We start from the raw sequence: 54,681 nt of genomic DNA, 5'->3' as shown, positions 1-54,681 counted from the left end.
GCTGGTTTGCATGAGCATCTGGCGGGCCTTGTTCAGGCGCAGTTCCAGGTAATACTGGCTGGGAACGCGGTTGAGGTATTGCTTGAAGATCCGCTCGAGTTGTCGTCGTGACACGCACACATGCTGGGCGATTTCGTCGGTGGTCAGCGGCTCTTCAATATTGGCTTCCATCAGCAGCACGGCCTGGGTCAGCTTCGGATGGCTGGAACCCAGGCGGTTTTGCAGTGGGATGCGCTGGCGCTCGCCGCCTTCGCGAATGCGCTCCACCACCAGTTCTTCGGAGACCGCACCGGCCAGCTCGGCGCCGTGATCACGGGCCAACACCGCCAGCAGCAGATCGAGTACCGACATGCCGCCACAGGCGGTCAGGCGGTCGCGGTCCCAGTCAAACAGATGGCTGGTGGCGATCACCTTGGGGAAGCGCTCGGCGAAGTCGTCCTGCCAGCGCCAGTGCACGGCGGCGCGGTAGCCGTCGAGCAGACCCAACTGAGCCAAGGGATACACACCGGCCGACAACCCGCCGATCACGCACCCGGCGCGCACCAACTGCTTGAGTGCAGTACTGAGTTGGGACGCAATGACGGTAGGTGGTTCGTCCGCCAGCAGGAACAGCTTCTGAAAGCCTTCAAGCTTGCCGGCCCACGGTTCGCCCGGTAATTGCCAGGCACCTTCGGTGCGCGGCTCGGCCTGCAAGAACGACAGTTCGTACACAACGTCCGGATGCACCCGTTGAGCAACGCGCAAAGCCTCCTCAGCCAGCGCAAGCGTGAGTGCTTTTGTGCTGGGCCAAATCAGGAAACCAATTTTATGGGCGGTCATTTAGGGGCTATCCGAAGCGAGTAACAGTAATGAAGACAAGGGCCAATGCTAGCCGGTAAACGAACACAAATCTCAAAACATATGGAGAACCAATGTGGTAGCTGGCTTGCCTGCGATGGCGGAGGGTCAGTTGCCACACTGGTTACTGATATATCGCTATCGCAGGCAAGCCAGCTCCCACAGGGAACGAGGCGACCTCAAGGCTGCGAAATATGCACTATTTGAGTGCACAAAAGCAGTCTTGATTATTTCAAGCTACCGGAAAGAAACTGCTGCAACCGCTCGGACTGCGGGTTCACCAGCACTTCACGCGGGTTGCCACGTTCTTCGACGATGCCTTTGTGCAAAAACACCAACTGGTTCGAGACTTCACGGGCAAAGCCCATTTCGTGGGTCACCACCACCATGGTGCGGCCTTCCTGGGCCAGGTCCTGCATCACCTTGAGCACTTCGCCGACCAGCTCCGGGTCGAGGGCCGAGGTCGGTTCGTCGAACAGCATCACCTCCGGCTCCATTGCCAGGGCGCGGGCGATGGCCACGCGCTGCTGCTCGCCGCCGGACATGTGGCCGGGGAACGCATCCTTACGATGGCCCACACCAACTTTGGCCAGGTAGTGCTCGGCCTTTTCACGCGCGTCTTTTTTCGACATGCCCAGCACGTGCACCGGCGCTTCCATCACGTTTTCAAGCGCAGTCATGTGCGACCACAGGTTGAAATGCTGGAACACCATGGACAGGCGCGAACGCATGCGCTGCAGCTGTTTCGGGTCGGCGGCCTTCATGGCGCCGTCCTTGTTGGCCACCAGTTTCAGCTCTTCGTTATTGAGCAGAATCTTGCCGGCGTGGGGTTGCTCCAGCAGGTTGATGCAGCGCAAAAAGGTACTTTTGCCCGAACCACTGGAACCGATGATGCTGATCACATCACCGGCCGCGGCGGCCAGGGACACGCCTTTGAGCACTTCATGACTGCCATAGCGTTTATGCAGGTCTTGGACTTCAAGTTTGTACATGCGGTCGGTTCTCACAAAAACAGGTGGTCAGTCGTTGAGCAAGCGCCCGTGGCGCAGCGCTTCGCGCCCCGCCACCTTGGCCAGCCAGAAACCCGCTTGGGCATAACGTAGCCGTTCAACGGCAAACAACACCCCGGACGTCCCCGCGCAAACAATGCTGACGCGGTCGGTCAGAGGGTCAATCACTTCAAAAATCTCATCGCCCGCTTCTACCCGGTCACCGGCTTTACGCAGGTAACTGATCACCCCGGCATGGGGCGCAAACAGCAACTCGGTGCCTTCGAAGGGCAAGCCTTCGCACGCGTCGTATTGCGGCGCCGGCCATTGGCCGGTGATCAAGCCTTGCTCGGCGAGGAACGCGAGGATGCCTTCGGCGTGGAAAATCGCTTCATCACGGCCGGTGTCGGCCTGGCCACCCAATTCCAGGGTAGTCGCCAGGCACGCCAGCGGAACCTGTGCTTCGGGGAACGCCTGTGACAGACGCAACCACGGCAGCGAGCAGGCTTCATCAAACGAACTGCCGCCGGAGTCTTCCGCCAGCAGGCCGACTTTCACACCCAGGTGCGCCGACAACGAGCGCCACTGCGGCCAGTGCTGGGGCAACGCATACATGTGCAACGCGGCTTCGGCGTCGCAATGCAGGTCCAGGACGATATCGGCGGTGCAGGCGTGGCTCAGCAAGATGCGCTGCATGCCTTGCAGCTGGCTGCTCGGCGCGGGCAATGCAGTGAGTGCGTCGGTCATCGCCTGGCGGATCATGCGCACATTCGCGTGCGGGTCATCGCCTAGCTTGCCCTTGAGCAACTCGGCAACCGGCGCGCTCAGCTCGACGAAATCACGGTTGAAATTCTTGCCGCTGCCGACTTCGAAACGCCCTTGGTGGCTGCCTTGCAGCAGTTGGCCCAAGCCCATCGGGTTGGCCACCGGCACCAGCTCGATCACCCCGTTGAGGGCGCCTTGCTGTTCCAGTTCGGTGAGGCGCTTTTTCAGCTCCCACGCCGCGCGCATGCCCGGCAATTCGTCGGCGTGCAGGCTGGCCTGGATATAGGCCTTGCGCTCGCCACTGCCGAAGCGAAATACGCTCAGCTGACGCTCACAACCCAGGTGGCCCCAGGGCAACAGGTGATCGATACGTTCCATATCAATGCTTCCGTGGAGCCAGGTAGCTCAGCCAGCGGCGCTCGGCCAACTTGAACAGGCGCACCAGGATAAAGGTCAGGCACAGGTAGAACACGCCGGCGGTGATATAGGCTTCGAACGGCAAGTAATACTGGGCGTTCACGGTGCGTGCAGCACCGGTGATGTCGATCAAGGTGACGATGGACGCCAGACTGGTGGTCTGCAGCATCATGATCACTTCGTTGCTGTACTGCGGCAGCGCGCGGCGCAAGGCCGACGGCAGCAGGATGCGGCGGTACAGCTTGTAGCGCGACATGCCCATGGCCTTGGCCGCCTCGATCTCCCCATTCGGCGTGGCCTTGAGGCTACCGGCGATGATTTCGGCGGTGTAGGCGCTGGTGTTGATCGCAAACGCCAGGCATGCGCAGAACGTGGCGCTCGACAGCAGCGGCCACAGGAAGCTTTCGCGCACGGCTTCGAATTGCGCCAGGCCGTAGTAGATCAAAAACAGCTGCACCAGCATCGGCGTGCCGCGGATCACGTAGGTGTAGAGCCAGGCCGCACCGTTGATGACCGGCTGCTTGGACACGCGCATCAAGCCCAGCGGCAAGGCGGCGAGCAGGCCAAAGAACAGCGAGATGGCCAACAGTTTCAGGGTGGTTACCAGGCCGCCAAGGTACAGCGGCATGGCTTCCCAGATGACGTTGTAGTCGAAGATCATAGATCAGCCGCCCTTACGCCTACCGAGTAGCGCTTCTCAAGATAACGCAGGGCCAGCAACGACACGCTGGTGATCACCAGGTACATCGCCGCCACTGCGAGGAAGAAGGTAAAAGGCTCACGGGTGGCGTCTGCCGCCTGCTTGGCCTTGAACATCATGTCTTGCAGGCCCACCACCGAGATCAGCGCGGTGGCCTTGGTGAGTACCAGCCAGTTGTTGGTGAAACCAGGGATCGCCAGCCGAATCATCTGCGGCACCATCACCCGGAAAAACACCTGGAAACTGCTCATGCCATACGCAAGGCCGGCCTCGGCCTGGCCCTTGGGAATGGCCATGAAGGCGCCACGGAAGGTTTCCGAGAGGTAGGCGCCAAAGATGAAACCCAGGGTGCCGATACCGGCGGCCAAGGGGTTCAAGTCGATATAGTCGTCATAGCCGAGCATCGGCGCGACGCGGTTTAACAAGTCCTGGCCGCCGTAGAAAATCAGCAGAATCAGCACCAGGTCGGGGATCCCGCGGATCACCGTGGAGTACAAGTCACCCAGCCAAGCCAACCAGCGCACCGGCGACAGGCGTAACGCGACCCCGATCAGACCCAGAACAATGGCCAAGGCCATGGACGACAAGGCGAGCTGAAGCGTCAACCATGCGCCATCGAGGATGACAGCCCCGTAGCCGTTCAACATGATTCAGGTCCTCGAAAAGGGGGATGAAAAAATGGCGCAAACTTCAGAATCTTCTGTTGCTTGCGCCATTTAGGACAGACAGCTGCGACGAGTTACTTAGGGTCAGCGCCGTAAATATCGAAGTCGAAGTACTTGTCCTGGATTTTCTTGTATTCGCCGTTGGCACGGATCGCGGCAATCGCAGCGTTGATCTTGTCCAGCTCGGCCTTGTCGCCTTTACGCACAGCGATACCGATGCCGTCACCGAAGTACTTGGCGTCGGTGAACTGTGGGCCCACGAACGCGTAGCCTTTACCGGCCGGGGTTTTCAGGAAGCCGTCTTGCAGCAGGGTAGCGTCAGCCACGGTGCCATCGAGGCGACCGGCTTCCACGTCCAGGTAGATTTCGTTCTGCGAGCTGTAAGGCACAACCGTCACGCCTTTAGGGGCCAGGACTTCCTTGGCGAAACGATCATGGATCGAACCGCGTTGCACGCCGATTTTCTTGCCTTTGAGTTCATCCAGGCTGTCGCTGACGGTGGTGCCTTCCTTCATCACCAGCTGCGCTGGGCTCAGGTAGTAGCGGTTGGTGAAGTCCACGGACTTCTTGCGGTCTTCAGTGATGGACATGGACGACAGGATCGCATCGATCTTGCGCACTTTGAGCGCAGGGATCAGGCCGTCGAATTCCTGCTCGACCCATACGCACTTGACCTTCATCTCTGCGCACAGCGCGTTACCGATGTCGTAGTCAAAACCAACGATGCTGCCATCCGGCGCCTTCGAGGCAAACGGAGGGTAAGCCGCTTCGATACCAATTTTCAGAGGCTTTTCATCAGCGAAGGCCTGCATGGACAGCACGGACAGCGCCAGGGCGCCCAACAGCACAAGTTTCTTCATCTTGGGACTCCATCGGTATGGGGCAAAAAGCAGAATGAGCCGTGGCCCACGATGCGACTTAAGTGAAACCGAATAGCGGTGCTGCGTCCTACCCCAAATTGATACAGGAGACGACGAGCGAGTGATCGGCATTCTAACGACAGGCCGGAAGCCGATATTTCCTCAATGCGACAACAATTTACAGAAGCACCGAGAAAGCGGTTCCAGCTCATTGACAGCCTCTGAATTTTATGCAGAGACAAAAGATATTAAACCTGTTGATGCTGCAAATTGCGGGCCTATTATTCGCAAACCCTTCTAGCACGGCAAGTCTGGCGTTTAATCTTATTTCTGAGGGTGTCTAAAACGCGGGTTTTCGGGGCGCAGGCGTAGCGCATTGCCTCAGGAATGGGCGTGGGGTTACACATTTAGGCTGGACGGTAACATTCAGAAACCTCCTACGAAAGAAACCGATATTTATTGGCCTACACACTGATCGTTCCCACGCTCCGCGTGGGCATGCATCCTGTGACGCTCTGCGTCACGCCCCAAGAGCGGACGCGGAGCGTGGGAACGATCAGACTCCGGCCATGAAACACATTCCAAATGTGGGAGCTGGCTTGCCTGCGATAGCGGCCCGTCAGCTAACCCACCTGTGCCTGATACGCCCTCATCGCAGGCAAGCCAGCTCCCACGGTGATCCGGTTTCGCCAGTGCTATCGAAATCAAACCCCACAAAAAAAGCCCCACCCGGCTCACGCCGAATGGGGCTTTATCCTACCCAGCCCGCCTTACGCGACGTTCATGGTCTTGTGCGTCTCAATCAAATGCGCCACCACCCCTGGGTCGGCCAGGGTGGAGATATCCCCCAACCCGTCATACTCAGCCGTGGCAATCTTGCGCAGAATCCGGCGCATGATTTTACCCGAACGTGTTTTCGGCAAGCCCGGTGCCCACTGGATCACATCCGGCGAGGCAATCGGCCCGATCTCTTTGCGCACCCAGTTTTTCAGCTCCAGACGCAGCGCTTCGTTCGGCTCTTCGCCATTCTTGAGCGTGACATACACATAGATACCCTGCCCCTTGATGTCATGGGGCACACCCACCACCGCCGCTTCGGCGACTTTAGGATGCGCAACCATCGCGCTTTCAATCTCGGCGGTGCCCATGCGGTGGCCGGACACGTTCAACACGTCGTCCACACGCCCAGTGATCCACCAGTAGCCGTCTTCATCACGGCGCGCGCCGTCGCCGGTGAAGTACATGCCACGGAAGGTCTTGAAGTAAGTGTCGACAAAACGGTCATGGTCGCCATACAGCGTACGCGCCTGGCCTGGCCACGAATCGAGGATCACCAGGTTGCCTTCGGCAGCGCCCTCGATGATGTTACCGAGGTTGTCCACCAGCGCCGGCACCACGCCGAAGAATGGGCGTGCCGCCGAGCCAGGCTTGAGTGCGTGGGCACCCGGCAGCGGGCTCATCAAGGTGGCGCCGGTTTCGGTCTGCCACCAGGTGTCGACGATCGGGCAACGGGATTGGCCGACATTCTTGTAGTACCAGTCCCAGGCTTCCGGGTTGATTGGCTCACCCACCGAACCGAGCAGGCGCAGGCTGCTGCCATCCACACCTTCACAGGCGGCGGTGCCCGAAGCCATCATCGCGCGGATCGCGGTCGGTGCGGTGTAGAGGATATTGACCTTGTGCTTGTCGACGATCTTGCCCACCCGCGTGATATCCGGGTAGTTCGGCACGCCTTCAAACAGCAGCGTGGTCGCGCCGTTGGCCAGCGGGCCGTAGACGATATAGGTGTGGCCGGTGACCCAGCCGACGTCGGCGGTGCACCAGTAGATTTCACCTGGGCGGTAGTCGAACACGCGTTCGTGGGTCAGGGCTGCGTACAGCAAGTAGCCGCCGGTGGTGTGCTGCACGCCTTTAGGCTTGCCGGTGGAGCCCGAGGTGTAAAGGATGAACAGCGCTTCTTCGGCGCCCATCTCTTTTGGCGCACACACAGTGCCCGCCACTTTCATCAGGTCTTCGTACCAGATGTCGCGATGCTGGTTCCACTTGATGTTGCCATTGGTGCGCTTGCACACAATGACTTTCTGGATGCTGCTGGTTTCCGGGTTGGTCAGCGCGTCGTCGACGTTGGCCTTCAGCGGAATCTTCTTACCGGCGCGGATGCCTTCGTCGGCGGTGATCACCACCTTCGACTTACAGTCGATAATGCGACCGGCCAGGGCTTCCGGTGAAAAACCGCCAAACACCACGGAGTGAATCGCACCGATGCGGGTACAGGCCAACATGGCGACCACGGCTTCGGGAATCATCGGCATATAGATAGTCACCACGTCGCCGCGGTGTACATCCTGGCCGCGCAGGGCGTTGGCGAACTTGCAGACTTCTTCATGCAGCTCGCGGTAGGTGATGGTGCGGCTTTCGGAAGGGTCATCGCCCTCCCAGATGATCGCCGCCTGATCACCACGCTCGGCGAGGTGGCGGTCCAGGCAGTTGTAGGAAACGTTGAGGGTGCCGTCGGCAAACCATTTGATGTCGACATGGTGGTCGTCGAAAGAGGTCTGCTTGACCGCGGTGAAAGGCTTGACCCAGTCAAGGCGCTTGGCTTGCTCGCGCCAGAAGCCATCGGGGTTGACCACCGACTGCTGGTACATGGCCTTGTAGGTCGCCTCGTCGGTCAGCGTGTTGGCTGCTACTTCGGGGCGAACGGGGTACAGGGAAGCCGCACTCATCTTTCTTACCTCGGTGACATAGTTGTTGTTGTATGGCCCCTGTTGTAGCCGGGGCTGCCCCATAGAACCATTCGACGATGGTAGTAACAAGCCCCTACAAAATGCCCTGCTATGCCCTTTCAGGGCTCTGGCCCACGGCCTGCGCGGCTTTGGCGCCGGATGAAAAAACCTTTACCACGGGATTGTTACAAAAACCGCCAATAGTGTTTATCAAAAGCACGGGTATATGAATAAAACCCACAGGCCTAAAATCAACTCCGCCAACAAGGCAACGTGATTAACACCGTAACAGCCCCCACCAAGGCAACGTTAATCCGAACTTCCCAATTTTAAAGTTACACACGTGGCCTCATAAGGGCCCCGTGACCCCTTTCGCCCTGAAGAAGGTAAATACAGAAATGAAAGCGTTAGTAGTTTTGGCCCTCAGCAGCTTGTGCGCCACCGCCGCCCTGGCCGACGAAGCCCCGACTGAGCTGGCCGGACAGAACCCACCGATCGTTGAAGACTACACTTACAGCACACACTTGGATGTGGCCAAAGTATTGTCCATGAGCAACATCCCGGATGTCTGCAACGTTGTACCGGTACAAATGGAATATGAAGACTCACAAGGCCAGCGTCATATTCTTAATTATCAAGTGATGGGCAATGGTTGCTCTAACGGATAATAACTTTTTCAGAAAGATATAAACCCGGATCTTGGTCGCCGCAAGAAATCGTTCTTGCGGCCAAGAACCGCCCTCTGGCCCACCGCCCACCCAATGTGGGAGCTGGCTTGCCTGCGATGGCGATCCCAGCCAAACACACCCCACACAGCCCTCCTCAATTCCCCCGCCCACAGCCCTACAAAAACTATCCCACCGCCCGTCAAAAAATTCCTACCCCAGCAAAGCCTTGCAAACACACGCTCTGGCCGAAAACCACAGCATTTTGGCCCTCAATCGTGACCATCCGCCGCAACACAAAGCCGATTTTTTCCCTATAATGCGCGGGTAAATCGGGCCTGCAATATCCCTTTACACTGGGATGAAGAGCCAGACCTGAGGCCTCCGCGCGAGCCTGCATCTGTTGCTGCGCACCTCAAGCCTCAAGCAGAACCCGTAACCCTATTCCGTTTAATTGCCTGCGCGAGCTGTTGCAACAAACGATTCCTTAAGATCCACCGCGGCCTCTGGGCCGTGTGAACACCCAACCATCCGGTTTCACACGGGCACCATTGAGCCCTCACGCAGGAGACGACACGTCATGCTGAGCTGGGACGAATTCGACAAAGAAGAAGAAGGCGAAGTAGCCGCCAAAGGCGCCAACGCCGGCCACGCCACCGAAGCCAACATGGACCGCCTCGACGGTGCCGGCGCCGCCGCCGCCATCGAAGCCCGCGCCGTCACCGCCAGTGACTCCGCCGCCATCGTGCGCGCCAAGGCCGCCCTGGACAAACTCGACGTCGCCGAAGGCCTCGCCGAACTGGAAGGCTCCGCCGCCCGCGTCGCCGTTGACGAAAAGCGCATGATCAACTGCCGCGCAGACCTCAACCAACTCGTACCCTTCAAGTACGACTGGGCCTGGCAGAAGTACCTCGACGGCTGCGCCAACCACTGGATGCCGCAAGAGGTCAACATGACCGCCGACATCGCCCTGTGGAAAAACCCCGAAGGCCTGACCGACGACGAGCGCCGCATCGTCATGCGCAACCTCGGCTTCTTCTCCACCGCCGACTCCCTGGTTGCCAACAACCTGGTGCTGGCCGTGTACCGCTTGATCACCAACCCGGAGTGCCGCCAGTACATCCTGCGCCAAGCCTTCGAAGAAGCGATCCACACCCACGCCTACCAGTACTGCATCGAATCCCTGGCCATGGATGAAGGCGAGATCTTCAACATGTACCACGAGATTCCATCGGTCGCTAAAAAAGCCGCCTGGGGCCTCAAATACACCCGTTCGATCTCCGATCCGAAGTTCGAAACCGGCACCGTCGAGACTGATAAAGAGCTGCTGCGCAATCTGGTCGCCTACTACTGCGTCCTGGAAGGCATCTTCTTCTACTGCGGCTTCACCCAGATCCTGTCCATGGGCCGCCGCAACAAAATGACCGGCGTGGCGGAACAGTTCCAGTACATCCTGCGTGACGAGTCGATGCACCTGAACTTCGGTATCGATGTGATCAACCAGATCAAAATCGAAAACCCGCATTTGTGGGATGCCGAGATGAAGGAAGAAGCGACCCAGATGATTTTGCAGGGGACGCAGCTGGAGATTGAATATGCGCGGGACACTATGCCGCGTGGGGTGTTGGGCATGAATGCGGCGATGATGGAGGATTATCTGAAGTTTATTGCTAATCGTCGGTTGTCGCAGATTGGTCTTAAAGAAGAGTACCCAGGGACGACTAACCCGTTCCCTTGGATGAGCGAGATCATGGACTTGAAGAAAGAGAAAAACTTCTTTGAAACCCGTGTGATCGAGTACCAGACCGGCGGCGCGCTGAGCTGGGATTGATAAAAATCAAAATAAAAAATCCGCATTTGCGGATTTTTTATTACCTTTAAAAACTCAGTACATATAGGTTAAAGACCGTATATTCATGACTTTTTCAATACCCGCTTCTGTCATAGCCTGCGTTAAGGCACGATGAAGTAGTGACAAACTAGGAACGTCGTAAGTTGCTTTTCCTGCCACCCGCTGGTCTCTATACCTGCGCACCATAGTACTTCTAGACACATTGAAGGGAAAAGAGTGACTCCGATTGAAGCCATGACGAAGCAAGAGTTTATTTCTTGCCCTGACGGCACGATGAACTGCCGATACCAGCCAACCGTCAAGCATTTTCAATTGTTCAATATCAGAAACCAAAGGATAGTAACTCATCAATCCTTTAAAGTAGATACGTCTGGTCCTACCATTCAAGTAGTTCAATATCTGTTGCGCTGTCAACCCTCCATAAAGGTAACGACGAATCTCAGCCATAGCACTCAACAAGGCCTTATCTCTACCATTTGCCGGTATAATTAAAGCCATTAATGGAGTTGAGTTTAGAGGTTGTAATAAATGCTTCGACAAAATATAAGCGATTTGATCCTTGATTTTTGCCACAGCACTATCTTTTATCGATACATCTCCAAGCGAGAGCGAGTAACCGAGAAAATCTATCTTATCTTTAGAAGACATCTCCGCGGGCAAGCCTTTTCTTTTTAAAAGATTTATTCCTGCCGATTTAGCTGTATTAATTTTTATATCTGCAACCCTAGAAAATTCATCAAAACACTCAAACGCCTCACAAATTTTCGCGTAGTCCTGAGACCAAACAATTGTATCGTCCGCATACCTAGCAAATTTAACACCACAGCGCTCTAATTTTTTGTCAAGAGCCCAACAAACCAGATTAGCCAGAAACAATGAAATGGAAGTACCCTGCGGAATTCCAACTTGCCCATGCGACTCCAAAAATGCTTTTATTACTTGAAGATCATCACCACTGACCATAAAGCCATTACATTCAAGTTGCGCCAATAAGTATGAATGACTGATAGATCCAAAAAAATCAGAGAAGTCAAACTCTGCAACAAAAACCCGCGACAAGGACTGCAAGTCAACGGCAATATCCTGAATAGCAAAATGCACATTTCGATCATTTCTATAAGCATATGAATAGGAACTAAATCGATGCTTATTTTTCTCAAGCAGCCCCGAATAAAACAATCGAGAAATTGCGGCATCTGGCACTTGGTAGACCGAAATACTTCGCTTTCCTCCACCAGACTTATCTACTTCATGCATGAACGGAGGATTAGGACGATAACTATTTTCACGTATTTTTTTAGCTATAGACCTTGCAATACTTGAAGCCTTTCGATGCACATAGAATGGATTGTGCAACCTACCATGAGCCCAAGCCTCAGGGGTTTTTACGACTTTCGGTGAGATATTTTTAAGGCGACTTTGCTTTCGAGAATGCTCTAAATGCAAAGTATTATGATATTGCTGATAACGGCCGATTAGTTTTTTCGCTTCTGCCTCAATGGCTTCTTTTATTCTGAACTCTAAATCCATTTTCTCCCTTCCCATAACAAAAAACCCAAGCATGTGCTTGGGTTTTCCACGGAGCCGACCTAGTAAAAATAATTATCCAACCTCTTCCACAGAGCTGTGGATGAACTCTGCGGCCATAAGGGCTAGGCCCTATCTGGCAGTTCCGTTCCCTCCCGAGGAGAGTGGCCGAACGATATCACCGAAAAATATTGGCGTCGACCCTTCGAAAGGTTAATTGAAAGAAAAAGGGGTATCCATTCCTTGCAGGTGTGTATTGACGCCTTTCGTAATAACCCCCTAACCTGTACACCGGTGCCTAAGAAACACCTCACACAGCGGACTGACCGCACCCGACAGTAGCGGCTTTTTTGTGCCTACGGTTTCCCCGCGGGCATCGAAAATCTCTGTTATGCCGGGAGTGGGCTAATACAAGACCCGAATGGGGAATATGTCCGGCCCTCTGTGTGGGGTTTCTTAACTCCCGGCACCCAGCCCTAAGAAAGCTGACATCACACAGAGGTTATGGAAATGCCTAGAGTTTTCGCCTTCCTTACGAAGGCTATCCACTGCGTAAAAACGCTCCCTCAAGCACCTCCCGTAAAGGAGGCGCGCCATGCATGATCCCTTCTGGCCTACCGTCTTCACCCGTCAAAACCTCCCTTTGCACGCCCTCCTCCTTGAAAATCAAGCGTGGTTTTGCGCCCGCGATCTTGGGCGTTTGATGGGGTGGTTCCTAGATGAGCGCACGACTCGCAAGCTCGATCAAGACCAACGAAGAACTTTAAAACTGCTGTTCCACGGTCAGCCCGAAGAAATGCTGATGATCAGTGAATCCGGTGCTTACGCGTTACTGGTCTATCACTACACACCAGGGAATCGTCTGCTACGTAGTTGGCTGACTCATGAGGTGATTCCGACATTGCGGGACGAACGTCAGCCAAGGACGGTGGAACGCCCTTTGTTGAGCATGCTGGACTGGCCGGAGATGTCGTTGAACCTGCTGCATTGGCAGAATGAAGGCTGGATACGCCTTCGAGACATGCCGCTTTTATTGGTTAACCGGACCTATAGGAGAGCACCAGCCAGAGTTCCATTGTGGAAAAAACTCACTCAACATTTCGGAATGAGCAAGAGGATTTTCTAACCCAGAGAAGGGCTAGATGCTACGGACGCAAAATTTCGTAGACGCAATAATGGCTAATCAGTATCGTCCGAGGGTACCTCACCCTCGGCGACTGTATGGATACTCAAAAAAGCAATTCCGGCTGGAGCGACCAGGAGCTTGAAGCTTCTGTCAATGCTTATCTGAAAATGCTGGCCCTCGAGAAGAGTGGAGAAACATTCAGCAAATCGGCAATCAATCGCCTATTGAGAGAGGGACCGTTAAAACTACGTAGTGCTGCGTCGATTGAGTACCGTATGCAAAACATTTCATCGGTGCTTGAACAATTAGGATTGGACAGTATCATCGGCTATAGAGCCGCTGAAAATATTGGCACAGGGGTTAGAGATCGCATAAGCGATACAATTTCGCGAATAATACGCCTGAACTCCAGTACATTTGACCTCGTACAATCTGAAAATCCAAGTAACTCCCTCCTATATCGGTATCTCACACATCACAAGCCGCAAGCGATAAAAATAACGGAAGAAGTTTTAAATTCCGTCATCATGAATAGCTCAGCATCAACCATTGAGGACGATCTTCAAGCAAAACTATCGACCACAGAGTTAGAGGAGGAAATAGTTGAGCTGCTTGAAAGAAAGGGAGACATAACAGAGCTTTCCATGGATGCCTATAAGCATCTATTATTTTTCTGTGCACCCTCTTGGGACAAGTTACAAAAGTTCCTAAATCTCGTTGCTGCAATCACCTTAATAGTCAACCTCTACAATCTCATAGAAAACCCAAGCTCTTCTAAGGACCTTCGCTTTTCAGCAAACTCATATCAACCGGAGATGAAGGAGCTTTTTTCTGGAAGTAGTGTTGTGATTGGTAGCGACGTTATAATAAGAAATAAACCAAACAAACTTTCTGAAGAGCTTGGGCGATTATCAAGAGGAACCTTAGTAGAAAATCTAGAAGGAGATACCTCTGGATGGATCCGTATTGAAACAGACATTGGAGGCAGAAAAGTGGAAGGCTGGATTTACAAAAACTTTCTAATAAAACTTTAATCCAGCATGCAAAATCCCAAACCTTATATAAATTAGTATTTTTCACCCCTTTATGAAAAAACTAGATAAAAGTATATTTAAACAATAACAAAAGAAACGTGATACGAACGAACAATCTATGATGCGGCAGACTTCGCACCGGTTGTAACAACTCCTCCATATCTACCCCGAGGAATCACACGGAAGCGACAGCATCGATTATTAGCACCGTTCTTACTCTCGACCAACGTGTGCTCCTTAAAGCTAAATGAAGCCAAAACATTTGCGAAGTCTGTGGCTCTAACGCACCTTTCGAGGTCGATGGTTTGCCATTTCTTGAAGTACATCACGTCAAGCACCTCGTCCAGAAGGGTTCGGATCGCACGACCAATGCTGTAGCCTTGTGCCCCAATTGCCATCAGCGTTGTCACCGGTCGAGTGACCGAGAGGCTTTCACTGAAGGGCTTTACTCCAAAGTCGGAAGATTGGCACGGGAGTAAACTCCAGTGGTCACACCTGATGAACGCTCAAAAAATACTAGATAGGACCGAGGCCAACCCGTGAACCCAGACATGCTCGAAGCCGGCCCCATCGACGCCAAAGTACTCTCCGTCTTTGACTTCGACGGCACCCTGACTCACCACGACAGTTTCGTGCCCTTCCTCAAATTCGCCTTTGGCCCCGGCGAGTTTTACGGCCGGATGGTGAAACTCGCCGTTCCGGGGCTGCGCTTTTTGCTGCAGCAGATCAGCCGGGATGAGTTGAAGGCGCAGTTGATCCGCACCTTTATGACGGGCGTGGAGAAGGCGTGGGTGCAGCAGCAGGCTGAGGCGTATTGCCAGCGTTATTGGACCAAGTTGATGCGTCCCAAGGGCTTGCAGTCGGTGGAAGATGAGGTGAAGTCCGGGGCGGTGGTGACGCTGTGTTCGGCGTCGCCGGCGTTGGTGTTGCAGCCGTTTGCGAATCGGCTGGGGATCAAATTGATTGGCACTGAGCTTGAGGTGGTCGACGGCGTGTTGACGGGCAAGCTCACGGGGAATAATTGCCGTTGTGAGAACAAGGTGCTGCGGCTTGAGGCGGTGTATGGGGATTTGGGCGAGTATCGGCTACGGGCCTGGGGCGATACGCGTGGGGATCGGGAGTTGTTGGCGGCGGCGCAGGATGCGCATTTTCGGCATTTTCATTCGAAGAAGAAGCGCGCCAAGTTGCAGCGGTGATGCGGGTGGGTGGGGTCGGCGGGTGGACCGAGGCGATCCTATCGCTGCCTCGCTGGGGCTCGAGAGCTCCCACAGGTTGATCGGCGTCAGGCTGGACGCACTTAGCATGGGTGCCAAGAGGTCAGCTCACACCCAATCTTCTACCCGCAATCCTGGCACGCGGTCGAACTCGCGTCGATTATTCGTGACCAAAATCAGACCCTGCGAACGGGCATGCCCGGCGATCATCTGGTCATAGGGACCTATCGGAGTACCCGCTCTAGCCAGCTCTGCGCGAAGCTGCCCAGTATGTATCGCGGCGTCTTGGTCGTATTTTAAAACCTCCAGGCGCGCAGCAAACCCTTCTACGTCGGCGAGGTTTCGCTCCGGGTTAGCTGATTTTTCAGCACCGTAAATCAACTCCATCAGGGTCACTGTACTAATACCCAGTTGGCCATGGTGCCTTTTGAAGGTTTCACGCACCTGTTGGGGTTTGTTTTTGATGGTGAAGATGCAAATGTTGGTATCTAGCATGAACTTGAGCATTAAAAAGATTCCCGCTCTTGTTCCGCTGGTTGCTCGCGATCGGTCATGAAGTCAGGCGTGACCCCCTCGCCATCAAACCAGCTGTCCCATGACTCACCGGCTGGGGTGATGATTCTGGCTCTTCCGATAGAGATAACATCTACGCGCTTTACATCGTCCGGCATGGCAGCAGCTTTTGGCAAACGTACCGCTTGGCTGCGGTTGCTTTGGAATACAGAACCTTGGTCCATGATGGCCTACCTCTAGTGATCGTTTAATATCGCAACGCTACACCACAGCCTGGATATGTCAACGGGATATACATTTCGTTACGGGTCGAACCGCTGGTCATACCCTGCATTCACGAAAACACCAAAGAGCATTTGAATTTGATAAAAAATTCACTCTTCGCGCCAAAAACGTTAATGGCTTACTGAGAGGTGATGCAGGTAGGTGGGGTCGGCAGGTTGACCGAGGCGATCCCATCGCTGCCTCGCTGGGGCTCGAGAGCTCCCACATTTGAGCTTTGTTGACGCTTAGGCCGGCGTCTTCAGGTCCACGCCCAGCGCCGTTGCAAACGCTTTCACCATCGGGCTTCTCGGCGCGTTGTGGCGCAGGATCAGGTTGAATGTCGTGCTCAGGTAAACCTGTTCCGGGCACAGTGCGCGCAGGCGCCCTTCCCTTACCAGTGGCGCTGCGTAATGTTCCGGCAGGAAGCCCAGGAAGCGGCCGGTGAGGATCAGGATGGCGACGGCTTCCACCTGTGAGGCCGAGGCAGACTGACTGTCGTAGGTGACGAAGTTGGCTTTGTCGCGGTGGATCGCGTACCGGTGGTTGACCACTTCGTATTGGCGCAGCACGTCTGGGGTGATGTCGCTCGCGTGGAACAGCGGGTGTCCTACGGCGCAGTAGGCGTGGGCTTTTTCTTCGTAGAGGGGGAAGTAGTCGAATTCTTCGCGGCGCTGGTACACCGGCACGATGCCGACGATCAGCCGCCCTTCCACCACGCCGCGTTCAACTTCGTCGAGTTGCGAGGCATGCAGGCGCAATCTAATTTTTGGCGATTCGTTGTGTAGTTTCCCCAGCGCGGTAATTAGCGGGGAATTAACGTCGGACACGGTGTTATCAATTACGCCGACACTAAGGTCACCAATCAGCTCGTTTTGCGCCGAACTAAGCTTGTCGCGAAAACTGTCCACCGAGGTAAATAGCTCGATGGATGCTTGATACACCAACTTGCCTTCTTCGGTCAGACCGAACCCTTCGCGGCCCCGCGTACACAAGCGCATGCCGATGCGAATTTCAAGGTCGGAGATCTGTTTGCTGATGGCCGCCAGGCCCACATTCAGCTCGTTTTGCGCGGCACTGAAGCCGCCGGCTTCGACCACGGCCATGAACACGCGCAGCAGTTTGAAGTCCAGCCCGCTCAGTTGCAGCGGCGGTCGTGTGCCGGGTTTTGGCGGCATGTTTCCAGAAGTGGAAAGTGGGGTTTCCATAATACGCGTTGACCTCAAGTGCCATATTCAACAGGCTTCAACCCAATCCTTGAACATAGCCAGGCGGCGATAATGAACATAAACATCCGCCCTTGGCAACCTTGAATACGGCGCGTCAGACGCTGGTTCAGTCTAGTTGAAATCTTATTTTTACTGCCTCCGACTCTTCTAAAAACAAGCGTGAGGAATACCGATGTCCCAGCCCACCGATCGCCTTTGGGGCGCTCGTTTCAAGACCGGTCCGTCTGCTGCCTTGGCGGCGTTGTCCCGCTGCCCCGAGCGCTATTTCCGCCTGACGCCCTACGACCTGGCCGGCTCCCGTGCCCATGCCCGTGAATTGCAGCGCGCCGGTTTGCTGGATGAGTCGGAAACCCTGCGCACGCTGGAAGCCCTGGACCGTATCGGTGAGGATTTCGCCGCCGGGCGCCTGCATCCAACCCTGGATGACGAGGACGTGCACACCTTTATCGAACGCGTATTGACCGAGCGCCTGGGCGCCTTGGGCGGCAAGTTGCGCGCCGGGCGTTCGCGTAACGATCAGACCGCCAATGACCTGCGCCTTTTCCTGCGCGACCATGCGCGCACCATCACCACCGAGGTGTTGGGCTTGCAGCAGGCGCTGGTGGAGCAGGCCGAGCAACACATCGAAAGCATTTGCCCAGGGTTCACCCATTTGCAGCAGGCGCAACCGATTGTGTTTGCCCATCACTTGTTGGCCCACGCCCAGTCGATGTTGCGTGATGTGCAACGGTTGGTGGATTGGGATGCGCGTACGGCGTTGTCGCCGTTGGGTGCGGCGGCGATGGCCGGTTCTGCCATTGCACGCCAGCCTGAGCATTCGGCCAAGGAGATGGGCTACACCGGGCCGTGCGAAAACTCCATTGATGCCGTGGCCAGCCGTGACCATGTGGCGGAATTCCTGTTTGTGGCGGGCATGCTCGGGGTGAATATTTCGCGGCTGTCGGAGGAGTTTTGCCTGTGGTCGTCGCGCCAGTTTCGCTGGGTGGTGCTGGACGATGCCTACGCCACCGGCAGCTCGATCATGCCGCAGAAAAAGAACCCGGACATTGCCGAACTGGCGCGGGGCAAGGCTGGGCGTTTGATTGGCAACCTGACCGGGTTGATGTCGACGCTCAAGTCGTTGCCGCTGTCGTACAACCGCGATTTGAGTGAAGACAAACACAGTGTGTTGGACAGCGTCGACACCTTGCTGCTGGTGCTGCCGGCGATGGCCGGGATGGTGGCGACCATGAAGGTGCAGGTGGAGGAGCTGCGGCGTCAGGCGCCGATGGGCTTCACCTTGGCAACTGAGGTGGCGGATTGGCTGGCCACCCGTGGCGTGCCGTTTAAAGAGGCGCATGAGATTACCGGCGCGTTGGTGCAGGCCTGTGAGCAGCAGGAGATTGAGTTGTGGGAAGCCTCGCCGGCGATGTTGGCAGAGGTGGATGCTCGGTTGCTGCCTGAGGTGCGTGAGTGCCTAACCCTGGAGGCCGCGATTGCGGCGCGCAGTGGGTGGGGTGGCACGGCGCCGGAGCGGGTGCGGGAGCAGATTGGGCGGTTGAAGCTGGCGTTGGCGGCTCAGCAAAAATGGGCTGAGAGTTACACCGGATTCCGAATCTGATCGTTCCCACGCTCTGCGTGGGAATGCCGCCCAGGACGCTCCGCGTCCCGTTGCATGGCTCCAATTCCGCGCAATGGTGACGCGGAGCGTCACGGGATGCATTCCCACGCAGAGCGTGGGAACGATCGTGCAACACCTATATTTTTTGGAGTAGCACCATGAACCAAACCCCGGCGGAGCGCTTGGAAGCCGAGCGCAAGTTGTCCGAGAACCAGTTCGATATTACCCAGTACGAGCATGTGCCGCGGCGGTATTACGGGCGGATGTTTTTTGCCACGTTGATCGTGATCGCCCTGGCCGCGCTGTTGCGCGCATTTGCCAATGGCCAGATCGAATGGTCCTACATCGGCCAGTTCCTCACGTCTGAGGCCATCCTCTGGGGGCTGGTGAATACCATTGTCATGTCGATTTTGGCGATGGCGCTGGGTGTGGTGATCGGGGTGATCACAGCGATCATGCGCATGTCGGCCAACCCGATCCTGCGTTATGTGGCCATCACTTACACCTGGCTGTTCCGCGGTACGCCGCTGATTTTGCAGCTGCTGCTGTGGTTCAACCTGGCGCTGATTTTCCCGGTGATCTCGATTCCCGGCGTGTTCAGCATCGACACCGTCGACCTGATGACGCCGTTCGTGGCCGCCCTGCTCGGCCTGAGCATCAACCAGGGCGCCTACACCGCCGAAGTGGTGCGTGCCGGTTTGCTCTCGGTCGACACCGGCCAGTACGAAGCCGCCAAGTCTATCGGTATGCCGAGCCTGCAAGCATTGCGTAGGGTGATTCTGCCGCAGGCCATGCGGGTGATCATTCCGCCTGTGGGCAACGAGTTCATCAGCATGGTGAAAATGACCAGCCTGGCCAGCGTGATCCAGTACTCGGAGCTGCTGCACAACGCGCAAAACATCTACTACGCCAACGCGCGGGTCATGGAGCTGCTGATTGTGGCCGGTATCTGGTACCTGGCGGTGGTGACTGTTCTTTCATTTGGTCAAAGCCGCCTCGAGCGTCGTTTTGCCCGCGGCGCCGGCAAGCGTTCGTAAGTTTGGGTTGAGGAGATTTGCCCCATGAGAAGCATCGTCAAGGCCGTCAACCTGAACAAGTATTACGACCAGTATCACGCGCTGCGCGACATCAATATCGAGGTCGAGCAAGGCGAAGTGATGTGCATCATCGGCCCGTCCGGCTCGGGTAAAAGCACCCTGCTGCGTTGCGTCAACCAGTTGGAAAAAATCGACAAGGGCGGCCTGTGGGTCGACGGCGAGCTGGTCGGCTACCGGGTGGTCGGCAACAAGCTGCATGAGATGAATGAATCGCAGATTGCCCGCCAGCGCCTGGCCACCGGCATGGTGTTCCAGCGTTTCAATTTGTTCCCGCATATGACCGTGTTGCAGAACATCATCGAAGGCCCGGTGCAGGTGCTCAAGCGCTCGCCCAAGGAAGCCATCGAAGATGCGCTGGAGTTGCTGGCCCGCGTGGGTCTGGCGGACAAGCGCAATGCATACCCGGTGGAATTGTCCGGCGGCCAGCAACAACGTGTGGCTATTGCTCGCGCCTTGGCGATGCGCCCCAAGTTGATGTTATTCGACGAACCCACGTCAGCCCTCGACCCGGAGCTTGTGGGAGAAGTGCTGTCGGTGATGCGTGATTTGGCCACCACCGGCATGACCATGATCGTGGTCACCCATGAGTTGGGCTTCGCCCGCGAAGTCTCCAACCGCATGGTGTTTATGGACGCTGGCCAGATTGTGGAAGCCGGCAGCCCCGAAGAAATTCTAATAAGCCCACAAAACCCGCGTACCCAAAGCTTTATTTCTGCCGTTCGCACTTAACTAAAAAACTAACGAGAACGCCCCCATGAAAAAATTGTTTATCCCCACGTTGCTCGCAGGCCTGATGGCCTCCACCTGTGTATTGGCGGCATTGCCGGCAGCAATCAAGGAAAAAGGCGAGATCAGCGCGGCCATCGTGCCGAACTACCCGCCGATGGATTTCAAGGACACCGCCACCAATAAACTCACCGGCCTGGACTTTGACCTGGGCAATGCCCTGGCTGAGCGCCTGGGTGTGAAGATCAAATGGCAGGAAACCGGCTTCGAGCAGATGCTCAGCGGCCTGACCACCAAGCGCGTCGACATTGTGCTGTCGGGCATGAGCGACACCGCCGAACGCCAGAAGGCCGTGACCTTCATCGACTACTTCACCAGTGGCCCGCAGCTATACACCCTGGCCAAGCGTGAAGACCTTCAGGCATTGACTGACCTGTGCGGTAAAAAAGTCGGCACCAGCCGCCGTACCACCTGGCCGTCGGAGATTGCCGCATGGAGCAAGGAGAACTGCGAAGCGGCCGGTAAGCCAGCCATTGTGGTGATCGGCACCGAAGGCTCGGCAGATGCGCGGGCCCAGTTGCAGCAGAACCGTCTGGATGCGGCGATGCAGGGCAGCGAGACCATTCCTTATCTGATGGCGCTGGACAAGGGTAAGTACAAGCCGGTGGGCCTGGCGATTTCCAAGCAGTTCACGGGGCTGGGGATTGAGAAGAGCAACACTGAGCTGGTGACGGCGATCAGTGAAGCGCTGCAGGGCATGATTGAGGATGGCACCTACGGCAAGATCCTCAAGAAGTGGGATCTGGAGCAGGGTGCGGTGGAAAAAATCAGCATCAATGCAGGCCAGTAAATACACGATCTAGAATGTGGGAGCTGGCTTGCCTGCGATAGCGGTGGGCCAGTAAGAAATATTCAAGCTGACCCACCGCTATCGCAGGCAAGCCAGCTCCCACATTAGCTCTGTATTCACATTAGCTCTGTATTCACATTGGCTCTGTATTCACATTGGCTCTGTGTTCACTGTTGAGCTGTTCTCACCGTAGATCTGTGTTGTCTTGAAGCAATAACAAGGACGCTCGCCCCCACCGTGGCCACCTATTCCCTGGTAATTCGCCGCCTGATGATCTGCTCGGTGACCATCGTGGTCAGCCGCGCCATGACCAGCCCCTTGCTGGCCTTGCTCTTGAGTACCCGACTGGGCCTCAACCAGCAGGACATCGGCCTGTTGATGGGCATTGCCGTGTTTATCGCCACGTTGCTGGGCCTGTATGGCGGCTACATCATCGACCGCCTGGAAAAGCGCAAGCTGCTGATCCTGGCCATGCTCTCCAGCTCCATCGGTTTTCTGTTGCTGACGTTTGCCAGCAACCTCTATCTCACCACCCTGACCCTGGTCATTACCGAAGCCGCCTCGGCGCTGTTCCTGATTGGCTCCAAAGCCATCATCAGCGAGAACCTGCCGGTGGGTGATCGCGCCAAGGTGTTTTCCCTGCGTTACACCCTGACCAACGTTGGCTACGCCACTGGGCCGATGATCGGTGTAGTGATTGCCGGGCATATGCAACTGGCGCCGTTCTTGATCGCCAGCGCCATTGCGTTTGGCAGCCTGTTCCTGATGATCGGCATCCCACCGACCCAGCGCGATGACAGCCACAAACCCTTGAGCTTCCTCAGCACGCTGCGCACGTTGCGCAGCGACCGCACGCTGATCCTGTTCACCAGTGGCAGCCTGTTGAGCACCATTGTCCACGGGCGCTACACCCTGTATCTGTCGCAGTTTTTGCTGGTGGCCTACAAACCCGCCGAGGCGCTGAAGATTCTGTCGGCAGTGCTGGCCTGCAACGCCATTACGGTGATTGTGATGCAGTACCAGATTGGCCGGTTTCTCAAGCGCGAACAGTTGCGTTACTGGATCGTGCTGGGCACGTTGCTGTTCATAGCCGGGCTGGTCGGTTTCAGCCAGGCTCACAGTCTGCTCACGTGGTGCCTGGCGATGTTCGTGTTTACCCTGGGCGAGATGATCATTTACCCGTCGGAATTCCTGTTTATCGACACCATCGCCCCCGACGCATTGCGCGGCAGTTATTACGGCGCACAAAACCTGGCGGCGTTTGGCGGAGCGATGAGCCCGGTTATTTGCGGCTATTTGCTGATCAACGCTGCGCCGACCAGCATGTTCTATGCGTTGGGTGCACTGACTGCGATGGGCGGCACTTTGTGTTTCTTGAGCGGCCGCCGTGTAGCTGGCACACCGCTTATCTAAGGTGGGAGCTGGCTTGCCTGCGATAGCTGAGTGTCAGGTTGAAATATGAAAGCTGGCACGGCGCTATCGCAGGCAAGCCAGCTCCCACATTTTGCTCTCCGTAATGTCTGGTATTTGCGTAGTATCCAGCCATTCATTTCACGGACCCGAGCCCCATGAAATTCGACACGGCCTACAGCCTGAGTCTCGACGACAAGCTGTCGATCTACGACGTTCGAGACCTGAATTTCGACGAAACCGCCGACTTCGACTCCGATAAGGACAGCTTCCTGTGCCCGAACGATGAATGCCGCGCGGCGTTCGAAACGGGCAATACGCTGAGCACGTTCAACGCGAAAAACGTCAATTATCAGCGCACGCCCCACTTCAAGAACAAGACCAGCACCCGGCATATCGACGGCTGCCGCTATGCCAGCACGCACAAGTCTGCAACCGGTGAAAGTGACGACGAGCGCGAAGACAATTTCCCATCGGAATTTGTACTGACCCGGCGTCAGTACCCGCGCAACACTGCGCTTGTCGGCAGCGAGGGAAGCGTCCCACAAGATTCAGCGAAGGCGCCTTCGACAAGTACCCGCTCATCCCGCGTCACCAGTGACACAACCCCAGACAAAACCAGCGTCTTCGCACACCCGGTCGAGTGCTATGTGTCCAATATCGACGACAAGGACAAGCTCAAGTCCATGCCGCTGAAGGTTGGCGAACACTCCGCGAATTACTGGACGTTCTTCAAGAAAATCGAATACCTGCAAGACAATAAAGGCCTGATTTACTGGGGCAAGATCAAAGCGATCAAGGATTACACCAGCAGCTTTCGCATCGACTTCGAAAAAAAGGTGTGGCTCGACAAAAAGCCTTATTCAGTGAATGTCTACCTGAGCAAAAAACTCATCGAGAACTACCGCAAGCGCACGGCGTTCCTGGAGCAGATCAAGGCGGCCGCCAGTAGCGAACGGGCCTTGTATTGCTTCTTTTACGGGGTGACGCCAACGCTCAAACAGGTGCCGAGCAAGAAGAACCCCGAGCAGACATTCGGGGTGTTCAGCGCCAATATCGAGAACCTGGACCACTTGATCATTCGTGAGGCACCGGGAATGCAGGAGCATTAGGCAAGGGCGCGTGATCGCTGAGCTTGCCGGTATTGTTCGCGTGCAGCTCGGGCGGTGGCCGCGTCTATCCCGCCAAATGCTGTCAGCCAGTGAATCAGCATTTCTTCCTCTGGCCAACCATAGCCCTTTATCCCGGGAATGGTTCTGGGTGTACGATTGATGGCTTCGTCATAGCGTCTCGCACTCCACGGCTGCTTCACAAAGTCGAAACCTTCAGCGTCCCATTTAAACACGCGCAGGATTTCATTGATTTGGCCCTGGCTGCTGCGGTCGCTGCGCTGGTACAAGCAATAAGTGCTCCCCAAGCCGCTCAGCAGCGGATCACAAACGGACGGCGAGAGTATGTCCAGCACGCCACACTTCAGCGCTACATTCATCACGCCATCGATCCAGCGATGGGCAAATGTCTTCACAAAACCCGCGTCATCGGCCTTTTTCATATCGAAGAACAGCATGCTATAGCGCGTCTTCAAATGCGTCGCCACCAGCACATGCTTACGCTTAACTATTGCCGCATGGACCAGCCACTGGTTAGGGTCTGTGTGCAGCGCAAGACCCTCGGCGCTCGGTATCGGTGGTTTTTCAACTGGGGTAATTTTCTTACCCTTGTGAATACGGCTGAAAAAGTCGCTGCCGGCTTGTGAGCAATTAAATGTCAGCACACTGTGTTCCTGCGCAAAGTGATCAACGCCAAGTGTGCCCTATTTACTCGCCGGGCAATTGCTCCTCAACCCACTCAAGTTCATAAGGCTGCCTGACGGCATAGCTGATGGCATCAAGCGTTTCTTCGCTGAGTATTGCCAACTCGGCGTCGGTCAACAGGTCATGGTGCACCATCAATGCCAAGCACGGATAGGTTGATGAGCGACTGTAATAGTCGAACATATCGGCCATATCCTTGTTGCGGGCATGAATCACGCCATACAGCATTCCGTACCGGGCGTGAGCGGACAAGGCACCGTGCTCACTGATAGTCCTGGCATCCGCCAGGACACCGAGGCAAAACCGATCAAGGGCCAATGCCCTCAAGCCTTTGAATTTCTTCCAATCACTTTCGGAAATAGACATAGCGTCGTTCTCTCGTCAGCTCAATCGGTCCGCAGATCTTGCTATCGGCGTGCGAGCTTTGCAACGTCCACTGTCCTTCTGGATAGGGCAAGTGAACCCCCGATAAAAAATCCAGTTGATGAACGGCGCAAACAACTGTACAAAAACACAGTATAGTTTGCCTTCCCCCGTCGAACCTGGAGAAACCCCATGTCCTCTCTGGCAATGAGCTCTTTCGTAGAACAGCAGATCGTCCTGCACCAATTCACCGCCAAACACAGCGCACAGGCCCGTGTGATGCTGGGCTGGAGCCGTGAAGACCTGGCCCGCCAGGCCGGGCTGGCGGTGGAGGTGGTTCAGCGTTTTGAAAGCCTGGGTGAGGTGGAGGATGAAGCTCGGTTAGCCCTCGCGTTCCGGCTGGAGGCTGAAGGCCTGGTGTTTTTTCCAGGGTTTGCCCCGGGCTGGGGGATGAGCGCACGCAAGTTTGCAGCCGCCCCAGCCGAGCCCGCCGCACCTGGCCTCATCTCGCGGTTGATGGGCTCAGCAGCGGCATCAAATGACTCACCAACGCCTCAGCCGAATGGTGCGTAGAGTCCAACCGAAGCACCGGGCAGGTCAGCGGTTTCAACCAGCTTTCATGCCGACGCAGGCTGCGTAGGCTGTGGTTGCCGCCGTCGTAACGGGCGGCCCAGGCCAGGAATGCGATGCTGTTGGCGTGGCGGCTGCCGCCCTCCAGGATCTGTTCGCCGTAGCGTTGCACTTCGCGCAGTTGCAAGCGGTGCAGGCGCACATGTGGGTCCAACCGCAGGAACACTACATGGGTGAACTGCGCGATCATCGCATCGCCCCAACCGCACAGTGAGCCGGACAGTACCCAGCCCTCAAGGCCGGCACTCTGTTCCTGCAACAGGCGGATGCGTTCATCCTTGGGCCGGGCGACCGTGAAAGGCTCTGACGTTTGTTGCCAGTAGAAATAGTCAGAGTCGAAATAGGCGACGCCCAAGCGTTTGGCCAGAGCCTGGCCCAAGGTCGAGGTACCGGCACCTGCAGCGCCGATAATGTGTATTTTGTAGGCCATGCTTGCTCTCCATGGCTTTGAGTGTAATACGCGAGATTTGCAGCACGCAGCGCGTCATTTAAAGCTCGGGTTTTACACCGGCTTGGGCCGCCTGCTCGTACCCATAAGCCACTGCCAGCAAGGTGGGTTCCGACCAGCGAGTACCGAAGAAGTAGGCACTGGTAGGCAGGCCGTCCTCACTCGTCCCAGAAGGTACGGTGACCCCTGGGTAACCTGCTGCGGCAACCCCGAAGTAACTGTTGGTATCGTAGTCCGACACTATGGCATGCAGGTTTTTCTCCTTGATCGGGTCATCCACGCTGCTGCGAAAATCCTGGATAAGCGCGTCCCACAGCGTTTTGCGTTGCTGCGGCGTAAGGGCGGCTGCGTTGACCTTCTTGAGTACAGATTGGTGATCCGTCTCAGTACCATCACGGGTTTCATTGAATGTTATCAACTCGGCCAATGATGTGACCGGCAGGCCCGGACGCTTGGCCAAGTAGGCATTCAGTTCTTCCCTTACATCCGAGAGCAACAGTTCGTCGTAGCGTGAAGCATCTGCCAGCCGCAGGTTGATCGGTAACAACGTAGCGCCTTGCTCACGAAGTACTTGCAGTGTCTTGCTAAATTGCGGGCTGTTGTCCACCGGCAAACTTTCACCGTTGAACGTAAAGGTCGCGGGATAACCGATACGCTTGCCCTTCAAGGCGCCTGGCACCAGCAGTTTGGTGTAGTCGATGCCTTGAGGGGCGCCCAGGCTTTCGGGATCGCCAGGGTCACTGCCGGACATGGCATTGAGCATCAACGCAACGTCATACACCGAGCGAGCCATGGGGCCGGGTGTGTCTTGTCGGCGGCTGGCGGGAATAATCCCGTTGCGATCCAACAAGCCAACGCTGGGTTTGAGCCCCACCACACCATTGAGCGCCGCCGGTACGATGATCGAACCATTGGTTTCGGCACCGACCGCCAGGGGTGCCAGCCCGGCCGCTATCGCTGCGGCAGACCCCGAACTGGAGCCACCGACGTCGGCACCCGCACGGTGAGGGTTAAGGGTTTGCCCTCCCCGGCTACTCCAGCCATCGGGGCCACCGCGAAAGCCAGCCAGTTCGCTCATGTTGGTTTTACCCAGGATCACCACCCCTTGCTTGATGAGGTAATCGACAAGAACAGCATTCTTGCCGGCAGCCGCCCCCACAAGACCAAACGCACCTGCACTGGTTTGCATGCCAGTCGTTTCGATGGTGTCCTTGAGCAAAATGGGTACGCCATGCAACGGGCCACGCACCTTGCCACTGGCGCGTTCACGGTCCAGTTCGCGCGCGACCTCGAGTGCCTCAGGGTTGAGTTCGATGACGGAGCACAGTTGAGGGTCCAGCGTGCGGATACGCTCTTGCAGGAAGTTCACCAGATCAACCGACGTAAGCCCGTGCGGCCGAGCCATTTGTTCGCCCAGCTCGCGAACGCTTGCGTATGCAGTCTCTGGCGCCACGGGCTTTGCAGCCATTGGCGTTTCTACTACAGGCGAGGTCTGCGCCGGCAAGGTTTGCGCAGCCTGGCGGATCATCGAATAGATGCCGTAAGCAACCGTCATAAAGGTCTCTCCTGAGTTCAGAATTCATGCGGGATCAAGTCCGCCATTCTAAAAACCCCAGGTGTTAAAGACCCTCAGGCAGTCTCTGCTCACATCGTAGGAGGGTTCAGCACTTCCTGTAGTTGTTACGAGTTCTTTGACGCGCAGGCGCTGACCTGGCGATAGGCATGCAACAACAGCGGCAATGCATCACGCGACCATTGTGCGCCGTAAAACCACAGTTTCGCCCCATCTCCCAACGGTTCGCAAAGCGACGGATAGCCGTTGATGCAGGCACGATGAAACGCAACGCTCTCGCTGCCAGAAACCAGCGCATCCAGGCGATGCGCGGTCATGAGGTCGTCGATATCATTGCTTTGCAGGGAAAATTGCAGGCTGCTGTCTTCACGACGCGCGTCCACTGGCACCAAGTGCGCACCGGCCTGGCGCAGAAGGTCGAAGGCTGCACACAAGGCTTCGCTGTGTTCGACGGCCTCGCGATGACCGCCTTGCACATAGCGGTCAGCGAACCCGATACGCCAACCCGATAGCATCTGTGAAGCGGTGAAGCTGGTGTTGTTCAGTACCAGGGGGACTTCCACCATGACCGGCCCAGTAGGGTCGATACCGCTTAAAGCTGCGAGTGATAACGCGGGATCCCGCGCAGGTCTTGCCGGTAGGGCCGGCGCGTTGTAGCCAGGAATGGGCGCCGCGCCAACCACTTGCGCCGCGCCGAAGACGATACCTGCGCGGCTCAGATTCTCGGGTTTAGCATAAACGGACTCGGCCGCGGGCTCCACGCTGCCCGCCTCCTCCGTCACAGGCAAGGAAAGCCCTGGGCGACACGGCATCCCTGATCGCCAATGCTCCCTACAGTTTTTTTCCATCAAAACCCGACCTCCGACAATTGATTGCGCGGGATCATCGCACTCTCATCTGGCGTTTGTCGCAGTCCTGAAACACCCTGAAAATCCTTTTTCCAGGCGGCAACGTTTCAACCCGCTGCGTGTTCTTTTACACCTTGAGTTTCCACCTCCAGCCACCACGCATGCCCGCGCTCCGGCTGGCTAAGGCTGAACGCCTGCCCCATCGCCGGCGTGGTAATCGACACGTTGCGCTCCCAGGCCAGGGCCATGATGCGGTCGAACGGTTCGTGCCAGGCGTGGAAGGCCAGGTCGAAAGTGCCGTTGTGGATCGGTAGCAGCCAACGGCCTTTGAGGTCGATGTGTGCTTGCAGGGTTTGCTCAGGCTGCATATGCACATGGGGCCAGTCGACGTTGTAAGCACCTGTTTCCATCAGCGTGAGATCAAACGGGCCGTATTGTTCGCCGATGCGTGTGAAGCCGTCGAAATAACCGGTGTCGCCGCTGAAAAAGATCCGCCGCGCGCCGTCGATCATCACCCAGGAACACCACAAGGTCTGGTTGCCATCAAACAGGCCACGCCCGGAAAAATGCTGGGCCGGAGTTGCGATAAACCGGATGCCCTCGACTTCGGTACCTGCCCACCAATCCAGTTGCCGGACTTTGCTGGCATCCACACCCCACTTGACCAGCGTGTCGCCCACGCCCAGCGGCGCAAGAAAATAGCGGGTCTTGTCGGCCAGTTGGATCACCGCGTTGCGGTCAAGATGGTCGTAGTGATTGTGGGAAAGAATCACCGCTTCCAGAGGTGGTAACTCTTGAAGGCTGATCGGCGGCTGATGAAAGCGCTTTGGCCCAGCCCAACTGAAAGGCGAGGCACGTTCGGCAAATACCGGGTCAGTGACCCAGAACTTGCCGCGCATTTTCAGCAGCACAGTGGAATGCCCCAAGCGAAACACACTGTGATCGGGTGCTGCCAACAACTGCTCACGCGTCAGCGGTTGCACCGGGATCTTGCCTACCGGGCGTGTGCTGCGTGGTTTGTTGAACAGCATGTTCCAGAAAATGCGCAAGGTTTTGCCAAAACCACCGTGCTGCACTGGAGCATCGTTGCTGAATTGCCCTGGCGCTTGCTCGGCGGTCTTTGGCGCAGCCGGCGCGGGGTCGAGACGGGTTGAAATCGTGGCCATTGCAGAGTGACTCCGGGGTCGGCTCATAAAAGACACTGCGAAGACTAACTACACTGCACAGTGTAGTTTCTAGATTGCAACAAAACCCTGAGCAAGTAAACTACCGAGTGTAATTTCCTTTTAGAGCCTTAGAGCCGACCATGACTGCACCTCTGCGCCTCACCGATCGTAAACGCGAAGCCATTGTGGCAGCCGCTATTACCGAGTTCCGCGCGAATGGGTTCGAGGTCACCAGCATGGACAAAATCGCCGCCACCGCCGGCGTTTCCAAGCGCACGGTGTACAACCACTTCCCCAGCAAGGAAGAGTTGTTTGCCGAAATCCTCCACCAGTTGTGGGCCAGCAGCGTTGCCCAACTGGACGTGAGCTACGCCAGCGACCGCCCGCTGCGCGAGCAATTGCGCGGGCTACTGGAGGCCAAGATGCTGATGATGTCGGACGCCAACTTCCTCGACCTGGCCCGTGTCGCGATTGCCGCCACCATCCATTCGCCGGAACGCGCACAAGACATGGTCAACCGCCTGAGCAAGCGCGAAGAAGGCTTCACCCAGTGGGTGCGCGCCGCGCAGGAAGACGGCCGGCTGTCCTGCACCGACCCCGCCTTCGCCGCCCACCAGATACAAAGCCTGCTCAAGGCATTCGCGTTCTGGCCGCAGATCACCCTGGGCCAACCTGTGCTCGACGCCGCCTGCCAGGCCAGCGTGATCGAGTCAGCCATCGACCTGTTCCTGGCCGGTTACGAAGTGCGCACACCAAGGCCGCAGTAAACCCTGTTACAGACGCGACATTCCAGGTCGCTTTTGGCGTATTCCCACGCTGTGCTGCGCAAATGGCCTGGAAGGACACTGATTATTCCCACGCGAATAACTGACAATATTCACCGTTAATATCCGATCAACGGTTCTACCCGCTGACGCACGTTGTCGTACCCGCAAAACAGAGCTGACCCGGAACACTATGGAAAACAGACGAGGCAAAGGGCTTTCATTTGCCAGACGTATCTACAAGCCAAGGATCATCGGCCTGGGTATCGGTTGTATCAGTGTGGCCGGCGCCCTTTATCCCCTGGCGATGCCGGGCTGGGTGTGGGCGTTCCTGCTGTTCAATGGCTATGCCTGGGCGCATGTGGCGTATCAGCTCTCGACCCGTTCGCAGTTTCCCTATCAGGCTGAACAGCGCAACCTGCTCTATGACTCGTTGTTCGGTGGTTTCTGGGCCGCCGCCACCCAGTTCACGCCCCTGACGGCCGTGACCGTGCTGTCGATGATGACCATGAACAATGTCGCGGCCGGCGGCAAACGCCTGTTTCTGCGCGGGCTGCTGGCGCAAGCGGCAGGTACCGCGGTGGCGTGGGGTTTGTTCGGGGTCAAGTTCAACCCCAATGTCAGCCTCAGCCAGGTCTACACCTGCCTGCCGATGCTGACGCTCTACCCGATGGCCATCGGTATGGTCTGCTACCAACTGGCGATCAAGCTCTCGGAACACAAACGCGCCCTCAGCGCCCTGAGCCGTATCGACAGCCTCACCGGCCTGCTCAACCATGGCTCGTGGAAAGACCTGTTGAACCTCAAGTTCCATAAGTGCCAGCAGCAAAGCAGCCACGCCACTATCGCGCTGATCGACATCGACCACTTCAAGCAGATCAATGACACCTACGGCCATATCGTCGGTGATGCGGTGTTGCGCCAACTCAGCCAGGAGTTGCGCCTGCACCTGCGGGAAAACGACTTGGCCGGCCGCTATGGCGGCGATGAGTTCTGTGTGATTTTGCCGCAAATGCCGCTGGAAGAAGCCGCAAAAGTCATGGAACGCATGCGCGAAACATTCGGCAACTATCGTAATGCCCAGATCCCGGAGTTGCGCGTGAGCCTGAGCATTGGCCTGGCCGACTTCCAGCCACTGTTCAGCGATGCCGCGATGTGGCTCAACGCGGCGGACCGTGCGCTGTACACAGCCAAGGAAACCGGGCGTAACCGGGTGAATGTCAGCGATTACGTGGTCGCCCATTCCGCTTGAGTTGTCCGATAACACCTCGTCTGAATCTTCCGCCCGCGCCTCGCAGCGATAGCATAATGCCGCCACTGGTCGCCTGCCCAAAAATGGTCCTGCCCTAACGGCGAACTTCTTGGCAGGCTGATCACTCTGAACCCCTTGTTCCGCCCCCTCTGTCAGCACCAGGAAGCTGACAATGAGCAAGTCAACCGTAAGGCCCAGGGCCATACGGGGTCAGGCGCCTATTCATGGATACCTCTGACGCGTGCTTCCCCGAGCCCTCGAACATGCTATTTAACGCCCATAAAAAAACCATCAGTACCCTGCAATACACCAATGCCCAGCAGGCCAGCCTTCTCGACGCGATTGAGCGCTCCATGGCCGTTATCGAGTTTGACCTGCAAGGCAGCGTGCTGCGTGCCAATGACAACTTCCTCAAGACCATGGGCTACCGCGCCGAGCAGATCCTGGGCCAGTCACACCGGATGTTCTGCACACCCGCGTTCGCCCGCAGCGCCGAGTACAACCAGCTGTGGACGCACTTGCGCAATGGCCACTTCCAGTCCGGCACCTTTGAGCGGCTGGCCGGCAATGGCCAGTCAGTATGGTTGGAAGCGAGCTATAACCCGGTGCGCGATGACACGGGCCAAGTGATCAAAGTGGTGAAGTACGCGATGGATGTCACCCCGCGCCTGCAGGCCGAAAGCGAAGCCAACGCCAAGCTGGGCGCCATCGACCGTGCCATGGCAGTGATCGAATTCAACCTCGACGGCACCATCATCACCGCCAATGACAATTTTCTGCAGCGCATGGGCTACAGCCTGGCGCAGATCCAGGGCAAACATCACCGCATGTTCTGCACACCGGAGCTGGCCAACAGCGCGGCGTATACCGAGTTCTGGAAACGCTTGAACCAGGGCGAACTGTTCAACGGCCAGTTCGAGCGCGTTGATAAACACGGCCAGACCCTGTGGCTCGAAGCCAACTACAACCCGGTGTACGACGCCAGCGGGCGCCTGTGCAAAGTGGTCAAGTTCGCCTCTGACGTCACCGCCAGGGTGCAACAGCACGCAGCCGACGCCGCCAGCGCGGCCCAGGCTTACCATATTTCCCTGAATACCCGGGATGTGGCCGAAAAAGGCGCCGACGTGATTCAGCAAACCGCCAGTGGCATGCGCGAAATCGCTGCAGACATCGACACCTCCTCGCAACTGATCGCCAAGCTGGGTGAGCGTTCGCAGCAGATCACCGCCATCGTCAACACCATTCGCGGGATCGCCGACCAGACCAACCTGCTGGCCCTCAACGCCGCCATCGAGGCGGCACGCGCGGGTGAGCAAGGCCGTGGTTTTGCCGTGGTGGCTGACGAGGTGCGGCAACTGGCAGCCCGCACCAGCGGCTCGACGGCGGAAATCTCCAGCATGATCGCGATGATCCAGGACGAGACCCGCCAAGCCATCGAGAGCATGGACAGCACCCGCGACCGCGCGGCGCTGGGGGTCGACCTGGCCAACCGTGCGGGCACGGTGATCCTGCAGATTCGCGAAGGCACCACCGAGGCGGTGCAAGCGGTGAGCGCGTTCGCCAACGAGCGCGGCAACACCTGACCGGTTCTTCATGTGTGTGTCGGGGGGCGCGGTCTATAGTGCTAGCTTGTCTTAACGCTTAGGATTCGAGCCCGCCATGACCCCCGACAAGCCAGACGCCGTACCTGTCGATCACCTGCGCTTCCACCGCGGCCACGCCCATCTGGCGCCGACCTTTGGCAACGACACCTTTGCCCTCAAGGCCGAAGCCTTCGCACGCTTCTTTGGCACGCCGACCTTTCTCGGCGCGCAAACCGCGATCGTGGTGGTGTGGGTGGTGCTCAACATCACCGGCGTCACGCATTTTGACGTGTACCCGTTCATCCTGCTCAACCTGGCGTTCAGCCTGCAGTCGGCTTACGCCGCGCCGCTGATCCTGCTGGCCCAGACACGCCAGGCCGCCCGCGACAAAGCCCAGTCCGACGCCGATGCGCAACACCGCGAAGCCCTGGCCATTGCCAATACCGAACGCCAGGCCCAGGCCGCGCAAACCACCAAACAGTTACTGGAATTGCTGGAGCAGAACACCCGGCTGACGGAAATGACCAAGCAACTGACCGAGCGTATCGAGACGTTGACGTGCGAGATGCATGAGCAGTTTGTGCGAAAACCCTAAAGGCAGACCAAAGAACCCTTGTGGCGAGGGAGCTTGCTCCCGCTGGACTGCGTAGCAGGCCCGCTCTTTAAAACCAAAAGCAGGGCCGCTGCGCGCCCCAGCGGGAGCAAGCTCCCTCGCCACAGTTACCGTCTCGCCCTTGGTTGATAGCCCAGCTCAAGGCAGCCGAATATGCCGCCCCAACTCATCAAACAAGGTCACCACCGAGCGCAGTGCCCGGCAGTCCGGGCGTGTCAGCAGCCATAGCGCCGTATCACGCCCCGCCAGCGCGGGGCCGAGTGGTTGCAAACCGTCCTCCAACAGAAAGTCCGGCAGCGCCGCCACGCCCAGCCCTGCGCGTACCAGTTCGGCCACGGATAACATGCTGTTACAGCGATAACTGGGACGCACACCCGGTAGGTGCTCACGCCGCCAGGCTACGGTGGAGTGATCGGGCAAGAAGTCATCCGGCGCGATCCACGCCAGCTCGGCCAACTCACGCCCCTGGTTTTGGCGGGCATAACCCGCGCTCGCGCACACCTGATAGGCCACGGTGCCCAGTCGACGGCCAACCAGATGCTCCGGCGGCGTCTTGGTCAGGCGCAGCGCAATGTCCGCGTCGCGGCGGCTGAGGTTGGCAAAATCATTGGACGTGCTCAACTCCAGGATCAACGCCGGGTAGGCCGGCATGAACTGCGCCAGCGCCGGTAGCAGCAACCCCTGTAGCACCGAGTCGGTGCAGGTCAGGCGCACGGTGCCGCTGATTACTTCACCACCCTGCTCCACCCCGATGCGCGCCGCTTCCAGCGCTTGCTCGGCCTGTTCGGCCTGCTGCGCCAGGTGGCTGGCCAAACTGGTGGGCAGGTAGCCGGCACGGCTCTTTTCGAACAGGGTCTGGCCCAGGGCCGCCTCCAGCCGTCGCACGGCACGGAACACCGTGGACACATCCACCCGCAGCAGCGCCGCCGCCCGCGCCAAGGTGCCGCCACGCACCAGCGCGAGAATCAGCGACAGGTCCGGGTAATCGAGCTGATAGTGCGTGGCTGCATTGAGCATGTGGGCAAACGCCAATTTTGATTGCGTGAGCGCCAATCTATAGTTCGCCCCAGGACACCACAAGCCATGGGACGTACACGATGAAAACCACCACCCTGCACCTCGCCCTGATCGGTGATTACAACCCCGACGTAACGGCCCACCAGGCCATCCCCGTGGCGCTGCAACAGGCTGCCGACGCCTTGGGCCTGAACGTGCAGTTGCACTGGCTGGAGACCGACTCGATCACCCCGGCCACCGAACTGCATGCCTTCGACGGCTTCTGGTGCGTGCCCGCCAGCCCCTACCGTGATGCCGACGGCGCACTGCGGGCGATTCGTTTTGCCCGCGAGCAAAAACGCCCATTCCTGGGCACCTGCGGTGGTTTTCAACACGCGGTCATCGAATATGCCCGCAACGTGCTGGGCTGGGCGGATGCGGAGCATGGCGAACTGGCGCCCGAGGCCAGGCGCGCGGTTATCACGCCGCTTGCGTGTTCCCTGGTCGAAGCCACCGGCAGCATCCGCCTGGCGCCCTACACACGTATCGCCGAGGCTTACGCCAGCCTGGAAACGGAGGAAGGCTACCGTTGCAGCTACGGCATCAACCCCGAGTTCGCCCAGGCATTACTCGAGGGCGACCTGATCCCCAGCGGCCACGATTCGGCGGGCGATCTGCGTGCCGTCGAACTGCTGGGCCATCCGTTTTTCGTCGCCACCCTGTTTCAGCCCGAACGCGCGGCACTTAAAGGAATTACGCCGCCACTGGCGGTTGCCCTGCTCAAAGCCTGCCAGGCGCAATCGGTATGATCGCCACCACACCCGCCCCGCCCTATTACGCCGTGATTTTCAGCTCGTTGCGTACCGAAGGCGATCAAGATTATAGCCAGGCCGCCAACCGCATGCTGGAACTGGCGCGCGAACAACCGGGGTTTCTGGGTGTTGAGTCGGCGCGGGAAAACGGCTTGGGCATCACCGTTTCCTACTGGGAAAGCGAAGCAGCGATTTTGGCCTGGAAGCAACAAACCGAACACAGCCAAGTGCGCGAGCAAGGCCGCGCCAATTGGTATTCGGCGTTTCACACCCGCGTGTGCAAGGTCGAGCGGGCTTACAGCTTCGAGCGTTGAAACACAGCCTCAAGCCCCCTGCAAAAACCTGTGGGAGCTGGCTTGCCTGCGATAGCATCAACTCTGTGTGCCTGATACACCAAGGTGTCTGCATCGCAGGCAAGCCAGCTCCCACAATTAGACCGAAGTGTCTCAGGACAATGGTGATCGAGCAGGTGGCCGCCTTAGCGAGCAAGCCCCACAGGTTGCTCTCCACTTGCCTGGACCTAGCTCACCAAACTGCGCAACGCACTGATCTGCGGGATCTCCACCCGGCGCATATACACGCGCAACGGCTCGGTGATGTTGATACGGTCATCGATATTCTGGTCCAGCAGCAACTGCAGGCGTTCGCGCGACAGGGTCATAGTGTGGTCGGCGGCCGGCAGCCAGACAAATTCGGCAGTGGGGATGATGCCGTCATCGGCCACGTCCATGCCGAAGGCGTCTTCGCTGAAACGCACGATGTAGTAGCCGGTTTTGCGGTTAAGGCCGACAAAACCCTGGAGTTGGTCGGCGGCCTGGCAGATAAGCTCGGAAGTGATGCGCATGGTAAACCTCACTGAAAAGTCCCACAGGGACTGGAAAGATGGTTTACACGCGTGGCAGAAATTACTGCCCTCTAACGGGGCAGCTTTGGCCAAGAATACTGCAACGCAGCACAAAAAAACCCACAAAAATGCCTCGTGAGTACCTTAATGTCGGTTTGGTGATAGCGCCTTTCGCAATCAATTGTTAAAAAGGACGCCTTCTCAAAGTTACCTCCACGAAAGGACTTCGCATATGCCTGTCACGTTTACCAAGAGCGCCCTGCTGCTCGCTCTGATGCTCGGCCTTGGTCAGGCACAGGCTGCCGACCCGATCAGCCCGGCTGAATTGGCGACAAACGAAGGCATTCCGTACCCGTCTGTCATTGCTCACCGTGGCGCATCCTACGACGCCCCCGAATCCACCGCGGCGTCCTACAAGCTCGCCCGCGACCTGGGTGCCGACTACCTGGAAATGGACCTGCAGCGCAGTAAAGACGGCGTACTGTTCGCCCTGCACGACAACAACCTGCAACGCACCACCGACGTGGCCACCAAGTTCCCCGAGCGCAAAGACGCTCCGGCCAACGAGTTCACCTGGGCCGAACTGCGCACCCTGGACGCCGGCAGCTGGTTCAACGCCGCTTACCCGGACCGTGCCCGCCCGGCGTTTGTTGGCCTGAAAATCCAGAGCCTGGACGAGATCATCAAGATCGCCGAAGGCAACCCGCAGCACAAACCAGGCCTGTACATCGAGACCAAGGAGCCCAAGCAGTTCCCGGGCATCGAAGCCGACCTGAAAAACAAGCTGCTGGATAAAGGCTGGTTGAGCTCCGCCGGTTCCAAGCTGGGCAAGAGCAACACCGGCGTGGGCCAGGGCAAAGGCCGCGTGGTGCTGCAGACGTTTGAAAAAGACAGCTTGAAAGAGCTGCAGAAAGAAATGCCCAACACCCCGAAAATCCTGCTGTTGTGGGTTGGCCCAGGCAGCATCGAGCCTAAATCGGCACAAACCTTCGCTGAGTCCGGCGAAACCACCAAGGCCGCCTACTACGCCAAGCAAGAGCCAAAAGACGCCGCCGAGTTCGAAAAGTGGGTGGACGAAGCCAAGAGCCTCGGCGCCATCGGCACCGGCCCTTCGGCTGAGCTGACCAACCACGGCGACCAGAGCTACACCGACCTGGTGAAGCCTGAGATGAACAAGCTGACCCACGACAAAGGCCTGCTGGTGCACGTCTACACCGTCGATGAGCCCGTGGACTTCGAAAAAGTCATGAAAGCCGGCGTGGACGGCATCTTCACCAACCGCGCCGCCGAACTGCTGAAGTTCTACAAGCGCTGGCCTTCGTCGAGCGTGCAGGACCTGCTCAAGGACAACGGCTACTGAGTGAAACCCGAATGGTCAGGTCGCCTGTGGTTGGGGCATGACTACGGCCTGATCTTCGGCGAGCTGGGGCGTACCGCGCCCCATGCGCACTACGCCCATCAGTTGATGCTCTGCCCCGGCAAACCGGTCACGGTCAGCCTCGATGGCCGTGTCACCACGGCCCATCGCCTGTTTATCCCCTCGCAACACCCCCACGCCCTGCTCGCCAGCGACGGTGACGTACTGGTGCTGTATGCCGAACCTGCCACCTTTGCGAACCAGACCCTGGAGCATCTGTTGCTCGATGCGCAGCCATGCCTTGAGACACTGCAACTGCAACTGAGCCAGTTACCCCGGCGCGCCCGCGTCGACCCGCGCCTGGAACGGGCACTGTCGGCCCTGGATCAGCAGCTTGCCGGCAAGGTTTCAGCCCAGGCACTGGCCCACGCCGCACACCTGTCATTAAGCCAATTGGAACGCCTGTTCACCCATCAACTGGGCGTGCCCGTGCGCCGCCTGGTGGTATGGCGGCGCTTGCGTGTGGCGCTGCAAGTGGCCCTTGGCGGCAACACGTTGACCGAGGCCGCCCACGCTGCGGGGTTTGCCGACTCGGCGCATTTTTCGCGCACCATGAAGCAGTTGTTTGGCGTGACGGCCGGCGCGTCATTGCGTCAGTTGGACGTGCGGCTGCTAACGTAGCGCGTCCGGCAAAGGCGGTTCTTTGCTCAAGCGCGCCGGCATGAACGGGTCACGTATCTGCGCCGCATAGGCCACCGGGAAATTCGGCCGGCTGCCAATGCCCAGGTCGCCAGGGCCCATCTGATAGTGCTCGCGATAAAACGCCGTGCCCAACAGCCAGTCCCACAGGTTGAAGAACAAACCGAAATTCACATCCCCGGCGCGCCCGTACTTCATGTGATGAAAACGATGCACCGGCGCCCAGGCAAATACCCAACGCAATGGCCCTAAACGCATGTCGACGTTGGAATGTTGCAACAACAGCTGGATCGCAATTGCCAGGGCCAGCAACTGCGCAACCTCCACAGGAATCCCCAGCAGCACCAGCGGCAACAGGCCCGCCGTCGCCTCCAGCATCTGATGCAAAGGGTGTTTCATCAGCCCATTGAACCCATACAGTCGCTGCACGCTGTGGTGTACCGCATGCAGGCGCCAGAGCGGCGCAATACGGTGGCTGGCGTAGTGCATCAGGGTAATGCCGGCATCGGCCAACACAATCGACAACAGCAGTTGTGCCCACACCGGCCAGCCACGCGGCCAAATGCCTTCGAACGCCAGCAGGGCCGTGAGCCCCGGTAGAATCAACAGGCCCAGGGCATTCAGGCTCTCGTTGACCAACGCGTGGAGCGTATCGCGGCGCCGGTCCCCGAGGCTGCGATTCCATTGCGGCTCATAGGGCAGCCATTGCTCCATCACAAATGACACGGCGACGGCTGTCGCAAACACCACGACCAGCCAACCGGGCTTCCAAAGCCCCCAAGCTAAAAAACCCACCAGGAATACAGGCGCGTACAGCCAAGCCACTAAACGTTTCATCCGAGTCTCCCTTCCAGTGAGCCCCCAGCATGCAACCCTCCACACGCAGCGAATTGAACAAACGGCGCAACCGTTTGAATTAATTAAGGGTGAATTAAGTTGCGCTGGATAACCTGAGGCCACTTAAACAGCTCACCGAAGAAGGACACACACCATGAAAACCCTGACCGCCCTGTTCGCCGCTACCGCCTTGACCCTGACTGCCGGGTTGGCCCAGGCGGATGTTCGCCCGGACCACATTGAAGGTTTGCTCAAGTCCGGCGCCGTGATGCCGTTCGAAAAACTCAACGCCGCCGCCGTGGCCAAACACGCCGGTGCCAGCATCACTGACACCGAGCTGGACCACAAAAACGGTGTATTGGTATACGAAGTTGACTTGACCGACACCGCCGGCAAACGGTTTGAAGTGAAGCTCGACGCCAAGACCGGCGCCGTGCTGGAAGACAAACTGGACACCTGAGTCATCGTTTAAAAAAACCGCGCCACGTTTAAAGTGGCGCGGTTTTTTTATGCCTGCTCGCCAGCCATCACGGAGGGTTGATCAAATTACACCGACAAAGCGCAGGCCTGCGCCTGGAAACCCGCTGAGCGAGTTTTCAAACTGTCACAAAATCGTCATCCCGCCTTGCAATGATTCGCCCACGCGAACCTGTGAAACGTCCTACAGGCGCTTTCTCTGCGAGCCTCCATGAACCACAGCATCGACCACAGCCACCAGGATCCCGATCTGTTTGGCTTGCTTTACGGTTTTCGTTTTCGGCCCGGTGAAAAGGGCGAGCAAATTGATTCAGCGACCGCGCTGGCCGCGCTAAAAGCGCCGCAAGACCCGGAAGAATTCCTGTGGCTGCACCTGAACCTGGCCCACGCCGCCTGCGAGCGCTGGATGCAGGCCAACCTGTCATTGCCCGACGAGTTTTTCGAAGCCCTGCACGAAGGCTCGCGCTCCACGCGTATCGAACACGTCGACTCGGCCTTGCTCGCAGTGGTCAACGACGTGGTGTTCAACTTCAGCAGCATGGTTTCGTCGGATATCTCCACGCTGTGGGTCTGCGCCCGCAGCCGTTTGCTGGTGAGTGCACGCCTGCAACCGCTGCACTCGGTGGATAAATTGCGCTCGTCGGTGAAGGCCGGTGAACGCTTTCGTTCGCCCCTGGAACTGCTGGTGCATCTGTTGCGCGACCAGGGTGAGGTGCTCACGCAGATCGTGCGTAAAACCAGTATCAGCGTCGACCATATCGAAGACCAGTTACTGTCCTCGCGCCTGTCCACCAACCGCGCCGAACTGGGTGCCGCACGCCGGGTGCTGGTGCGCCTGCAACGTCTGCTGGCACTGGAGCCGGGCTCGCTCCTGCGCCTGCTCAACCGCCCGCCGCAGTGGCTGCAAAAGGAAGACGTGAAGGAGTTGCGCAAATCCACCGAGGAGTTTGCGCTGATCATCAACGACCTCACGGCCCTGGGCGAACGCATCAAGCTGTTGCAGGAAGAAATCGCCGCCAACCTCAACGAACAAAGCAACCGCACGCTGTTTACCCTCACCGTGGTGACGGTGCTGGCGCTGCCGATCAATATCATCGCCGGTTTTTTTGGCATGAACGTGGGCGGCGTGCCGCTTTCCACCGACCCGGAAGGGTTCTGGATCCTGGTGGCGCTGGTGGCGACGTTTACCTTGATTGCCGGGCGCTGGGCGTTCCGTAAGCGCAAAGACTATTGAATTGCAATACAGTCAAATTGTGGGAGCTGGCTTGCCTGCGATGGCTATCTACCAGCCAACTGTTCATTGCCTGATGCACCGCTATCGCAGGCAAGCCAGCTCCCACATTGATTGCACTCTGACATTAGCTTTGCGGGGGTTTATAGATCAACGGTAGGCTCAATTCCTTAAACACTGACCTACCGCAGCATCTCTGTAACATTCTGCAATGATCATCAAGACCATCCTCCCCACACTGGATGCTCCGGCATGGCCACCCCTTCCCTGACCGCTTCCAACACCGCCACACACGCAGACCCCAAACCCCGGCTGGATACAAAACCCGGCCTGCTCACCGTGATCATTTTCTTCGCCGTGCTCGCCATGGGCTTGTTGTTTACCGCCTACAGCCTGATGCACGACATGACCGAACTGGGCACCGTGGTCACCACCTGGACGCCGTTCCTGCTGCTGGGCGTGGCGCTGTTGATTGCCCTGGGCTTTGAGTTCGTCAATGGTTTCCACGACACCGCCAACGCCGTGGCGACGGTGATCTACACCAACTCGCTGCCGCCGCACTTTGCGGTGGTATGGTCGGGCTTTTTCAACTTCCTCGGCGTGCTGCTGTCCAGCGGCGCGGTGGCGTTCGGCATCATCGCCTTGCTGCCGGTCGAGCTGATTTTGCAGGTCGGTTCCTCGGCCGGCTTCGCCATGATTTTTGCGCTGCTGATCGCGGCGATCCTGTGGAACCTCGGCACTTGGTGGCTGGGCTTGCCAGCCTCGTCATCGCACACCCTGATCGGCTCGATCATCGGCGTCGGCGTCGCCAACGCCCTGATGCACGGGCGTGATGGCACCAGCGGTGTGGATTGGAGCCAAGCCACCAAGATCGGTTATGCCCTGCTGCTGTCGCCGCTGATCGGTTTTGCGTTTGCCGCCCTGCTGTTGCTGGCGCTGCGCGCCTTTGTCAAAAACCGCTCGCTGTACAAGGCCCCCAAGGGCGACACCCCGCCGCCATGGTGGATTCGCGGTGCGTTGATCGCCACCTGCACTGGTGTGTCGTTCGCCCACGGCTCCAACGACGGGCAAAAAGGCATGGGCCTGATCATGCTGATCCTGGTGGGGACGCTGCCGATGGCGTACGCGCTGAACCGCACCATGCCGGCCGAGCAGTCCTTGCAGTTTGCTGCGGTGGCTGAAGTGACCCAAGTGGCACTGGTGAAAAGCGCACCGCAAGTATTGCCAGGCGACCCACGGCCGATTCTCTCGACCTATGTGCGCACCAAGGAAGCCACCCCGGAACTGGTGCCGGCCCTCGCCGCCCTCGCCGGCCAGATTGGTGACGAAGTAAAAGGCTACGGTTCCCTGGCCAAAGTCCCCGCTGAAGCCGTCGGCAACGTGCGCAACGACATGTACCTGACCAGTGAAACCATTCGCTTGATGGACAAGGGCAAGGTCGGCAACTTCGACGCCGACACCCAAGGCAAGCTGAAACTGTTCAAAGACCAGATCGACGCGTCCACACGCTTTATCCCGCTGTGGGTGAAGATCGCCGTGGCCATCGCGCTCGGGCTGGGCACCATGGTCGGCTGGAAACGCATCGTGGTCACGGTGGGCGAAAAAATCGGCAAGACGCACCTGACTTACGCCCAAGGCGCCTCGGCCGAGACGGTGGCCATGCTGACCATCGGTGCGGCGGATATGTTCGGGCTACCGGTGTCGACGACCCATGTGTTGTCGTCGGGTGTGGCAGGCACCATGGTGGCCAATGGCGGTGGCTTGCAGATGAAGACCATCCGCAATCTGCTGATGGCCTGGGTGCTGACCTTGCCGGCGGCGATTTTGCTGTCGGGCAGCCTGTACTGGCTGTTCACCAAACTGTTCTGACCTCGGTGGGAGCTGGCTTGCCTGCGATGGCATCACCTCGGTTCAACTGACAGACCGAGGCGCTTGCATCGCAGGCAAGCCAGCTCCCACACAAACCTGTTCCCACATGGGTTTTAGGGTGTGTCAGTGATTGAACAATCCAGCCATGGCCTTCAAGCGCTTTTTGTAGATTCGCCGCGCCTCCAGTGCTTCCTCCAGTGTCACCGCCACAAACCCCGCCCGCTGGTTCGGCTGCATCTGCCCGATCAAGTCCAGGTCGGCACTGATCACTGTGCCGATCATCGCGTAGCCGCCACCCGACACCGCATCGCGGTGCAGCACAATCGGCTCCAACCCCGCCGGCACCTGGATCGAACCGATCGGGTAGCAACTGTCGACGATATTCGAGGGGTCCGAGCCAGCACCAAACGGTTGTTCGCGTGGTTGAAAACTCAAGGCGCTGCCGCCCTTGAAGCGATAGCCGATGCGATCCGCCTCGGAGCCCACCGTCCACGGCTCAGCAAAAAAACTGCTTTTTGCCGCATCCGTCAGGCGCTCGTAATACAGCCCTGGCACCACGCGCAGGGTCACGTCGCCACCGACCGAACGGCGCAAGGCCATCGGTAAGCTATTGCCCGCGCGGCCTGTTCCACTGGCCTCGCCGATCGGCAGCTCATCGCCTTCCTGCAAGCGCCGCCCTTCAAACCCACCGAGCGCACCAAGGGTGTACGTCGAGCGGCTGCCGAGCACCCGCGGCACGTTGATGCCACCGGCCACCGCCAGGTACGTGCGCGCGCCGGCCTTGGGAAACTCAAAGCGCAGCACTTGCCCGGCGCGGACCTGAAAGGCGGTGTCCTGATGCACCACTTCACCATCCAGACGCGGCGACATCAGCGCACCACTGAGCGCCACCAATGCGTCCTGGCGAAACTCCAGTTCAGGGCCGATCAGTGTGCACTCCAGGCCCGCCGCACCGGCTGGGTTGCCGACCAAGTGGTTGGCCGCACTCAATGCGTACTGGTCCAGGGCGCCCGAAGGCGGAATGCCCAAGTGGTAATAACCTTCACGACCCAGGTCTTGCACAGAAGTGGCGAGGCCGGGTTTGAGGACCTTGATCATGCCAGCGCCTCCTGCAGGGTTTTCGGGTAGCCGATGGGGTCGGCGAGAAACGCATCCAGGGAAAATTCCACCGGGCGGATACGCAAATCAAAACGCCCTGCCTCCACTTCGGCCACCGCCAAATCGTAGGCGTCGCGGTCCATCGGTTTGAACTGCACGATGTCACCCGGGCGGAAAAACACCATGTGTTCCTTGAGGTACGCCAACTGCTGCGCCGGGTCGTAGATCGGCGCCGGGGTTACGCCAAACATCTGGTAACCACCCGCGCCGCGCACTGAGTAAATGCAACCGAAACAGCCGCCATGGCCGAGGGTCAGTTTGGGCGTGTCGGTGCGCGGGCGCAGGTACTTGGGCACCTGCAATTGCCGCTCGCGCTCGACCATCTGGAACATGAACGGCAAGCCCGCAACAAACCCGACCATCGACACAAACCACGGCGCGCCACTGTGGGCGGCGATAAACGCGTCCACATCGGCCAGGCCGTTGATGCGTGCGGCGTATTCCAGATCGGTGCCGCTGGGGTCTTGGTGGCGGTCGCGAAAGCGCATCAGGGTTTCGTGGGTCCAGGGGTCGTTGTAGAGCACCGGGATTTCGATGATGCGCGTGTGCAAGGTGCGTTCGGCCACCGCCTGGGCTTCGGCACTTTGCACCGCGTCGAGCAGCACATGCGGCGCGATACGGTCGGGGTCGAAGCGAATCTGGAACGATGCATTGGCCAGGCACACATCCAGCACGCCCTCCAACGCCAGGCGCTCCACGGCGCGGGTCACGGCCATGCCTGTGAAAAAGGCTTCCAGGGACATGCTGTCGCTGACCTCGGCAAACAGGTGTTCATCACCGCCGAAGCTGTAGCGGATGGGGGTGGTTTCAGCCATGTCTGTTCCTCTTGGAATCATTGTAGAAAGGCAGGCAAAAAGTGCTGTTGCGATATTTTTATTGGGGTGCTTATTGAGGTGATCTGACTTCAATCCCAGCCTGGTCCAGGGCTTCGCGGGTGGCTTCCACCAGTTCCAGCGCGCCAGGCGTGTCGCTGTGCAGGCAGATGGAGTCGAATTCGATCAACAGGTCTTCGCCTTCTACGGTTCGCACCCGGCCAGTCTGACAAGCACGCAGGACGCGCGCCGCAACGGTTGCAGGGTCCAGTGCACGCACATTGCGGGTAAACACAATGGACCCGCTCAGGTCGTACTCACGGTCGGCGTAAAACTCGCGCACCACCGGTTGCCCCAGTTCCTTGGCCACGCGCCAGATCACCGAGTTGGGCATGCAATACAGCAACAGCGTCGGCTCGATGATTTGCAGGTTCTGCACCAGCAGCCGAGCGGCTTCTTCGTCGCGGGCCAGGTGCATATAAAGCGCGCCGTGGGGCTTGATATGTTGCAATGTCAAACCTTGGGCACGCGCGATTTCGCGCAGCGCGCCGAGTTGGTAGAGGATGTCATCCACCAGTTCCTGGGCCGGTGCGTTGATGTGCCGACGGCCGAACCCCACCAAGTCACGAAAGCCCGGATGCGCGCCGATGCCCACACCCAGTTGCTTGGCGCGTTCGACGGTGCGGCGCATGGTGCCGGGTTCGCCGGCGTGGAAGCCGGTGGCGATATTGGCCGAGCTGATGTAGGCCATCAGGTCAAAGTCGACGCCATCGCCGATGGTCCAGGGGCCGAAGCCTTCGCCCATGTCCGAATTGAAATCCACTGCCTGCATCGAGGTCGCTCCGCCAAAAGAAGATGACTGAAAGTAGGCTGGGGCTTGACCCCTTGGGAAGATCTATTATCAGATGACCCATCTTCTGAAAATCAGATACCCAAAGATCGTTCCCACGCTCCGCGTGGGAATGCAGCCCAGGACGCTCCGCGTCCCAAAGCGTGACGCAGAGCGTCACAAGAGGCGTTACCACGCAGAGCGTGGGAACGATCGGAGACCCAAAAATCGTTCCCCAAACATCGTTCCCACGCTCTGCGTGGGAATGCAGCCCAGGACGCTCCGCGTCCCAAAGCGTGACGCAGAGCGTCACAAGAGGCGTTACCACGCAGAGCGTGGGAACGATCGGAGGCCCAAAAATCGTTCCCCAAACATCGTTCCCACGCTCCGCGTGGGAATGCAGCCCAGGACGCTCCGCGTCCCAAAGCGTGACGCAGAGCGTCACAAGAGGCGTTACCACGCAGAGCGTGGGAACGATCGGAGAAAGCCATGTCCCTGACCTTGCGCCAAGTGCGCTACTTCGTCGCCACCGCCGAAATCGGCCAGATTTCCCAGGCCGCCATTCACCTGAACATCTCCCAGTCGGCGGTGACCACCGCGATCAAGGAACTGGAGGCGATGCTCGGCGTGCAGTTGTTCGTGCGCTCGGCCCAGGGCATGAACCTCACCGACGCCGGGCGGCATTTTCTCAACCGCGCCTATGTGATCGTGCGCAGCGTGGACGACGCCCTCAACAGCCCACTGCCCGACTACCGCGCCAGCGGCGTATTGCGGGTAGCGGCCAGCTACACAGTGTTGGGTTACTTCCTGCCGCATCACTTGCAACGCATGCAACACTGGCACCCGGACGTGACCATCGACGTCTTCGAGCAGGAGCGCCAGGCCATTGAACACGGCCTGCTCGACGGCCAGTTCGACATGGCCGTGGTGCTCACCGCCAACCTGACTCACGCGGATATCGTCTCGGAAATCCTGTTCAACTCCGAACGCCGCCTGTGGCTGCCCAGCCATCACCCGCTGTGCGAGCGCGGTGCCGTGAGCCTGGCGGATGTGGCGCAAGAGCCTTACATCCTGCTGACCGTCGACGAAGCCGAGCACAGTGCCATGCGCTACTGGGAACAGGCCGGGCAAACGCCCAACGTGCGGCTGCGCACCAGTTCGGTGGAGGCGGTGCGCAGCATGGTCGCCAATGGCAGCGGCGTGGCGATCCTGTCAGACCTGGTGCACCGGCCGTGGTCGCTGGAAGGCAAGCGCATCGAAACCCTGACCGTCACCGACCCGGTCACGCCCATGAGCGTCGGCCTGGCCTGGCACCGCGAGCGCGCGTTTACCCCGGCGATGCAAGCGTTCCGCGATTACTTCCACGACGCCTTCCTGGCACCGCAACAGTTGTCGGCGCGGCGTTAAATACGCGCCTGCAAGGTAGCCGCCAGCCACTCCATGAACACCCGCACCCGCAACGGCAAATGCCGCTGGCCGGCGTAGAGCATGGAGACGTCCAGCGGCGGTGCGAGGTAGTCCGGCAACACCGAAACCAACTCGCCACTGGCCAATAAATCGCGAATGCCGAGCAGCGGCACCTGGATAATCCCCAAGCCGCCAAGACACGCCGCCTGGTAGGCATCGGTGCTGCTGACGGTCACGCGCCCGGCCATGGCCACGCGCTGCACCTTGTTACCCAGCAGGTATTCAAACCCGGCCGAGCGCGCACCGAGCGGGCGCACGTAATGCACCAGTTGATGCTGCGCCAGATCGGCAATGGTTTCGGGCACGCCATAACGTTGCAGGTAGGCGGGGCTTACGCAGTTGACCATCGGCATGCTGCACACCTTGCGCGCAACCACGCTTTGATCGGGCTGCGCGCCCACGCGCACCACGCAATCAAAGCCTTCAGCAATCACGTCGACCTGGCGATCCGAACTGCTGATTTCCATCTCCACCAACGGGTGGCGCGCCATGAACGACGGCAGCTGCGGCATCACCAGGCCGCGCGCCATGGCGTTGGGCATATCCACCCGAATGCGCCCGGCCAATTGCGCTTCGTCCTGGCGAAACAGGCCTTCGAGCTCTTCCATGTGCGCGAGCAAATCCTTGCTGCGCTCATACAACACGCGGCCGTCCTGGGTGGCTTGCACAGTGCGCGTGGTGCGCTGCAACAGACGCGCACCCAGCAATGCTTCCAGCGCCTGCACATGCTCGGACACAGTGGAGCGTGGCAGGCCCAGGCTCTCGCCGGCCTGGGTAAAACTCGACAGCTCGGTGACGCGCACGAAGGTGCGCAACAGCTCAAGTTTGTTCATGGGATTGTTCGCCTTATCCGGCCAGTGATTCCGATATCAGCCTGTTTATCACGTTATAGGCGGACAAATACACTCAGTCCCACTGATCACCCATGAGGACTACCGCATGACTCGTAAAATCGCACTCATCACCGGCGCCAGCCGTGGCCTTGGCAAAAGCGCCGCTTTGCACCTTGCCGCACAAGGCGTGGATATCATCGGCACCTACCACAGCGCCGCCACTGAGGCCCAAGCGGTGGTGGCACAGGTTGAAGCACTGGGCGGCCGCGCCGCCATGCTGCAACTGGACGTCAGCCAGAGCGGCAGCTTCGATGCTTTTGTCGGGCAAATCGCTACGGTGCTCAAAGACGTTTTCGCCCAGCAACATTTTAATTTCCTGATCAACAACGCGGGCATCGGCGCTCACGCAAGCTTTGCCGAAACCACCGAAGAGCAGTTCGACAAACTGGTGGCCATTCACTTCAAGGCGCCGTTTTTCCTCACCCAAAAACTGCTGCCGCTGATCAGCGATGGCGGGCGCATCATCAACATCTCCAGCGGCCTGGCGCGGTTCAGCCTGCCGGGCTACGCCGCCTATGCGTCGATGAAAGGCGCCGTGGAAGTGCTGTCGCGTTATCAGGCCAAAGAACTCGGCCCGCGTGGCATCACCGTCAACACCCTGGCACCCGGCGCGATTGCCACCGACTTCAGCGGCGGCGCAGTGCGCGATAACCCACAGGTGAATGCGATGGTGGCCGACAACACCGCCCTGGGCCGTGCCGGTTTGCCGGACGATATTGGCGGTGCAATTTCGAGCCTGCTGGCCGATGGCAGCAACTGGATCACCGGGCAGCGTATCGAAGCGTCGGGCGGCATGTTTCTGTAAGCATTCTGCGCTAGCATCAATGCCTTCAGATCACTGACGGGCAATCACCGATGAGTTTTGATCCAGGCTTGGCCGGCGGCATGGGCGTATTGGCCGCCGTAGTCGACAGCGGCAGCTTTGCCCGCGCCGCCAACAGCCTGGAGATGACGCCTTCGGGGGTCAGCCGGGCGATTTCCCGCCTGGAAAAACGCCTCGGCATTCGCCTGTTCGACCGCACCACCCGCTCGGTGCAATTGACCGACGAAGGGCGACGTTTCTACCAGCAAATCGCCCCGCTGTTGGCCGGGCTGCAAGAGGCCGCCCATTCGGCGGCCGACAGCGCCCTCACCGTGCGCGGGCGTTTGCGGGTGAACATCGACCCGTATTTTTCGCGGCTGGTCCTTGGCCCGGTACTCGGCGACTTCATGCGCCAATACCCGCAACTGCAACTCGACCTGCACACCCGTGACCAACTCGGCGACCTGGTGGCCGACGGCTTTGACTTGGCCATTCGCTTCGGCATCCCACAGTCCTCCTCGCTGATCGCCCGCAAACTGATGGAAGTGCGCGTGCTCACCGTGGCCTCTCCCACTTACCTTGAACAATACGGCCGACCAGCGATCCCGCAAGACCTGGAAACCGGGCACATGTGCCTGGATTTTCGCGACTCGCAAACCGGTCGCCCGTTTGCCTGGGAATTCCACCGGCCCGGCGAGCAAGTGATTGTGCGCACCAGCGGCCGCTTGGTGGTCAACGACGCCAGCACCTTATACAGCGTGTGTGAACACGGGCATGCCGTGGCGCAGATGCTCGACCTCGGCCTGGACTCGGCGATCCAGGCCGGCAGCCTGGTGGAGCTGTTCCCCGACTGGCCGGACGAGCGTTTCCCGTTGTACGCCTATTACCCGTCGCGGCACTTGCCCGCCGCCAAGGTGCGGGCATTTCTGGAGTTTGTCGCTTCGCTCAAGCTTGGCTAGGTACACGGGACTGTACGATTTTTTCCCGCAGCACGTCATAACCCCAGTGGTACACGTAGGTGTACGGCAGGAAGAACAACAGCACGCCGATGTCGAGGATGAAGGCTTCCAGCAGGCTGATCTTCATCAACGCGGCAATCAATGGCACCGCCAGGATGATCAGGCCGCCTTCGAACAACAGCGCATGCACCACGCGGGTCCAGCCGCCGCTGGTCAGTTGCAGGCGGGCTTTGAGACGGTCGAACAGGCTGTTGAAAATGACGTTCCAGCTCAGTGCCAACAGGCTGATGCCCAGGGTCACCGCGCCCATTTCCAGGGCCGGCCGGCCGGTGATCCAGACCAGCAGCGGCGTACAGATCAATAAGGCCAGCCCTTCAAAACCAATGGCCTGGCAAACACGTTCAGTAATCGACTTGGTAGGGTTCATGACCCGGCTCCTTGAGTGACGATGGTTGCCATGATTACCCTTTGACTCGATACTTCATAACTAATAACCATCGATAAAGGCGATAGTCATGGCCTCCAATGAAGTGCTGCAGGCGTTTGTGCAGGCGGCTACCCAAGGCTCGTTTTCGGCGGCGGCGCGCAAGCTGGGTAAAAGCCAGTCCACCGTCAGCGCGGCGGTGGCGAGCCTGGAGATTGATCTGGATGTGGTGCTGTTTGATCGCAGCAGCCGCAAGCCGACGCTTACGCCAGCCGGCCATGTGTTATTGCAACGCGCCGAGCAGGTGCTGGAGGCCAGCAGCCGCCTGGAGTTGGCAGCGAGCCAGTTGTCACAGGGTTTGGAACCCAAGCTGACCATCGCCATGTCCGATACTTACCAGTCCGACCGCTTTGAAATCGCCCTCAAGGCCTTTGAACAGCGCCACCCGGACCTTGAGCTGGAATGCCTGATCGCCGAATGCGAAGACCTGATCGCACTGGTGCAAAGCGGCCGGGCGCAGATTGCGTTTATCGAAAAACAAGACACTTACCCGCCCGACCTGACCGGCGCGCCGGTCGAAGAACGTACCGAAATTGCCCTGTTCGCGGCGCCCACGCACCCGCTGGCCAAGCTGAAGAACATCCCGGCGCAGACCTTGCAGCAACACCGCGAATTGCGCCTGGCCAGCATCATCAACCCGACTGAAACCCGCCCCAGCGGGCGGGTTTGGTCAGCGCCCAGTTACTTGATGTTGATGGAGATGGCACAGCTGGGGTTTGGCTGGGCACCGATTCCGCGTTGGTTGGTGGAGCGTTTTGGTGGCGACCACTTGGTCGAACTCAAGGCGCGCAGTTGGCCGCGCTCGGTGGCGGTGGATGCGCTCTGGTCAAGGCACCACCCACCGGGGCCGGCGGGGAGTTGGTTGCTGGGCAAGATGCTGGAGTGATCCTGGCCAGACACTGAGCTCCCACAGTTTTGATTTTCATTGTAAGGGAAGTTTGAGTTCGGCGAGGCGGCGTTCGAGGAAGCGTTTTTCTGGGGTTTGCTGGGTGAGTGAGAGCGCTTTTTCATAGGCTTCCCGAGCCTCTTCCACCCGCTCCAACTGCCGACAAAACTCCCCGCGCGCCGAATGCGCCAAGTGATAATCGCGCAACTCCCCACGCTGCAAAATGCCCTCCACCAACTGCAACCCCGCCAATGGCCCCTGCCCCATCGCCACCGCCACAGCGCGGTTCAGCTCGATCACCGGCGACGGCACTTCGCGCAACAACACATCGTAAAGCCCGACAATCTGCAGCCAGTCCGTGTCCTCTGCCTGGGGCGCTTCGGCATGCACCGCCGCGATCGCCGCCTGCAGGCAATACGGGCCAAAACGTCGTGTGTTCAACGCCTGCTCCACCAGTGCGCAGCCTTCAGCAATCAAGGAGGCGTCCCACACTGCGCGGTTCTGTTCATGCAATAACACCAACTCACCGTCGGCCGAGGTGCGCGTTGCTCGGCGCGATTCATGCAGCAGCATCAGCGCCAGCAAGCCCATGACCTCCGGCTCTGGCAGCAACTCCAGCAGCAAACGCCCCAAACGAATGGCTTCGCGGGTCAGGTCTTCGCGGGTGAGGTCGGCGCCCATGGACGCCGAATAGCCTTCGTTGAACACCAGGTAAACCACGCGCAGCACGCTGTCCAGACGCTCGGGCAACGCGTCCAGGGTAGGCACCTGGTAGGGGATTTTTGCTTCGCGGATCTTGCCCTTGGCGCGCACGATGCGCTGGGCGATGGTGGTGGGCGTGGCCAGAAAGGCGCGGGCGATTTCTTCGGTGGTGAGGTCGCAGATCTCACGCAAGGTCAACGCCGCCTGGGCGTCGGGTGCCAACGCCGGGTGGCAGCAGGTGAAGATCAGGCGCAGGCGGTCGTCTTCCACGTCTTCCTCACTCCAGTCAGCCGCTTCCAGCGCGTCGGCCTGCTCCTGCAGTAACGGGGTAAAACGTGCCTGTCGGCGTAGGCGGTCGATGGCTTTGAAGCGGCCGGTGGAGACCAGCCAGGCCCGTGGGTTATCCGGAACGCCGTCTTGCGGCCAGCGCTGCAGCGCAATAAAAAACGCCTCGTGCAGCGCCTCTTCAGCCATGTCGAAATCACCCAGCAGGCGAATCAGCGTCGCCAGTACGCGGCGTGATTCGCTGCGGTAAATCGCCTCGACCTGCGGGGTCAATCGGGCATGCCCTGGGTCACCAAAGCCACCAGGCGGTCGAGGCTCTGGCCCCAGCCGTCATGGAAACCCATGGCTTCGTGGGCCTGCTTGTCAGCTTCGCTCCAATGCATGGCGCGGGCGGTGTACTGGGTCTTGCCGTCGACGGCTTCGAAGGTCACTTCGGCGGTCATGAACGGCTTGCCCGACGGTACCCAGCCCGGCGCAAAGGCATCGGTAAACACCAGCCGGTTCGGCGCCTTGATTTCCAGGAATACGCCGGAGGTCGGGTATTCGGCGCCATCCGGCGCGCGCATCAAGGTACGAAACAGACCACCGACCCACAGGTTCATTTCGCACTCCGGCGTGGTCATGCCGTGTGGCCCCCACCATTGCTGTAACAGCTCGGGCGTGGTCCAGGCGCGAAACACCTTGCTTGGCGGTGCGTCGATCAAACGGCTGATGGACAGTTCAAATTCAGCGGGTTGGGTATTCATGGGTAAACCTCCTTAAAATCTTGTGGTTGTTGTGTTCAGAGATTCAATTCACGCACGGGGCGCACTTCCACACTGCCGACCCGGGCTGCCGGTATGCCGCCCGCCACCTGGATCGCTTCGTTCAGGTCTTTGGCCTCGATCAGGTAAAACCCGGCGAGCTGTTCCTTGGTTTCGGCAAACGGCCCGTCGGTGATCGACAGCTTGCCATTGCGCATGCGCACGGTGGTGGCGGTGCTCACCGACTCCAACGGCTCGGCGGCGAGCATTCGGCCGCTGGCCTGGATGGCCTCGGCGTAGGCAAAACACTCCGGGTCCGCCGGGCTGTCGGGCGAGGTGTGCAACACCTCTTCGTTGCTGTAGATCAGGCAGAGGTATTTCATGGCGGTCTCCGTTTTCGGACTACTGACTATAGTTCGTGGCGGTCAAGGTTTCAGGTCGAACAATGCCGTGCCGCTTTCCATGTCGAAGGGCGCCGACCAGTGCTCATGCACCACCTTCCACTGCCCGTTGATGCGCTGGTAGCCGGCAGTCACGCGCATCCAGCACGCCTTCACCACGCCATCCGGCCCGGCGCCGCCGCAGTGGGCCAGCCAGTGGGCAAACGCGCTGTCGGGCGCCTCAACGATATGCAGCTCATGAAATTCGAAAATGCCCGGGCCAGGGCAATGCTTCATGCATTCGTCCCAATGGGCGCGGTAGGCGGCCTTGCCCTTGAATTGCAGCGCAGTGACGGCGTCGAACGAGACGATATCGTCGGCGTAATAGCTGACAATTTTGTCGATATCACGATCAAGTACGGCTTGTTTCCATTGCTCGATCAGGGTGTTGATTGCAGTGCTCATGGCGATACTCCTGGGGGTTGGAAAATCACAAAGGACACTCCTGGTCGAATGGCCTTGAATGAAATCGACACGCCACTGAAAAATAATTTCGCGTGCATCAAACCCGCTAGAATCCACGCCTCTTTGTAGGATTTCGGATGCGCCCCCGATGGAAACCCGCCTCGTCGCTTATGAGACGCTGAGCCTTGTGCAAAAACAGCACCTCGACACCCTGCAAGTGCACCCCGAGCAACTGGCGTATTCCGGCGATATCTACTGCGCGCTCAACAGCCTGCTGGTCAACCCCAAGCCCGGCGCAATCAAAGGCTTTGCACTACTGGCCGACGAAATGCCCGTGGCCTTCCTGCTGCTCAAACGCCCACCCTGCCTGCCCCATTGGGCCGATGAACACAGCGCCACGCTGCACGCGTTACAGGTGGACCGGCACCAGCAAGGGCGCGGGTTTGGCAAAGCGTGTTTGCAGGCATTGCCGGCGGCGGCCCTGCAGGCGTGGCCGCAGATCAGGGCGCTGGAGTTGTCGGTGGACACGGACAATGTGGCGGCGATGGGGTTGTATCTGGCGGCTGGGTGGGTGGAC

Annotated in this window: 57 protein-coding genes and 2 pseudogenes (1 of these 59 only partly in view); 30 read left to right on the top strand and 29 right to left on the bottom strand. The window is 58.6% G+C overall.

Translation table 11 applies throughout. The features are described 5' to 3' along the window. From GIW28_RS14085 to acs, 7 genes are all read right to left on the bottom strand, one after another. On the bottom strand, nt 1-819 hold the 5' portion of the coding sequence (locus GIW28_RS14085; RefSeq protein WP_017138427.1) for a GlxA family transcriptional regulator. It extends 162 nt beyond the left edge of the window; only the first 819 of its 981 coding nucleotides appear in the window; its start codon is at nt 817-819; its stop codon lies beyond the left edge, outside the window. A gap of 245 nt (nt 820-1,064) precedes the next feature. Further along, complete coding sequence (locus tag GIW28_RS14080; protein WP_003214336.1) at nt 1,065-1,829, bottom strand: ABC transporter ATP-binding protein; 765 nt, start codon at nt 1,827-1,829, stop codon at nt 1,065-1,067. Nucleotides 1,830-1,856: 27 nt separating this feature from the next. Further along, on the bottom strand, nt 1,857-2,969 hold the full coding sequence (locus tag GIW28_RS14075) for a succinylglutamate desuccinylase/aspartoacylase family protein (protein WP_236446673.1): 1,113 nt from the start codon (nt 2,967-2,969) through the stop codon (nt 1,857-1,859). A 1-nt stretch (nt 2,970) separates the two neighbouring features. Beyond that, the gene (locus GIW28_RS14070) at nt 2,971-3,669 is read right to left on the bottom strand and encodes an ABC transporter permease (RefSeq protein ID WP_099548200.1); all 699 of its coding nucleotides are present in this window, start codon (nt 3,667-3,669) and stop codon (nt 2,971-2,973) included. Further along, nucleotides 3,666-4,355, bottom strand: a complete 690-nt coding sequence (locus GIW28_RS14065) for an ABC transporter permease (protein WP_017138431.1) — start codon at nt 4,353-4,355, stop codon at nt 3,666-3,668. The genes GIW28_RS14070 and GIW28_RS14065 overlap by 4 nt, the downstream gene beginning before the upstream one ends. 92 nt (nt 4,356-4,447) lie before the next feature. Next, nucleotides 4,448-5,233: an ABC transporter substrate-binding protein gene (locus GIW28_RS14060; RefSeq protein ID WP_017138432.1), complete on the bottom strand. Its 786-nt coding sequence runs from the start codon at nt 5,231-5,233 to the stop codon at nt 4,448-4,450. 770 nt (nt 5,234-6,003) lie between these two features. After that, nucleotides 6,004-7,959, bottom strand: coding sequence for an acetate--CoA ligase (gene acs / locus GIW28_RS14055; protein WP_056861684.1), 1,956 nt, complete (start codon nt 7,957-7,959; stop codon nt 6,004-6,006). Between the two features lie 398 nt (nt 7,960-8,357). On the opposite strand from acs, the gene GIW28_RS14050 reads away from it, so the two are divergent. Continuing rightward, nucleotides 8,358-8,627: a DUF2790 domain-containing protein gene (locus GIW28_RS14050; protein ID WP_058422476.1), complete on the top strand. Its 270-nt coding sequence runs from the start codon at nt 8,358-8,360 to the stop codon at nt 8,625-8,627. 577 nt (nt 8,628-9,204) lie between these two features. After that, on the top strand, nt 9,205-10,455 hold the full coding sequence (locus GIW28_RS14045; protein ID WP_032879817.1) for a ribonucleotide-diphosphate reductase subunit beta: 1,251 nt from the start codon (nt 9,205-9,207) through the stop codon (nt 10,453-10,455). A 54-nt stretch (nt 10,456-10,509) separates the two neighbouring features. On the opposite strand, the gene GIW28_RS14040 is transcribed toward GIW28_RS14045, so the two are convergent. Next, nucleotides 10,510-12,006 (bottom strand): reverse transcriptase domain-containing protein, encoded by a 1,497-nt coding sequence (locus GIW28_RS14040; RefSeq protein WP_236446382.1) that lies wholly within the window; start codon nt 12,004-12,006, stop codon nt 10,510-10,512. A gap of 592 nt (nt 12,007-12,598) precedes the next feature. Between GIW28_RS14040 and GIW28_RS14035 the strand changes: the two genes are divergently transcribed. The 4 genes and pseudogenes from GIW28_RS14035 to GIW28_RS14020 all read left to right on the top strand — a co-directional run bounded on the left by GIW28_RS14035 (nt 12,599) and on the right by GIW28_RS14020 (nt 15,359). Beyond that, complete coding sequence (locus tag GIW28_RS14035; RefSeq protein ID WP_236446380.1) at nt 12,599-13,129, top strand: BRO-N domain-containing protein; 531 nt, start codon at nt 12,599-12,601, stop codon at nt 13,127-13,129. 95 nt (nt 13,130-13,224) lie between these two features. After that, nucleotides 13,225-14,163, top strand: coding sequence for an SH3 domain-containing protein (locus tag GIW28_RS14030; RefSeq protein ID WP_236446378.1), 939 nt, complete (start codon nt 13,225-13,227; stop codon nt 14,161-14,163). Nucleotides 14,164-14,423: 260 nt separating this feature from the next. Further along, a pseudogene (locus GIW28_RS14025) lies at nt 14,424-14,642 on the top strand (HNH endonuclease); the annotation flags it as partial. A gap of 72 nt (nt 14,643-14,714) precedes the next feature. Further along, on the top strand, nt 14,715-15,359 hold the full coding sequence (locus GIW28_RS14020; RefSeq protein WP_099550488.1) for an HAD-IB family hydrolase: 645 nt from the start codon (nt 14,715-14,717) through the stop codon (nt 15,357-15,359). Between the two features lie 126 nt (nt 15,360-15,485). On the opposite strand, the gene vapC is transcribed toward GIW28_RS14020, so the two are convergent. From vapC to GIW28_RS14005, 3 genes are all read right to left on the bottom strand, one after another. After that, on the bottom strand, nt 15,486-15,884 hold the full coding sequence (gene vapC, locus GIW28_RS14015) for a type II toxin-antitoxin system tRNA(fMet)-specific endonuclease VapC (RefSeq protein ID WP_017134653.1): 399 nt from the start codon (nt 15,882-15,884) through the stop codon (nt 15,486-15,488). Beyond that, nucleotides 15,884-16,114 (bottom strand): type II toxin-antitoxin system VapB family antitoxin, encoded by a 231-nt coding sequence (gene vapB / locus GIW28_RS14010; protein WP_017134652.1) that lies wholly within the window; start codon nt 16,112-16,114, stop codon nt 15,884-15,886. The genes vapC and vapB overlap by 1 nt, the downstream gene beginning before the upstream one ends. Nucleotides 16,115-16,399: 285 nt before the next feature. Continuing rightward, nucleotides 16,400-17,359: a LysR family transcriptional regulator gene (locus GIW28_RS14005; protein ID WP_236446376.1), complete on the bottom strand. Its 960-nt coding sequence runs from the start codon at nt 17,357-17,359 to the stop codon at nt 16,400-16,402. Nucleotides 17,360-17,552: 193 nt separating this feature from the next. Here GIW28_RS14005 and argH point away from each other — a divergent pair, with 193 nt between their 5' ends. The 6 genes from argH to GIW28_RS13975 all read left to right on the top strand — a co-directional run bounded on the left by argH (nt 17,553) and on the right by GIW28_RS13975 (nt 24,175). After that, nucleotides 17,553-18,980 (top strand): argininosuccinate lyase, encoded by a 1,428-nt coding sequence (gene argH, locus GIW28_RS14000; protein ID WP_236446374.1) that lies wholly within the window; start codon nt 17,553-17,555, stop codon nt 18,978-18,980. A gap of 158 nt (nt 18,981-19,138) precedes the next feature. Next, complete coding sequence (locus GIW28_RS13995; protein WP_236446372.1) at nt 19,139-20,017, top strand: amino acid ABC transporter permease; 879 nt, start codon at nt 19,139-19,141, stop codon at nt 20,015-20,017. A 24-nt stretch (nt 20,018-20,041) separates the two neighbouring features. After that, on the top strand, nt 20,042-20,806 hold the full coding sequence (locus GIW28_RS13990; protein WP_017134648.1) for an amino acid ABC transporter ATP-binding protein: 765 nt from the start codon (nt 20,042-20,044) through the stop codon (nt 20,804-20,806). A gap of 25 nt (nt 20,807-20,831) precedes the next feature. After that, nucleotides 20,832-21,653, top strand: coding sequence for an ABC transporter substrate-binding protein (locus tag GIW28_RS13985; protein ID WP_169985065.1), 822 nt, complete (start codon nt 20,832-20,834; stop codon nt 21,651-21,653). Nucleotides 21,654-21,890: 237 nt separating this feature from the next. Continuing rightward, nucleotides 21,891-23,066: an MFS transporter gene (locus tag GIW28_RS13980; protein ID WP_058422241.1), complete on the top strand. Its 1,176-nt coding sequence runs from the start codon at nt 21,891-21,893 to the stop codon at nt 23,064-23,066. A 155-nt stretch (nt 23,067-23,221) separates the two neighbouring features. Continuing rightward, a complete protein-coding gene (locus tag GIW28_RS13975; protein WP_236446370.1) occupies nt 23,222-24,175 on the top strand; it encodes a hypothetical protein in 954 nt (317 codons plus the stop codon). Here the strand turns inward: GIW28_RS13975 and GIW28_RS13970 are convergent. After that, nucleotides 24,172-24,837, bottom strand: a complete 666-nt coding sequence (locus GIW28_RS13970; protein WP_099550482.1) for a DUF6933 domain-containing protein — start codon at nt 24,835-24,837, stop codon at nt 24,172-24,174. The genes GIW28_RS13975 and GIW28_RS13970 overlap by 4 nt on opposite strands. Nucleotides 24,838-24,880: 43 nt before the next feature. After that, on the bottom strand, nt 24,881-25,243 hold the full coding sequence (locus GIW28_RS13965; protein ID WP_017137865.1) for a hypothetical protein: 363 nt from the start codon (nt 25,241-25,243) through the stop codon (nt 24,881-24,883). Between the two features lie 189 nt (nt 25,244-25,432). Between GIW28_RS13965 and GIW28_RS13960 the strand changes: the two genes are divergently transcribed. Beyond that, on the top strand, nt 25,433-25,813 hold the full coding sequence (locus GIW28_RS13960) for an XRE family transcriptional regulator (RefSeq protein WP_236446368.1): 381 nt from the start codon (nt 25,433-25,435) through the stop codon (nt 25,811-25,813). Here the strand turns inward: GIW28_RS13960 and GIW28_RS13955 are convergent. From GIW28_RS13955 to GIW28_RS13940, 4 genes are all read right to left on the bottom strand, one after another. After that, a complete protein-coding gene (locus GIW28_RS13955) occupies nt 25,743-26,300 on the bottom strand; it encodes an AAA family ATPase (protein ID WP_170039804.1) in 558 nt (185 codons plus the stop codon). The two genes, GIW28_RS13960 and GIW28_RS13955, sit on opposite strands and share 71 nt — an antisense overlap. 58 nt (nt 26,301-26,358) lie before the next feature. Continuing rightward, a complete protein-coding gene (locus tag GIW28_RS13950; RefSeq protein WP_236446366.1) occupies nt 26,359-27,873 on the bottom strand; it encodes an amidase family protein in 1,515 nt (504 codons plus the stop codon). Between the two features lie 125 nt (nt 27,874-27,998). Beyond that, nucleotides 27,999-28,652, bottom strand: a complete 654-nt coding sequence (locus GIW28_RS13945; protein WP_236446364.1) for a hypothetical protein — start codon at nt 28,650-28,652, stop codon at nt 27,999-28,001. Between the two features lie 194 nt (nt 28,653-28,846). After that, a complete protein-coding gene (locus GIW28_RS13940) occupies nt 28,847-29,905 on the bottom strand; it encodes an MBL fold metallo-hydrolase (protein ID WP_236446361.1) in 1,059 nt (352 codons plus the stop codon). A 140-nt stretch (nt 29,906-30,045) separates the two neighbouring features. Here GIW28_RS13940 and GIW28_RS13935 point away from each other — a divergent pair, with 140 nt between their 5' ends. The 5 genes and pseudogenes from GIW28_RS13935 (at nt 30,046) to GIW28_RS13920 (ending at nt 34,099) form a co-directional block, all read left to right on the top strand. Further along, complete coding sequence (locus GIW28_RS13935; protein ID WP_017137871.1) at nt 30,046-30,672, top strand: TetR/AcrR family transcriptional regulator; 627 nt, start codon at nt 30,046-30,048, stop codon at nt 30,670-30,672. Nucleotides 30,673-30,862: 190 nt separating this feature from the next. Beyond that, the gene (locus tag GIW28_RS13930; RefSeq protein WP_017137872.1) at nt 30,863-31,921 is read left to right on the top strand and encodes a diguanylate cyclase; all 1,059 of its coding nucleotides are present in this window, start codon (nt 30,863-30,865) and stop codon (nt 31,919-31,921) included. 224 nt (nt 31,922-32,145) lie between these two features. Beyond that, nucleotides 32,146-32,955 (top strand): annotated as a pseudogene (locus GIW28_RS30815) (PAS domain-containing protein); the annotation flags it as partial. Between the two features lie 114 nt (nt 32,956-33,069). Continuing rightward, nucleotides 33,070-33,504, top strand: a complete 435-nt coding sequence (locus GIW28_RS30810; protein WP_395600972.1) for a methyl-accepting chemotaxis protein — start codon at nt 33,070-33,072, stop codon at nt 33,502-33,504. Between the two features lie 76 nt (nt 33,505-33,580). Next, entirely contained in the window at nt 33,581-34,099 is a 519-nt protein-coding gene (locus tag GIW28_RS13920) for a DUF1003 domain-containing protein (protein ID WP_099550475.1), read from the top strand. 156 nt (nt 34,100-34,255) lie between these two features. Here the strand turns inward: GIW28_RS13920 and GIW28_RS13915 are convergent, their stop codons facing one another. Continuing rightward, entirely contained in the window at nt 34,256-35,134 is an 879-nt protein-coding gene (locus GIW28_RS13915; RefSeq protein ID WP_236446358.1) for a LysR family transcriptional regulator, read from the bottom strand. 80 nt (nt 35,135-35,214) lie between these two features. On the opposite strand from GIW28_RS13915, the gene GIW28_RS13910 reads away from it, so the two are divergent. Next, nucleotides 35,215-35,922, top strand: coding sequence for a CTP synthase C-terminal region-related (seleno)protein (locus GIW28_RS13910; protein ID WP_236446355.1), 708 nt, complete (start codon nt 35,215-35,217; stop codon nt 35,920-35,922). Next, nucleotides 35,919-36,239, top strand: coding sequence for an antibiotic biosynthesis monooxygenase family protein (locus tag GIW28_RS13905; RefSeq protein WP_170039796.1), 321 nt, complete (start codon nt 35,919-35,921; stop codon nt 36,237-36,239). Before GIW28_RS13910 ends, GIW28_RS13905 begins: the two co-directional genes overlap by 4 nt. 206 nt (nt 36,240-36,445) lie before the next feature. Here the strand turns inward: GIW28_RS13905 and GIW28_RS13900 are convergent, their stop codons facing one another. Then, on the bottom strand, nt 36,446-36,769 hold the full coding sequence (locus tag GIW28_RS13900) for a DUF2025 family protein (RefSeq protein ID WP_017137878.1): 324 nt from the start codon (nt 36,767-36,769) through the stop codon (nt 36,446-36,448). Between the two features lie 232 nt (nt 36,770-37,001). On the opposite strand from GIW28_RS13900, the gene GIW28_RS13895 reads away from it, so the two are divergent. Further along, nucleotides 37,002-38,129: a glycerophosphodiester phosphodiesterase gene (locus tag GIW28_RS13895; RefSeq protein ID WP_236446352.1), complete on the top strand. Its 1,128-nt coding sequence runs from the start codon at nt 37,002-37,004 to the stop codon at nt 38,127-38,129. After that, nucleotides 38,130-38,807 (top strand): helix-turn-helix domain-containing protein, encoded by a 678-nt coding sequence (locus GIW28_RS13890; protein ID WP_170039794.1) that lies wholly within the window; start codon nt 38,130-38,132, stop codon nt 38,805-38,807. Here GIW28_RS13890 and GIW28_RS13885 read toward each other — a convergent pair. Next, entirely contained in the window at nt 38,799-39,662 is an 864-nt protein-coding gene (locus GIW28_RS13885; protein WP_138453571.1) for a sterol desaturase family protein, read from the bottom strand. The two genes, GIW28_RS13890 and GIW28_RS13885, sit on opposite strands and share 9 nt — an antisense overlap. 154 nt (nt 39,663-39,816) lie before the next feature. On the opposite strand from GIW28_RS13885, the gene GIW28_RS13880 reads away from it, so the two are divergent. The 3 genes from GIW28_RS13880 to GIW28_RS13870 all read left to right on the top strand — a co-directional run bounded on the left by GIW28_RS13880 (nt 39,817) and on the right by GIW28_RS13870 (nt 43,239). Next, nucleotides 39,817-40,122, top strand: a complete 306-nt coding sequence (locus GIW28_RS13880) for a PepSY domain-containing protein (RefSeq protein ID WP_017137880.1) — start codon at nt 39,817-39,819, stop codon at nt 40,120-40,122. Nucleotides 40,123-40,350: 228 nt separating this feature from the next. Next, nucleotides 40,351-41,373 (top strand): transporter, encoded by a 1,023-nt coding sequence (locus GIW28_RS13875; protein WP_017137881.1) that lies wholly within the window; start codon nt 40,351-40,353, stop codon nt 41,371-41,373. A 249-nt stretch (nt 41,374-41,622) separates the two neighbouring features. After that, nucleotides 41,623-43,239, top strand: coding sequence for an inorganic phosphate transporter (locus GIW28_RS13870; RefSeq protein ID WP_017137882.1), 1,617 nt, complete (start codon nt 41,623-41,625; stop codon nt 43,237-43,239). Between the two features lie 123 nt (nt 43,240-43,362). Here the strand turns inward: GIW28_RS13870 and GIW28_RS13865 are convergent, their stop codons facing one another. From GIW28_RS13865 to GIW28_RS13855, 3 genes are all read right to left on the bottom strand, one after another. Then, nucleotides 43,363-44,337 carry a biotin-dependent carboxyltransferase family protein gene (locus GIW28_RS13865; protein WP_017137883.1) on the bottom strand — a complete coding sequence of 325 codons (975 nt, stop codon included), beginning with the start codon at nt 44,335-44,337 and terminating at the stop codon, nt 43,363-43,365. Beyond that, a complete protein-coding gene (locus tag GIW28_RS13860) occupies nt 44,334-45,212 on the bottom strand; it encodes a 5-oxoprolinase subunit B family protein (RefSeq protein ID WP_017137884.1) in 879 nt (292 codons plus the stop codon). Before GIW28_RS13860 ends, GIW28_RS13865 begins: the two co-directional genes overlap by 4 nt. Before the next feature lie 70 nt (nt 45,213-45,282). Beyond that, nucleotides 45,283-46,041, bottom strand: a complete 759-nt coding sequence (locus tag GIW28_RS13855; RefSeq protein WP_236446350.1) for a 5-oxoprolinase subunit PxpA — start codon at nt 46,039-46,041, stop codon at nt 45,283-45,285. Between the two features lie 486 nt (nt 46,042-46,527). On the opposite strand from GIW28_RS13855, the gene GIW28_RS13850 reads away from it, so the two are divergent. Beyond that, nucleotides 46,528-47,445 carry a LysR family transcriptional regulator gene (locus GIW28_RS13850; RefSeq protein ID WP_017137886.1) on the top strand — a complete coding sequence of 306 codons (918 nt, stop codon included), beginning with the start codon at nt 46,528-46,530 and terminating at the stop codon, nt 47,443-47,445. On the opposite strand, the gene GIW28_RS13845 is transcribed toward GIW28_RS13850, so the two are convergent. Further along, nucleotides 47,442-48,338, bottom strand: coding sequence for a LysR family transcriptional regulator (locus tag GIW28_RS13845; RefSeq protein ID WP_017137887.1), 897 nt, complete (start codon nt 48,336-48,338; stop codon nt 47,442-47,444). The genes GIW28_RS13850 and GIW28_RS13845 overlap by 4 nt on opposite strands. Before the next feature lie 106 nt (nt 48,339-48,444). Here GIW28_RS13845 and GIW28_RS13840 point away from each other — a divergent pair, with 106 nt between their 5' ends. Together GIW28_RS13840 and GIW28_RS13835 are read left to right on the top strand one after the other, a co-directional pair. After that, nucleotides 48,445-49,203, top strand: a complete 759-nt coding sequence (locus GIW28_RS13840; RefSeq protein WP_170039784.1) for an SDR family NAD(P)-dependent oxidoreductase — start codon at nt 48,445-48,447, stop codon at nt 49,201-49,203. A 50-nt stretch (nt 49,204-49,253) separates the two neighbouring features. Next, a complete protein-coding gene (locus GIW28_RS13835) occupies nt 49,254-50,159 on the top strand; it encodes a LysR family transcriptional regulator (protein WP_236446348.1) in 906 nt (301 codons plus the stop codon). Here GIW28_RS13835 and GIW28_RS13830 read toward each other — a convergent pair. Next, nucleotides 50,146-50,586 (bottom strand): multidrug/biocide efflux PACE transporter, encoded by a 441-nt coding sequence (locus GIW28_RS13830; protein ID WP_017137890.1) that lies wholly within the window; start codon nt 50,584-50,586, stop codon nt 50,146-50,148. The two genes, GIW28_RS13835 and GIW28_RS13830, sit on opposite strands and share 14 nt — an antisense overlap. A gap of 88 nt (nt 50,587-50,674) precedes the next feature. Here GIW28_RS13830 and GIW28_RS13825 point away from each other — a divergent pair, with 88 nt between their 5' ends. Beyond that, nucleotides 50,675-51,529: a LysR family transcriptional regulator gene (locus GIW28_RS13825; protein WP_099550467.1), complete on the top strand. Its 855-nt coding sequence runs from the start codon at nt 50,675-50,677 to the stop codon at nt 51,527-51,529. Between the two features lie 36 nt (nt 51,530-51,565). Here GIW28_RS13825 and GIW28_RS13820 read toward each other — a convergent pair whose 3' ends face one another. Genes GIW28_RS13820 through GIW28_RS13805 form a run of 4 tightly spaced genes read right to left on the bottom strand, consistent with a single transcriptional unit; the run spans nt 51,566 to nt 54,104 of the window. Then, nucleotides 51,566-52,789, bottom strand: a complete 1,224-nt coding sequence (locus tag GIW28_RS13820; protein ID WP_236446345.1) for an RNA polymerase sigma factor — start codon at nt 52,787-52,789, stop codon at nt 51,566-51,568. Continuing rightward, entirely contained in the window at nt 52,786-53,262 is a 477-nt protein-coding gene (locus tag GIW28_RS13815; RefSeq protein WP_017135435.1) for an SRPBCC family protein, read from the bottom strand. Before GIW28_RS13815 ends, GIW28_RS13820 begins: the two co-directional genes overlap by 4 nt. A 35-nt stretch (nt 53,263-53,297) precedes the next feature. Next, nucleotides 53,298-53,642, bottom strand: a complete 345-nt coding sequence (locus GIW28_RS13810) for a YciI family protein (RefSeq protein WP_017135434.1) — start codon at nt 53,640-53,642, stop codon at nt 53,298-53,300. Between the two features lie 42 nt (nt 53,643-53,684). Continuing rightward, a complete protein-coding gene (locus tag GIW28_RS13805) occupies nt 53,685-54,104 on the bottom strand; it encodes a YybH family protein (RefSeq protein ID WP_169985084.1) in 420 nt (139 codons plus the stop codon). Nucleotides 54,105-54,252: 148 nt separating this feature from the next. On the opposite strand from GIW28_RS13805, the gene GIW28_RS13800 reads away from it, so the two are divergent. After that, nucleotides 54,253-54,681: GNAT family N-acetyltransferase (locus GIW28_RS13800; RefSeq protein ID WP_236490398.1), on the top strand; the 429-nt coding region annotated here is incomplete at its 3' end.

This window comes from Pseudomonas sp. PA-5-4B (assembly GCF_021606215.1).
In the GTDB taxonomy this organism is placed as follows: Bacteria; Pseudomonadota; Gammaproteobacteria; order Pseudomonadales; family Pseudomonadaceae; genus Aquipseudomonas; species Aquipseudomonas edaphica.
This window is presented reverse-complemented; position numbering and strand designations above follow the sequence as displayed.

What these genes read in the sequence shown, in the direction of transcription:
- GIW28_RS13940 (WP_236446361.1), bottom strand. Translation starts at nt 29,905, where the DNA reads ATGGCCACGATTTCAACCCGTCTCGACCCCGCGCCGGCTGCGCCAAAG.
- GIW28_RS13915 (WP_236446358.1), bottom strand. Translation starts at nt 35,134, where the DNA reads ATGCTCAATGCAGCCACGCACTATCAGCTCGATTACCCGGACCTGTCG.
- GIW28_RS13805 (WP_169985084.1), bottom strand. Translation starts at nt 54,104, where the DNA reads ATGAGCACTGCAATCAACACCCTGATCGAGCAATGGAAACAAGCCGTA.
- GIW28_RS13870 (WP_017137882.1), top strand. Translation starts at nt 41,623, where the DNA reads ATGGCCACCCCTTCCCTGACCGCTTCCAACACCGCCACACACGCAGAC.
- GIW28_RS13810 (WP_017135434.1), bottom strand. Translation starts at nt 53,642, where the DNA reads ATGAAATACCTCTGCCTGATCTACAGCAACGAAGAGGTGTTGCACACC.
- GIW28_RS14050 (WP_058422476.1), top strand. Translation starts at nt 8,358, where the DNA reads ATGAAAGCGTTAGTAGTTTTGGCCCTCAGCAGCTTGTGCGCCACCGCC.
- GIW28_RS14020 (WP_099550488.1), top strand. Translation starts at nt 14,715, where the DNA reads ATGCTCGAAGCCGGCCCCATCGACGCCAAAGTACTCTCCGTCTTTGAC.
- GIW28_RS13920 (WP_099550475.1), top strand. Translation starts at nt 33,581, where the DNA reads ATGACCCCCGACAAGCCAGACGCCGTACCTGTCGATCACCTGCGCTTC.
- GIW28_RS13990 (WP_017134648.1), top strand. Translation starts at nt 20,042, where the DNA reads ATGAGAAGCATCGTCAAGGCCGTCAACCTGAACAAGTATTACGACCAG.
- GIW28_RS13835 (WP_236446348.1), top strand. Translation starts at nt 49,254, where the DNA reads ATGAGTTTTGATCCAGGCTTGGCCGGCGGCATGGGCGTATTGGCCGCC.
- GIW28_RS13975 (WP_236446370.1), top strand. Translation starts at nt 23,222, where the DNA reads ATGAAATTCGACACGGCCTACAGCCTGAGTCTCGACGACAAGCTGTCG.
- GIW28_RS14035 (WP_236446380.1), top strand. Translation starts at nt 12,599, where the DNA reads ATGCATGATCCCTTCTGGCCTACCGTCTTCACCCGTCAAAACCTCCCT.
- GIW28_RS13895 (WP_236446352.1), top strand. Translation starts at nt 37,002, where the DNA reads ATGCCTGTCACGTTTACCAAGAGCGCCCTGCTGCTCGCTCTGATGCTC.
- GIW28_RS13875 (WP_017137881.1), top strand. Translation starts at nt 40,351, where the DNA reads ATGAACCACAGCATCGACCACAGCCACCAGGATCCCGATCTGTTTGGC.
- GIW28_RS13985 (WP_169985065.1), top strand. Translation starts at nt 20,832, where the DNA reads ATGAAAAAATTGTTTATCCCCACGTTGCTCGCAGGCCTGATGGCCTCC.
- argH (WP_236446374.1), top strand. Translation starts at nt 17,553, where the DNA reads ATGTCCCAGCCCACCGATCGCCTTTGGGGCGCTCGTTTCAAGACCGGT.
- GIW28_RS13815 (WP_017135435.1), bottom strand. Translation starts at nt 53,262, where the DNA reads ATGAATACCCAACCCGCTGAATTTGAACTGTCCATCAGCCGTTTGATC.
- GIW28_RS14065 (WP_017138431.1), bottom strand. Translation starts at nt 4,355, where the DNA reads ATGTTGAACGGCTACGGGGCTGTCATCCTCGATGGCGCATGGTTGACG.
- GIW28_RS13900 (WP_017137878.1), bottom strand. Translation starts at nt 36,769, where the DNA reads ATGCGCATCACTTCCGAGCTTATCTGCCAGGCCGCCGACCAACTCCAG.
- GIW28_RS13950 (WP_236446366.1), bottom strand. Translation starts at nt 27,873, where the DNA reads ATGACGGTTGCTTACGGCATCTATTCGATGATCCGCCAGGCTGCGCAA.
- GIW28_RS13885 (WP_138453571.1), bottom strand. Translation starts at nt 39,662, where the DNA reads ATGAAACGTTTAGTGGCTTGGCTGTACGCGCCTGTATTCCTGGTGGGT.
- vapB (WP_017134652.1), bottom strand. Translation starts at nt 16,114, where the DNA reads ATGGACCAAGGTTCTGTATTCCAAAGCAACCGCAGCCAAGCGGTACGT.
- GIW28_RS13965 (WP_017137865.1), bottom strand. Translation starts at nt 25,243, where the DNA reads ATGTCTATTTCCGAAAGTGATTGGAAGAAATTCAAAGGCTTGAGGGCA.
- GIW28_RS14060 (WP_017138432.1), bottom strand. Translation starts at nt 5,233, where the DNA reads ATGAAGAAACTTGTGCTGTTGGGCGCCCTGGCGCTGTCCGTGCTGTCC.
- GIW28_RS13910 (WP_236446355.1), top strand. Translation starts at nt 35,215, where the DNA reads ATGAAAACCACCACCCTGCACCTCGCCCTGATCGGTGATTACAACCCC.
- GIW28_RS13830 (WP_017137890.1), bottom strand. Translation starts at nt 50,586, where the DNA reads ATGAACCCTACCAAGTCGATTACTGAACGTGTTTGCCAGGCCATTGGT.
- GIW28_RS13960 (WP_236446368.1), top strand. Translation starts at nt 25,433, where the DNA reads ATGTCCTCTCTGGCAATGAGCTCTTTCGTAGAACAGCAGATCGTCCTG.
- GIW28_RS14045 (WP_032879817.1), top strand. Translation starts at nt 9,205, where the DNA reads ATGCTGAGCTGGGACGAATTCGACAAAGAAGAAGAAGGCGAAGTAGCC.
- GIW28_RS13840 (WP_170039784.1), top strand. Translation starts at nt 48,445, where the DNA reads ATGACTCGTAAAATCGCACTCATCACCGGCGCCAGCCGTGGCCTTGGC.
- GIW28_RS14040 (WP_236446382.1), bottom strand. Translation starts at nt 12,006, where the DNA reads ATGGATTTAGAGTTCAGAATAAAAGAAGCCATTGAGGCAGAAGCGAAA.
- GIW28_RS30810 (WP_395600972.1), top strand. Translation starts at nt 33,070, where the DNA reads ATGCGCGAAATCGCTGCAGACATCGACACCTCCTCGCAACTGATCGCC.
- GIW28_RS13850 (WP_017137886.1), top strand. Translation starts at nt 46,528, where the DNA reads ATGTCCCTGACCTTGCGCCAAGTGCGCTACTTCGTCGCCACCGCCGAA.
- GIW28_RS13855 (WP_236446350.1), bottom strand. Translation starts at nt 46,041, where the DNA reads ATGCAGGCAGTGGATTTCAATTCGGACATGGGCGAAGGCTTCGGCCCC.
- GIW28_RS13845 (WP_017137887.1), bottom strand. Translation starts at nt 48,338, where the DNA reads ATGAACAAACTTGAGCTGTTGCGCACCTTCGTGCGCGTCACCGAGCTG.
- GIW28_RS13880 (WP_017137880.1), top strand. Translation starts at nt 39,817, where the DNA reads ATGAAAACCCTGACCGCCCTGTTCGCCGCTACCGCCTTGACCCTGACT.
- GIW28_RS13865 (WP_017137883.1), bottom strand. Translation starts at nt 44,337, where the DNA reads ATGATCAAGGTCCTCAAACCCGGCCTCGCCACTTCTGTGCAAGACCTG.
- GIW28_RS14005 (WP_236446376.1), bottom strand. Translation starts at nt 17,359, where the DNA reads ATGGAAACCCCACTTTCCACTTCTGGAAACATGCCGCCAAAACCCGGC.
- GIW28_RS13905 (WP_170039796.1), top strand. Translation starts at nt 35,919, where the DNA reads ATGATCGCCACCACACCCGCCCCGCCCTATTACGCCGTGATTTTCAGC.
- GIW28_RS13930 (WP_017137872.1), top strand. Translation starts at nt 30,863, where the DNA reads ATGGAAAACAGACGAGGCAAAGGGCTTTCATTTGCCAGACGTATCTAC.
- vapC (WP_017134653.1), bottom strand. Translation starts at nt 15,884, where the DNA reads ATGCTCAAGTTCATGCTAGATACCAACATTTGCATCTTCACCATCAAA.
- GIW28_RS13860 (WP_017137884.1), bottom strand. Translation starts at nt 45,212, where the DNA reads ATGGCTGAAACCACCCCCATCCGCTACAGCTTCGGCGGTGATGAACAC.
- GIW28_RS13935 (WP_017137871.1), top strand. Translation starts at nt 30,046, where the DNA reads ATGACTGCACCTCTGCGCCTCACCGATCGTAAACGCGAAGCCATTGTG.
- GIW28_RS14030 (WP_236446378.1), top strand. Translation starts at nt 13,225, where the DNA reads ATGGATACTCAAAAAAGCAATTCCGGCTGGAGCGACCAGGAGCTTGAA.
- GIW28_RS14080 (WP_003214336.1), bottom strand. Translation starts at nt 1,829, where the DNA reads ATGTACAAACTTGAAGTCCAAGACCTGCATAAACGCTATGGCAGTCAT.
- GIW28_RS13995 (WP_236446372.1), top strand. Translation starts at nt 19,139, where the DNA reads ATGAACCAAACCCCGGCGGAGCGCTTGGAAGCCGAGCGCAAGTTGTCC.
- GIW28_RS14070 (WP_099548200.1), bottom strand. Translation starts at nt 3,669, where the DNA reads ATGATCTTCGACTACAACGTCATCTGGGAAGCCATGCCGCTGTACCTT.
- GIW28_RS13825 (WP_099550467.1), top strand. Translation starts at nt 50,675, where the DNA reads ATGGCCTCCAATGAAGTGCTGCAGGCGTTTGTGCAGGCGGCTACCCAA.
- GIW28_RS13955 (WP_170039804.1), bottom strand. Translation starts at nt 26,300, where the DNA reads ATGGCCTACAAAATACACATTATCGGCGCTGCAGGTGCCGGTACCTCG.
- acs (WP_056861684.1), bottom strand. Translation starts at nt 7,959, where the DNA reads ATGAGTGCGGCTTCCCTGTACCCCGTTCGCCCCGAAGTAGCAGCCAAC.
- GIW28_RS14075 (WP_236446673.1), bottom strand. Translation starts at nt 2,969, where the DNA reads ATGGAACGTATCGATCACCTGTTGCCCTGGGGCCACCTGGGTTGTGAG.